The sequence below is a fragment of the Citrobacter sp. S-77 genome, assembly GCF_963864895.1.
GTDB classification, from domain to species: domain Bacteria; phylum Pseudomonadota; class Gammaproteobacteria; order Enterobacterales; family Enterobacteriaceae; genus Citrobacter; species Citrobacter murliniae.
On sequence record NZ_CAWLWU010000002.1, the window covers coordinates 4496792 to 4554462 of the forward strand.

Sequence of the window (57671 nt, forward strand, 5' to 3'; positions counted from 1 at the left end):
GCCCGCGCCGAGTAACGCCAGCTGTCCACCCTGCTCTAACAAACCCGGCAGCGCTTCCAGCACCAGGTCCAAACCTTTCTGGCTGGTCAGGCGACTTACCACTGCAAAGAGCGGCACTTTATCGTTAACCTTAAGCCCCATTGCAATCTGCAACTGACGCTTGTTCTCTGCTTTATCCTCCAACGTATCGCGGGTATAGCGCGATGCCAGCAGCAAGTCCGTTTCCGGACTCCAGATGTTTTCATCGACACCGTTCAGTACGCCGGAAAGACGCCCCTCGCGATGGCGCTGCTGCAACAAACCTTCCATCCCGTAGGCAAACTGCGGCTCAGTGATTTCCCGCGCATAGGTCGGGCTGACCGCCGTAATGTGGTCGGCGTAGTACAAACCGGCCTTCAGGAATGAAATCTGCCCATTGAACTCCAGACCATGCACATTAAAGAACGACCATGGCAATTGGATGTCATCCATATGCTTTGCATAAAACATGCCTTGATACGCCAGATTGTGCACAGTGAACACAGACTTCGCCGGATGGCCGCGCGCCGCCAGATACGCCGGGGCCAACCCGGCATGCCAGTCGTGCGCGTGCACCACATCCGGGCGCCAGAATGGATCAAGACCACAGGCCATTTCACATCCGACCCAGCCGAGCAGTGCAAAGCGCAGGACGTTATCGGTATAAGCAAACAGATTTGTGTCGTGATACGGGCTGCCGGGGCGGTCATAGAGATGCGGCGCATCAATCAGGTAAATGCCGACACCGTTGTAATGTCCGAACAGCAAGGTGATTCTGCCAGCAAAGGTATCCCGGCGCGTTACAACCTGCGCATCAGGGATACCACGGCGAATATCGGGAAACGCCGGGAGCAGCACGCGGGCATCCACTCCGTCCGCAATTTGCGCAGCGGGCAATGCCCCAATCACATCCGCCAGTCCCCCGGTTTTTAACAGGGGAAACATCTCTGAACATACGTGTAAAACCTGCATTATCGCTCCTGTTTGATCTGCAGTTTGCGTAGCATTTCACGCGTGACCAGCACAATGCCTTCCTCTGAACGGTAGAAGCGACGTGCATCTTCTTCCGCATTTTCACCAATGACCATACCTTCAGGGATAACGCAGGCGCGGTCGATGATACAGCGACGTAACCGGCACGAACGCCCTACCCACACTTCAGGTAACAACACTGCCGAATCAATGTTACAGAATGAATTCACCCGCACCCGCGGGAACAGCACGGACTGCACCACCACCGAACCGGAAATAATACACCCACCGGAAACCAGCGAGTTCAGCGTCATTCCGTGGCTACCGGAACGGTCCTGCACGAACTTCGCTGGTGGCAGTGATTCCATATGTGTACGAATTGGCCAGTCCTGGTCATACATGTCCAGTTCAGGCGTTACCGAAGCCAGATCGAGGTTCGCCTTCCAGTAGGCCTCCAATGTTCCAACATCACGCCAGTACGGCTCGGATTCCGGGTCGGACTGTACGCAGGACAACGGGAAAGGATGTGCAAACGCCATACCCGCTTCGGTGATTTTCGGGATGATATCTTTGCCGAAGTCATGGCTTGAGTTTTCGTCCAGGTCATCTTCCGCCAACAGTTCATAGAGATAATCGGCGTCAAATACGTAGATCCCCATACTGGCGAGGGATTTTGTTGGATCATTTGGCATGGCTGGCGGATTTGCCGGTTTTTCAACGAATTCGATAATTTTGTCGTTTTCGTCCACATCCATTACGCCAAATGCGCTGGCCTCTTCAATCGGTACCGGCATACAGGCTACGGTGCAGCGAGCGCCCTTCTCAACGTGGTCGATCAGCATGCGCGAGTAATCCTGTTTATAAATATGATCCCCCGCGAGTATCACCACATACTCCGCTTTATAGCGTCGAATGATGTCCAGGTTCTGCGTTACCGCATCTGCCGTTCCGCGATACCAGTTTTCCCCCTGCATTCTTTGCTGAGCAGGAAGCAGGTCGACAAACTCGTTCATCTCTTCGCTGAAGAACGACCAACCGCGCTGGATATGTTGTACCAGCGTGTGCGACTGGTACTGCGTGATCACGCCAATACGGCGGATCCCGGAGTTAAGACAGTTGGATAAAGCAAAATCGATAATGCGGAACTTACCGCCAAAGTGTACGGCTGGCTTGGCGCGTTTGTTGGTTAAATCTTTCAGGCGTGTCCCGCGGCCACCGGCCAGGATTAGGGCAACAGATTTCAATGGCAGCTGGCGCGCCAACATTACACGATCGTTCTTATCTAAACTCACCATGACTAACTCCTTTTTTATCTTCTCTGGAACACACACAGTCCGTGCGCAGGTCCCTGCCAGACAGCCGTAAGCACCGGATTATCCTCTCCGGCAAATGGGGGGATGGCGTGCCATTCCCCTTCAGGTAAAACGATATCTGTCACCTCAAGCGAAGCGTTTATCGCAATCAAAAAACGCTCTGAAAGCAGGATTTGCATCTGCTTCAGGCCGTTTTGCCACTCATCCGCACTTAAGGGTTGTGCATACTTGTTCAGCCAACGGACATTGCCGTCACCCTCTTCCCACCAGCGATCGTTTGTTAACGCGGGGATCTGCCGGCGAAGATGAATCAAGGCGGCGGTAAATGCGGTTAGCCCACTGTTTGCCTGCTGCCAGTCCAGCCAGGTTAAAGCGTTATCCTGGCAGTAAGCGTTATTGTTGCCGTGCTGGCTATGACCATGCTCATCGCCCGCCAACAACATCGGCGTCCCCTGAGAGAGCAACAGCGTCGTTAACAGGGCATGAATGCTGTCGCGCCGCCTTTCAATCAGGTCCAGCGTGCCGCCTAACCCTTCTTTACCATGATTATCACTGTAGTTATTGCTAGTGCCGTCCCGATTTTCCTCACCGTTCGCTTCATTGTGCTTATTTGTGAAGCACACACAGTCGCGCAGCGTAAAACCGTCATGCGCAGTAACCAGATTAACCGTGGCGCTGGGTTTACGACCATTGCGTTTAAACACATCGCTGGATGCTGCAAAACGTCCAGCAAACTCCCCCAGCGACAGATTACGCTGTAGCCAGAAGCGTCGGATTGCGTCGCGGAAATGGTCATTCCATTCGACAAACGGTGGTGGGAAATTACCCACCTGATAACCGCCTTCACCAATATCCCACGGCTCTGCAATCAGCTTAACGCGTGAGAGCAACGGACAGTTTTGGATGGCGGTAAACAGCGGTGCATCCTGACGAAACGCAGGCGTGCGCCCCATAACGGAAGCTAAATCGAAACGAAAACCATCCACGTGGCAGGTTTCAACCCAATAACGCAGGCATTCACACGCATACTCCACCACACCGGGATGGCTCAGATTGATGGTGTTCCCACAGCCGGTCCAGTTGTAGTAATCACCATCTTCCCTAATCCAATAATAGCTACGGTTATCAATTCCGCGCAGCGAGAAGAGCGGCCCCTCAAGATCCAACTCGGCGCTGTGGTTTAAAACGATATCGAGAATGACCTCAATACCCGCTTTGTGCAGCGCTTTCACCGCGTCACGAAACTCATCAAGAGCGCTCTCTGGCGAGCAGGCATAAGCCGGATGCAGCGCAAACATCGCCAACGGGTTGTAACCCCAGTAGTTAGATAATCCCAGCCGTTGAAGACGGGGTTCGCTGGCGAAATGCGCCACCGGCAGCAACTCCAGCGCGGTAATGCCAAGGTGCCTGAAATAGTCAATCATCACCGGATGACCGAGCGCTTTGTACGTGCCGCGAATATCCTCCGGGATATCGGGGTGCAGATACGTCAGTCCTTTGACGTGTGCTTCGTAAATGACGGTGTTGCCCCACGGTGTACGCGGCGGGGCATCATCCTCCCAGTCATATCGGTCTGATACCACCACGCACTTGAGCGCAATCTCCGCATTGTCACGATGATCCGGCTCATCCACCCCACCGTGTAGCAGCGGGTTATCTTTTAACTCGCCTTCCACGCGGCGTGCACAGGGGTCAATCAGCAGTTTCGCCGGGTTAAAACGATGACCTTGCCCAGGTTGCCACGGCCCATGTACACGATAACCATAACGCAAACCCGGTCTGGCACCGGCCAGATAACCGTGCCAGACATCACCGCTACGTCCAGGCAGGTCATAGCGGTGCTCGCAGCCTTGCTCATCGAAGACGCATAGCTCAACGCGCTCAGCGTGGGCCGAGAAGAGTGTAAAATTGACGCCATGACCGTCATACATGGCACCGTGGGGGGTGGCGTTACCGATTGCCAGTTGTGTCATCACCCCTCCCGAACCAGCCAAATCGTGGCCAGCGGAGGCAAGGTGAGACTCAACGAGTGCTGACGACCATGGCTGGCGATTTCATCGCTGTGTACCACGCCGCCATTACCGGTATTGCTGCCGTGGTAATGCATCGAGTCAGTATTAAGGATCTCACGCCATTTACCCGGCTGATTGATGCCAAAGCGATAGCCGTAACGTGGCACTGGCGTAAAGTTGCTGGCGACAATAATTTCGTTGCCAGCTTTGTCACGACGGACAAAAATCAGCACCGAACGCTCGTTGTCGTCCACCACCAGCCATTCGAACCCATACCCGTCAAAGTCGAGCTCATGCAACGCCTTGTGGTGACGGTAGGTGTGGTTCAAATCACGTACCAGGCGTTGTACGCCGTGATGCCAGTTATCGCCCCCTTCCAGCAAATGCCAGTCGAGGCTGGCATCGTGGTTCCATTCTCGTCCCTGGGCAAATTCGTTACCCATAAACAGCAGTTTCTTGCCGGGGAAGGCCCACATCCAGCCATAGTAGGCACGTAGATTGGCAAACTTCTGCCATGCGTCGCCTGGCATGCGATCAAGGATCGATTTCTTACCGTGCACCACTTCATCGTGGGACAACGGCAGAACAAAGTTTTCGGTATAGTTGTAGAGCATGCCGAAAGTCAGCTTATCGTGATGATGCTGACGATAAATCGGATCCAGCTTCATGTAGTCCAGCGTGTCATGCATCCAGCCCAGGTTCCACTTGTACCAGAAACCCAAGCCGCCCATATCCTGCGGTCTCGATACTCCGGCAAAGTCGGTGGATTCCTCCGCCATGCTCACAGCACCAGGTACCTGTTCACCAAGAATACGGTTGGTATTACGCAAAAACTCAATGGCTTCGAGGTTTTCGCGCCCGCCAAATTCGTTAGGAACCCATTCCCCTTCCTTACGACTGTAATCGCGATAGATCATCGACGCCACGGCATCGACCCGTAGCGCGTCAATGCCAAATCGTTCAATCCAGTACAGGGCGTTGCCCACCAGATAGTTGCTGACTTCACGGCGACCGTAGTTGTATATCAGCGTGTTCCAGTCCTGGTGATACCCTTCGCGCGGATCGCTGTGTTCATACAAATTGGTGCCATCAAACTCTGCCAGCCCAAAATCGTCCGACGGAAAATGGCCCGGCACCCAGTCAAGGATGACATTCAGCCCGGCCTGATGCGCGGCATTCACGAAATAGCGGAACTCATCGCGCGTGCCGAAACGACGGGTCGGTGCGTACATGCCAGTCGGCTGGTAACCCCAGCTACCATCGAACGGATGTTCGTTAATTGGCAGCAACTCAAGGTGGGTAAACCCCATCCACTTCACGTAGGGGATTAGCTGATCCGCAAGTTCGCGGTAGCTCAACCAAAAATTGTTGTCCGTATGGCGACGCCATGAGCCCAGATGGACTTCATAGATAGAGATCGGAGCATCAAACTGGTTAGCTTTTTTACGCTCCTCAGTTTGCACGACTTTTTCCGGCAAACCACAGATCAGCGATGCTGTTTCAGGACGCATTTGCGCTTCAAAAGCGTAAGGATCAGCTTTGATGCGTAGCTTGCCGTTAGCATCGATCATCTCGTACTTATATAGCTGACCATGCTGTGCACCGGGGATAAACAGCTCCCAGATGCCGCTCTCTTTACGCAGACGCATCGGGTGTCGGCGTCCATCCCAGTAATTGAACTGCCCGACTACCGAGACACGTTGTGCATTCGGCGCCCAGACGGAGAAACGAGTACCTGTTACGCCGTCCATGGTATCCGCATGTGCGCCCAGCGTTTCGTAGGGGCGCAGATGCGTCCCTTCAGACAGCAGCCAGGCATCCATATCTTGTATTAGTGGGCCAAAACGGTAAGGGTCATCAATCAGATTCTGCTGTCCATGCCAGACAACAGCCAGTTGATAGCGAAAGAAATTTTTACGTCGGGGAAGTACAGCACAGAAAAAACCGCGAGAGTCGAGACAGTCCAGTTTGCCGACTTTGCGTCCGGTTTTAGGTTCGATCACCCACACTTCGGTGGCGTCAGGCAATAGGGCACGGACTTCAAGTCCCGCTTCGGTTTGGTGCATACCGAGTACGGAAAAAGGATCCGCAAAATGGCCTGCAATTAGCGCATTAATCACGTCTCTATCAACACGAACGGACATGGTTGTCATCCTGTTTTATGTGTCACCCCTTCCAACTGATTTTCGACATCAGGTAGTGACATTTTTTTGACCTGAACGGCGCAGCACAATTGTGCATCCTCTCTGCGTCGTCCCACCTTCAGGCAACAACTTAATACCTCCGGTACTAAGCCACCCTTAAAGAATAGCCAATGCTTTATCTTACTCCCGGTAAAAAATGAAACATCTGCGCTTACTCCTGTATTACGCAAAAAAAAGGGCGACTCAGCACCCATTGTTTACACATGATTATCATCTACCTGATGACGAACTCGTCTAACCTGGCCTACTGACTCACGTCATGTGCAGGCCAGATAAATAGAGTGCCGTCAGGCAGTCATCATTACGCCAGTTGACGCAGCATCCGGCGCAGTGGCTCAGCAGCACCCCAGAGCAGTTGGTCGCCAACGGTAAAGGCTGACAGGAACTCCGGTCCCATATTCAGCTTACGCAGACGGCCTACTGGCGTGGAAAGCGTACCGGTTACGGCCGCAGGGGTTAACTCACGCATAGTGATATCCCGATCGTTAGGCACCACTTTCGCCCATGGATTGTGAGCTGCCAGCAGTTCTTCCACGGTCGGAATTGACACATCTTTTTTCAGTTTAATGGTGAACGCCTGGCTGTGGCAGCGCAGTGCGCCTACGCGCACGCAAAGACCATCCACCGGGATCACGGAAGACGTGTTGAGAATTTTGTTGGTTTCTGCCTGCCCTTTCCACTCTTCGCGGCTCTGACCGTTATCGAGCTGTTTGTCGATCCACGGAATCAGGCTCCCGGCCAGCGGTACGCCAAAGTTATCAACCGGCAGGTCACCGCTGCGGGACAGGGTTGTCACTTTACGTTCGATATCGAGAATAGCAGAAGAAGGGGTCGCCAGTTCATCGGCCACATGGCTATACAGATGGCCCATCTGGGAGAGGAGTTCACGCATATGACGTGCACCGCCGCCGGAAGCCGCCTGGTAGGTTGCTACGGATACCCAGTCCACCAGATCGTTGGCAAACAGGCCGCCGAGTGACATCAGCATCAGACTAACGGTGCAGTTACCGCCGACAAAGGTCTTAACGCCTTTGTTCAGACCGTCGGTAATCACATCCTGGTTAACCGGATCGAGGATAATGATGGCATCGTCTTTCATACGCAGCGAAGATGCCGCATCAATCCAGTACCCTTGCCAACCGCTTTCACGAAGCTTTGGATAGATTTCGTTGGTATAATCGCCGCCCTGACAGGTCACAATGATGTCGAGCGCCTTCAGCGCTTCCAGATCAAATGCATCCTGAAGCATGCCAGTGGAGGTCGTACCAAACGTCGGTGCCGCCTGTCCGAGCTGGGAAGTAGAAAAGAAAACAGGGCGAATGGCGTCGAAGTCACGTTCTTCTACCATGCGTTGCATGAGTACAGAGCCGACCATACCGCGCCAGCCGATAAAACCAACATTTTTCATAGCGTTTTTTCCTGCAGAGATGTGTGCTGTGTATGCTAACCAGTATCCTACTGGCCTATCCTTCACCATACAAAAAGCAGCCAAAGTCGCAAGTGAAATTAATCAATGATAGCGAAGCCATCAGTAATGCGACTTATCCCGCTGCGCAAGCAAGCAGAAAGTCCGCTGTAATTATCAGGGAATTTGACTTATGAATGAAATCATTTCTGCGGCAGTTTTATTGATCCTGATTATGGACCCGCTCGGAAATCTGCCCATTTTCATGTCCGTATTGAAACATACCGAACCTAAACGTCGTCGCGCGATTATGGTTCGCGAGCTGTTTATTGCGCTGTTGGTGATGCTGATATTCCTGTTCGCGGGCGAGAAAATTCTGGCATTTCTTAACCTGCGAGCGGAAACCGTCTCCATCTCCGGGGGCATCATTTTGTTCCTGATTGCCATCAAGATGATTTTCCCCAGCGCAACCGGCAATAGCACCGGACTTCCGGCGGGTGAAGAGCCCTTTATCGTGCCGTTGGCCATTCCACTGGTTGCAGGACCGACTATCCTGGCATCGTTGATGCTGTTATCGCATCAATACCCGAATCAGATGGGACATCTGGTGATTGCACTGCTGATCGCCTGGGGCGGTACATTTGTGATCTTGCTACAGTCATCGCTGTTTTTGCGTCTGCTGGGCGAGAAAGGTGTTAATGCGCTGGAACGCCTGATGGGGCTGATTCTGGTGATGATGGCGACCCAGATGTTCCTGGATGGTGTGCGGATGTGGATGAAGGGGTGATGTACTCGTTTTACGCCGGGAGGCGGCTTCGCCTTACCCGGCCTACGGTGTGGATATGTGCCAGTTTGTAGGCCCGGTAAGCGCAAGCGCCACCGGGCTTTCTAACTCAGCTCAGGAGCTGAAAGGCAATCATACCGACAATTGCACCGACCGTTCCGAGGATAGTTTCCATCATCGTCCAGGTCTTCAGCGTTTGTGCTTCAGTCGCACCGGTGAATTTACCGAACAGCCAGAAACCAGCGTCATTGACGTGGCTGACCACGATAGAACCACCCGCGATGCAAATAGACAGCGCCGCCATCTGCGCCCCGGAGAAGTTCAGCTGTTCAATCACTGGCATCACCAGACCGACCGCCGTTAAGCAGGCCACCGTCGCGGAACCCTGGATGATACGAACCGCAGCCGCCAGCACAAAGCAGGTAATGGCAATTGGCAGCCCCATGCCGGTTAACGCTTCACCCAGTGCCGGACCGACACCAGAATCCACCAGCACCTGCTTGAACACGCCGCCAGCACCAATCACCAGCAGAATAATCCCCGCAGGTTGCAACGCGTGACCACAGATCTCCATCACGCGGTCCTTCGCCATACCCTGACGGATTGCCAGACCATAAATAGCGACCAGGCAGGCGACCAGAATCGCGGTGAACGGGTGACCAATAAACTCAAACCATTCGTAAGCGGTAGAACCGACCGGCACAAAGCGAGCAGCAATGGTTTTCAGGCCAACCAATACCAGCGGCAGCAGGATAAGCGCGAGACTGAAACCAAAGGACGGCATTTTGCCTTCGCCCAGATGCGGCTCGGTAATATCGTCCGGCACATGCAGTTCAACGAAACGACTGATGAAATTGCCCCACAACGGTCCGGCGATAATCATGCCAGGAATTGCCGCACACAGGCCAATCAGGATCATCCAGCCGAAATCGGCGTGCATCTGAGAGGCCAGCAGCATTGGCGCAGGCCCCGGCAGCAGAAACGCTGCAGCCGCCGCCACACCCGCAAACAGCGGGATAACCAGCTTCACGAGGTTGGTGCCCGTATGACGCGCCATAGAGAACGCCACGCTTATCAGCAGCACAATCGCAACTTCAAAGAACAGCGGCAGCGCGCAAATCAGGCCGGCCAGGCCAATCGCATAATGCGCGCGGCTGTGGCCGAAGGACTTCAGCATTTTGACGGCAATCTGATCGACCGCCCCGGTCTCATGCAAAATCTTACCGAACATCGCTCCCAGAGCGACCACAATCGCCAGGAAACCGAGTGTGCCTCCCATCCCTTTTTCCATAGTCGCAGCGATTTTATCGAGCGGCATACCGGAAAAGAGACCTGCACCTATAGAAACCACCATCAAAGCAACGAAGGCGTGCATACGCGCCTTCATCACTAAAAACAGCAGTAATAAAACGGACCCTACTGCTGTTAAAACAAGCGTTAATGTACTCACTACTTACTGCCTTGGTTAATGACCTCAATGGTGCTTGCTACCACACCGTCCAGCGGCTGATCGATATCCACCACCAGAACATCACTTTCGTTCGCACCCGGTTCTTCCAGCGTTTCAAACTGGGTCACCAGCATCTGCGTTTTGAAGAAGTGGCCTTTACGCTCCTTCAGGCGGCTTTCGATAACGTCAAACTCCCCTTTCAGATAGATGAAAGAGAGATTCGGGTTACCTTCACGAAGCAGGTCACGATAGTGTTTTTTCAAGGCAGAACAGACGATAAGCGACACTTTGTTGGTACGCTGCATCGCAAAAGCGGCGTCATTCAGCGCCTGTAACCACGGTTTACGGTCATCATCGTTTAACGGCTCACCGGAAGCCATTTTCATGATGTTGCTGCGTGGATGGAGAAAATCGCCATCAAGAAACGCGGCCTGCAGTTGATGCGCCACTTCGCTGGCGACAGCAGATTTACCGCTGCCCGATACGCCCATCAGAACGTAAACGTGGTGATCATGATTAGTCGTGCTCAAAGCGTTGCCCCCACTGGTACAAGAATCAGGAAATTGTTACGGGTAACTGTTATCGGTAACATTGTCCGACCGGATAAATGGAGAAGCAATATCCATTCGTGCCAGAAGTGTATAAGTGTGAGCTACTTCAAACTTGTTGGGCTAAATAGATCCGCCCGGTGACAAGGTGAAACCTAAATCTAACATTTTAGGGGTAACTGTTTCACCACGGATACGCGCCAGCAGACGTTCTGCGCCAATGCTGCCCATCCGTTCACGCGGCGTGAGCACACTCGCCAGGCGTGGCTCCATCACCTGCCCGATATCGTGACCGTGGAAACCAGCAATCGCCATATCATCAGGGATTTTCAATCCTAACCGCTGGCATTCAAATGCCGCCCCGACAGCCAGGTCATCGTTGGTACAAAAGACACCGTCCAGTTGCGGATATTCACGTCGCGCCTGGCGGATTAGCTCAATACCGGAGGAGTAAGAAGAGGATTGTTCCACCATCACGCTGTAAGGCACCAGGTTCGCATCCCGCATTGCCTGTTCGTAGCCTCTTTGTTTGATGATAGTACGTTCATCAAGACGCGCGCCAAGATAAGCAATATGGCGATGTCCGCGAGCAATGATGGCGGCGGTCATCTGGCGAGCAGCCTCGAAGTTGTCAAAACCCACAGCGATATCAAGACACGGAGTCTGGCTATCCATCAGCTCAACCACCGGGATCCCCGCGACTTCAATCATTTTTAACGTGCGGGGAGTATGACTACGTTCGGTGAGGATCAGACCATCGATATTCCACGACAGCATCGATTCCAGACGCTCTTGTTCCATCTCGGGTTTATAGCCATAGTGCGCCAGCATAGTCTGATAACCGTGAGCGTCAGTAACGGCCTCAATACCGCGTAATACTTCAGCAAAAACCTGGTTGGTAAGAGATGGTAACAGTACGCCGATAGCGCGGCTGGTAGCGTTAGAAAGGATATCAGGAGCACGATTGGGAATATAACCCAGCTCATCAAGTGCAGCGGCAATTTTGCCCCGCAGCGCGACGGAGACCTGCTCCGGATTACGCAAAAAGCGGCTGACCGTCATTTTGGTCACACCCACGCGGTCGGCTACATCCTGAAGTACGGGTCTTTTCTTTTTCATCGTCCTGAAGTATTAAAAAGGGGATAGATATCCCCAGTTTACCACGGACGCGCGGAATTAATGACAAACGATGAAAAGCCGGATGTCGACGCTTTCGCGTTTTATCCGGCCTACAAAGGGTTACAGCACGTTAGACTGGCGGCAGGTCAAACAGTAACACTTCACTATCACTGTCGGCATGGATAGAAATCGCCTGCTCGTCCCAGATAGCCAGTCCATCACTGGTGGACGCTTTGGTTCCATTAATAGTCACATTGCCTTTTACCACCTGGATCCAGACGCGGCGTTCAGCGGCAATCTGATGCACTGACTGCTCATCTTTGACCAGCGCCCAACGGTACAGCTCCATATCCTGATAAACCTTAAGCGAACCATCGCGAGCATCCGGCGAAAGCACCAGTTGTTTGCCCTGAGCGGCATCGAAACGACGTTGCTCGTAACGCGGCGTAATACCGTTCTCCTGCGGAATGATCCAAATCTGATACAGATGCAGCTTCTCAGTATCGCTCGGATTGTACTCCGAGTGACGGATCCCCGTCCCGGCGCTCATAATCTGGAATTCACCAGCCGGAACCTGCTCTTTGTTGCCCATGCTGTCCTGATGCTCTACCGCGCCTTCGAGCACGTAGGTCAGGATCTCCATATCTTTATGGGGGTGAGTACCAAAACCCTGACCTGCGTCGATAACGTCGTCGTTAATCACGCGCAGTGCAGAGAACCCCATAAAATTCGGGTCATAGTAGTTGGCAAAAGAGAAGGTATGCCAGGAATCGAGCCAGCCATGATTAGCATGACCACGGTCGTTAGCTTTGCGTAAATAGATCATTGTGTTCACCCCCAGATGTTTTCGATGAAGTAAGTGTGGACTTAATCAGTCTGGGATCATAGAGGGTGAAAATTGACTCCTCTGTTCAAAAAATATGAACAAACCCAGAGGAGTCGGTAAACGCTATTTGGCGAGCGTTATCGTCGCAGGCGATGCCTGTTCAAACGCACGTTCGAGGATTTCCAGGTTGGTAAGAACTTCAGATTCCTTGACGTAATTGGGCGTACCGGATGTCAGTGTCTGGTACAGCGCATCATAGACGCGACCATAGTCTCCCACTTCCGGTTTCACCTCTTCTTTCACCGTCACACCTTCATCATTGACGTACTCCAGCATCCCAATGGAATCGTCGGCGGCAAAACCGGGTTCACCCGGCATGATATTCGCTTTCAGGCTGGTTTCCTGTTGGTCGATACCGTACTTCACAAACGAGCCGTTCGTACCGTGGACGATAAACTTCGGGTAGTCGATTTTCACCAGATGACTGGTTTTGACAATCGCCTTCAGATCGCCGTAGAACAGTTGTGCTTCAAAGGTATCATCCGGATTCGCTTTGTTGCGCAGACTACGGATGTCATACGCCACATGATCGGGGCGGCCAAACAGCGAAATAATCTGATCCATCGTGTGCACGCCCAGACCATAAAACGCACCGTCCTGCGGCAACCCTGGTTTGGTTTCCGCAACAGGTCGGTAGTAGTCGAAATGGCTTTCAACCTCAACAATCTCGCCCAACTTGCCGCTCTCTATCGCTTTTTTGGCGGTAAGGAAGCAGGAGTCAAACCGACGGTTCTGATACGGAGTAACGGTGAGTCCCTTACTTTTCGCCAGTTCGAACAACACTTTCGCTTCAGCCAGCGTCGGGGTGAAAGGTTTCTCGACCAGTACACTTTTCCCTGCTTCCAGCGCACGTTTGGCGTATTCAAAATGGCTATCGGCGTGGGTGCAAACGATCACCAGTTTCACCTGCGGATCGTTTAAGATCTCGTCGAGGTCGCTGGTGAAGTGAATATGTGAATACTGGGGTGCCTGCTCTTCCGGTTTAGCATGACGACGGAAGATATGAGCAACATTCCAGCTCTCTTTACGGTTAAGGACGTATGGCAAATGGTAGCGCGTGGTGCTTTTACCAAAACCAATGAATGCGCAGTGTAAGGTCATGAGACAGTCCTTTTGAAGGTGATTGTCTACACCATAGCGCAAAGTGGGGGGAGACTGAATATTGGATTCTTTGCCAGATGTGGCGCGGCCTTATCCGGCCTACAAAACAAAAAGATCGACCATCGGCGTCGCCGTCAGTTTGTTCACGGCAAGCGCGCAGGGCCAGGAGCGTACACAGAGTATGTGAGGATTGTGAGCACAGCCCGGGATTAAGCTGGCAAGCAAACTAGTCCGAAACCCAGCCCAAAAAAAAGCCAGCGCAAGGCTGGCTAAAGTAATACTGGAAGCAATGTGAGCAATGTCGTGCTTTCAGGTTCTCCGTAGGGTTCCCCTGAACGCAGAGCAATAATAATCATTCTCATTCGCACTTGTCCACTTCTTTTTGCAAAAAAATGCAGTTGACGGCATTTTCAATCTCAGCGAGTGTAAATACACAATTAACCCTGCAGGAGATAAGGAATGAGTGAGATAGTGATACGCCACGCTGAACCGAAAGATTACGACGCAATTCGTCAGATCCATGCCCAGCCGGAGGTGTACCACAACACGCTACAGGTTCCTCATCCTTCTTTGGAGATGTGGCAGGAAAGACTCGCCGAGCGATCTGGAATTAAACAACTGGTCGCCTGTGTTGATGATATTGTCGTTGGGCATCTTTCCATTGAAGTCGCACAGCGCCCGCGCCGTAGCCACGTCGCCGATTTTGGTATCTGTGTAGATGCCCGATGGCAGAACCGCGGCGTTGCCAGCGCGCTAATTCGCACGATGATCGATATGTGCGACAACTGGCTGCGCGTCGATCGTATCGAGCTCACAGTGTTTGTCGATAATGAACCTGCTGTTGCGGTCTATAAGAAGCATGGTTTTGCAATCGAAGGCACAGGCAAGAAATACGGCCTGCGCAACGGTGAATACGTTGATGCTTACTTTATGGCGCGGGTGAAATAATTTTTTGGGCGAGTTATATCGCCCTTTATCTTGAAAGGACGCATTGTGAAAAAGGTTTTTTCGCTGGTTCTGCTGGCAGCAATCTTCCCCGGCTATGCCACGACCGTACAGAATCTGGACTCCGTACCCCGCGCCATTCACCATCCGGAAGGTAAGCAGATCTTCGCCGAACAAATGATGGGTGCGGCACCTGCCAAAGGGTTTGGCGAACTTCCGCAAGGGTTGGATGTGGCCCAATGGATTGCCTGGGTTGCGCCGAATGAAGACCCCAAAAACCTGATCATGAGCGGTGCCAAAGCCTGGGGCAAAAACGGGAAATACATTGGTGTTGCGTGTTTTGCAGATAATCAGGCAGAGGCAGAACAAACCAGGAAACGCGCAGATAACGGCTGTCCGGAAAATTACAGCACCAGCCGCGTCAATAAATTATATCTCGGCGTATTTTCCTGGCAGAATCAACAGTTGCAGCCGATCGCACGTTCAGAAAACCCGCTGGACCAGCTTTCAACATGGAATAACGCTGCCGAGAAAGAGAGCAATGATGAATCGGTCAGACCGCTGGCCTATTACACCAAACTGGATCTGGCCCCTTATCGGATCGCACCCGATACCCTGGCATTCGGGGTACGCGGCGGATACTCTGATGCGTATTCCGGCGGCGGTGCCTTCTATGAAGTGCTGGAGCTCTACGCGATCAAAGATAACAGGATAATCAACGTCTTTTCCGACCTTGTTTACCAATATCAGGATCTCGCCGGAGACTGGAATCAGGATGGAACGCGACAGCACGACATCAGCGAAAGTAAATACATCCTGAAAATGCGTTCAGCAAAAACCGAGGGGTTTTATGACCTGGAACGCGTTGATCTACAGGATAAAAGCAGTCACATATTTCGCTGGTCCGAATCGAAGCAACGGTATCTCCCGTAACCGACAGATAAGGCCTACAGCGTTCCAGACGATGTAGGCCACTAACCTTAGAACCCTGCCGTTAAATCATCCACAGAGCGTGGATCGGAAGCACCATACAGTGCGCCGTCCGGTCCAACCATGATGCTCTGGGTGCTACCCATAGCCTCTTTCAGCACCACTTTCTGCCCCTTCTGCTCCAGCAGCTTGATAGTATCCGGGCTGAAGCCTTTTTCCACACGCAGTTCATCCGGCAACCACTGGTGGTGGAAGCGCGGCGCATTGGTGGCTTCGGCAACGTTCATTCCAAAGTCGATACTGTTCACCACCATTTGCAGCACAGTGGTGATAATTCGGCTACCGCCGGGGCTGCCAGTGACCAGCCAGGTTTTACCATCTTTGACCACGATGGTCGGTGACATCGACGACAACGGACGTTTCTTCGGACCCACGGCATTGGCATCGCCGCCTACCAATCCGTAGACATTTGGAACTCCTGGCTTGGCAGAAAAATCATCCATCTCGTTATTGAGCAAAATGCCTGTGTTACCCGCCACAATACCAGTACCAAAAGTGGTGTTCAGGGTGTAGGTCACCGCCACAGCATTACCGTCTTTATCCACCACCGAGAAGTGGGTGGTCTGGTTACTTTCATATGGGGCAAGCTTACCTGGCTTAATCTGGCTTGAAGGCCTGGCCTTATTGATATCAATCTGATCGGCAAGGGATTTGGCATAGACCTTATCGGTGAGTGCCTGCCACGGAACCTTCACAAAATCCGGATCGCCGAGATACTCTGAACGGTCGGCGTAGGCATGTTTCTCCGCTTCCGCCATCACCTGCATGGCATCGGCACTGCCAAATCCGTATTTCTTCATATCGAAGTTTTCGAGAATATTAAGGATCTGCACGATGTGAATACCGCCAGAGGATGGAGGCGGCATCGAGAAAACCTGATACCCACGATAGTCGCCGCTGATTGGCGTACGCTCCACAGCTTTATAGGCGGCTAAGTCCTCTTTGGTCATCAGACCACCGTTCTTCTTCATCTCCGCGGCTATCTGATCGGCAATCGCCCCTTTATAAAACGCATCCGGGCCGTTCTCAGCAATCATTTCCAGGCTTTTCGCCAGGTTTGCCTGTACCAGCTTGTCGCCTTTTTTCAGCGGCTCACCGTCTTTCCAGAAAATGGCTTTGCTGTTCTCGTGGTTTGGGATCACTTCACTGCCGTAGGTCTTTAGATCGTCGGCCAGCGCATCGTTAACCACAAAACCCTCTTCGGCCAGCTTCATCGCCGGGCGCACCACTTTATTCAGCGGCAGGGTGCCATACTTTTCCAGAGCCAGCGAGAAACCCGCCACAGTGCCAGGCGTGCCGGAAGCCAGATGTGAAGTCAGCGACTTTTTCGCATCAGCGTTGCCCTGTTCATCGAGGAACATATCACGGGTTGCGCCAGCAGGCGCCATTTCACGGAAATCAATCGCGGTAGTCTTTCCGTCTTTGGTGCGCAGCAGCATAAACCCACCGCCACCCAGGTTCCCCGCCTGAGGATGCGTCACCGCCAGCGCGTAGCCAACGGCAACGGCGGCGTCTACAGCATTGCCACCCTGCTTAAGGATATCAACGCCAACCTGCGTAGCCAGCGCATCCACGGAGGCCACCATCCCCTGCTGCGCGCGCACAGGATGGAACACATCTTCCTCAACACCGTATGACACCGGTGAGGGTGTCGGCGGTGCGGCGGCAACACTAAAACAACTTCCTGAGAGCAGAGCAGCAATGGCTACCCGGCGTAAAAACGTCGGTTTTATCATCGTTATTCTCCAGATGTATGGGGTCAGCCCCCACTAAGCCTGGTGCATAACTCTGAAATAATCATCGTAACGGTGAATAAGGAGTAAACTTAAGAGATCCCCGGGAGGAGAAAAGCGATGAAACGACTCTTGATATTAGCCATGCTATTGCCGTTTGCAGGCTTTGCACAGCCCATCAACACCATGAATAACCCGAATCAACCGGGTTATCAGATCCCGAGTCAGCAGCGTATGCAGACGCAAATGCAGACACAGCAAATTCAGCAGAAAGGGATGCTCAACCAGCAGTTGCAATCGCAGACGCGTATGCAACAGCAGCATATGGAAAATCAAATCAACACCAACTCCCAGCGAGTACGTCAGTCTCAGCCAGGGGAGTTGAATTCCACCCAACAGCAAATGCTGCCCAACAACAACGGTGGGATGTTAAACGGAGCCCGTAATCCGGACAGCTCGCTGAATAAACAGCAGCAAATGCTTCCGGAGAAAAAGAACGGCGACATGCTGAGACCCTCCAACACGCCGCAGCCTAACGTTCCGTTAAAAACGATTGGGCCTTAATCGGGCTGAAAATCAGGGCCAATCACATCAATAGCATCAGTACAAATGCAGTCCACTCCCCAGCGCAACAGCTCAGCAGCGCGCTGGGGCCGGTTGACGGTATACACCAGAATTCTTAAACCCGCATCGCGCAACGCGTCCACTCTCGCCTCATCCAACAGCTTATGGTTAAGATGAATCGAGATGCAGCCCAGGCGCGCGGTGAGTTCTTGCCAGTCTTCACGCCACTCGTCAAGCAGTAGCCCACGCGGCAGTTCAGGAACAGTCAATTGCGCCGCTTCAAGGGCGTCAATCTCGAATGATGAAAGCAGCGGCGGCGTCATTTCAGCCCATAATTCACGCGCGGCGAGCGCGACGGCTTTCCCCGTGATGGTTCCGCTACCCGTGGTAGGTTTAATCTCTATATTCGCCATCATACCGTGCTGGCGACAGCGCTCAGCCACCTGTGAGAGCAACGGCAACGGCTCGCCTTTGAACTCACCGCTAAACCAACCGCCAGCATCCACACGCAGCAAATCCTGCCAGTTCAGTTCACCGGCAACGCCCCAACCGTTGCTGGTACGCTCGAGGTTGTCGTCGTGCAGTAAAAAGATCTCGCCATCCTTCGACAATTTAGCGTCAAATTCAATCATGGTATGCCCGTATCGCGCCCCCATGTCGATTGCCGCCAGGGTGTTCTCCGGAGCCAGTTTGCCGCCACCACGGTGGGCGACAATATGAGGATAAGGCCAGTTACTCATACGCGTTGTCCTGTTTCGCCATCAAAGAGATGCAAATGATTTTCTGGCAGATGCAGCCATAGCGTACTGCCAGCTGTCGGGCGATGCTGATGTGCCAGTCGCACCACCAACTTTTGCTCACCCCAACGTCCGTGTGCCAGGTTATCTGCTCCCAGCATTTCCAGCGTGTCGACTACCAACGGCACGCCGCCTTCGGCTTGCGAGCTTAGCGCAATATGCTCCGGGCGGATACCCAACGTCATTTTCCGTCCACTATAGCGACGATAGTCATGACCGGCAGGCAACGCCATGCCCCCCTCCAGTTCAAAATGGGTACCCGAGGCGCTGATGTGTCCGTCCATCAGGTTCATGGCCGGGCTACCAATAAAACTCGCCACAAAGCGGCTGGCGGGTTTTTCGTATACCTCGACCGGGGTGCCAATTTGCTCAGCGACACCTTTGTTCATCACCAGCACGCGCTGGGCAAGTGTCATGGCCTCAACCTGATCGTGCGTAACGTATAGCGAGGTGGTTTTCAGTCGGCGGTGCAGATGTTGTAACTCAAGGCGCATCTGCACACGCAGCTTGGCATCAAGGTTAGAAAGCGGTTCATCGAACAGGAATACCGCCGGATCGCGCACAATCGCCCGCCCCATCGCCACACGCTGCCGCTGACCACCGGAAAGCTCACGCGGGCGGCGTTTGAGCAGTTCACCCAGTTCAAGAATACGCGCGGCTTCTTTCACCCTCTCCGCAATATGTTCCTTGCCCATCCCGCGGATTTTTAACCCCCAGGCCATATTTTCTTCCACGCTCATATGCGGGTAGAGCGCGTAGTTTTGAAACACCATGGCAATACCGCGATCCTTTGGCTCCATCTCAGTGACGCGCTTACGATCAATCCAGATGTCACCGCTAGTCACCCGTTCCAGCCCGGCGACCATTCGCAGCAGCGTGGACTTACCGCAGCCCGACGGGCCGACCATCACAATAAATTCCCCGTCCGCAACATCCAGCGTCAGCGGTTGAATAACCTGGGTTTTACCGTCCCAGCTTTTGGTTACTGCCTGTAGTTTTAAACCAGCCATTTTTATTTCTCACTGTCTACTAAACCACGCACAAATGCGCGCTGCATGGCTAACACGATGATTACCGGGGGGATGAGCGTCAGCAGCATGGCTGCCATTACGTGGTTCCACTGCGTGGTGCCTTCGCCAGTGGCGATCATGCCTTTGATGCCTGCCACGGCCGTGCCCAAATTAACGTCGGTAATAATTAACAACGGCCAAAGGTACTGATTCCAGCCGTAGATAAAGGTGATGACAAACAGCGCCGCCAGGTTGGTTTTCGACAACGGCAGCACGATGTCCCGGAAGAAACGCATTGGAGAAGCGCCGTCAATACGCGCCGCTTCGACCAGTTCATCCGGCAGAGTCATAAAGAACTGACGGAACAGGAAGGTGGCGGTAGCCGACGCCATCAGCGGTAGCGTCAGGCCTGCATAACTGTCAAGCATCTTCAGGTTGGCGATAACCTCCACCGTTGGAAAGATACGCACCTCAACCGGCAGCATCAGCGTGATAAAGATCATCCAGAAAAACAGGTTACGCAGCGGGAAGCGAAACCAGACAATGGCAAACGCAGAGAGCATGGAAACCGTAATTTTCCCCACCGTAATGCTGAACGCCATGATGAAACTGTTCAGCATCATCAGCCAGAACGGTGCGCTATTGACGCCCACGCCGTTGACCCAGATGGTGTACATGTTTTCCAGCAGATGCGTACCAGGAACCAGCGTCATCGGCGTTTCAAACACTGCTTTGTTATCCAGCGTCGCCGCGACGAACGCGACGTACAGTGGAAAAAGGATCACCATAATCCCCAGAATCAACATGGTATGGCTGAATATTGTCAGCCCGCGACGATTCTCAATCATTGGTAACGCACCTTACTTTCGACATAGCGGAACTGCACCACTGTCAAAATAATGACAAGGAACATCAGCACCACTGACTGTGCGGCGGAAGCTGAGAGATCCAGTCCAACAAACCCTTCACGATAGATCTTATAAATCAGCGTAGTGGTCGCCTGTACCGGCCCACCTGCAGTCGCTGCATCGATAACCGGGAAAGTGTCAAAGAAGGCATAAACCAGATTCACCACCAGCAAAAAGAAGCTCACCGGGGCAATTAACGGCAGCGCCAGTTTAAAGAAACGGCGAATCGGCCCTGCCCCATCAATTGCAGCGGCTTCTATCAGCGAACGAGGGATAGACTGCAAGGCAGCAAAGAAGAACAGGAAGTTGTAACTAATCTGCTTCCAGACGGACGCGAACACCACCAGGAACATCGCCTGGCCACTGTTTTGCGCATGGTTCCAGTCATAGCCAAACTCACCGAGAAAATGCGTAATCAACCCACGTCCGGGGTTGAACAGGAAGATCCACAGCACGGCAGCGACGGCGGGGGCCACGGCGTAAGGTAATAGCATCAGCGTCTGGTAAAGACGGCTACCACGCACCACATAATCCACCAGTGCGGCAAAAAACAGCGAAACCAGCAGGCCGCTTGCCGTGACCAGCGTACTGAACTTCATCGTTGTCCAGAAAGAGTCGAGGTAGTAGATGTCATGGAACAGAGCGACGAAGTTATCCAGGCCTACAAACTGGCTGGAAAGACCAAACGGATCGACGCTTTGCAGTGAATACCACAGCGCTTCACCTGCGGGCCAGATAAAGAAAATAACGGTGATGACCAACTGCGGGGCAACCAATAAGTAGGGAAGCCAGCGCGAGCGGAACACCGGACGGGATGAGGACATTGAGGTTTGATTCCTGAACAGCGCCGGATGGCGCTACGCTTATCCGGCCTACGCGCATTTGTAGGCCGGGTAAGGCGAAGCTGCCACCCGGCATTTCACATTAAGACTTGGTCGATTGCTCAAAACGGCGCAGCAACTGATTCCCACGTTCAACAGCGGAATCCAACGCCTGCTGTGGCGTTTTCTTACCGGTCCATACGCTTTCCAGTTCCTCATCCACGATAGTGCGGATCTGAGGCATATTGCCCAGACGCAGACCTTTGGTAAACGACAACGGCGGTTTGTTCAGCATCTGACGTGTAGCGATATCCGCCCCCGGATTCTTGTCATAGAAACCCTGCTCACGGGTCAGATCGTACGCGGCGGTAGTAATCGGCAGATAACCTGTTTTCTGGTGCCATTCGGCAGCGATTTCAGGTTTCGCCAGGAAGTTGAGGAACTGCGCCACACCCTGGTAGGTTGCTTTGTCTTTACCCTGCATCACCCACAGGCTCGCACCGCCAATAATCGCGTTCTGCGGCGCGCCTTTCACGTCGGCATCGTATGGCATCATGCCTACACCGTAGTTGAATTTAGCGTAGTGACGAATATCAGCCAGAGAACCCGAAGAGGCGGTAGTAATTGCGCAGTCACCGTTGTAGAACTTCTCAGTGGATTCATCTTTGCGCCCGAAGTAGCTGAAATCCCCTTTCTTGTTCAACTCTTCCAACAGAGCAATGTGTTTCACCTGCTCTGGCTTATTGAACTCCAGAACCGCATCGGTACCGTCAAAGCCATTATTTTTGGTTGCAACGGGTAAGCCGTTCCAGGCGCTGAAGTTTTCAATCTGGATCCACCCCTGCCAGCCGCTGGCGTAACCACACTTCATGCCTGCGGCTTTCAACTTCGCGGTGTATTCGGCCAAATCCTGCCAGGTTTTCGGCGGCTGATCGGGATCTAAGCCGGCTTTTTTAAAGGCATCTTTGTTGTAATACAGCACCGGGGTGGAGCTGTTAAACGGCTGAGAGAGTAAGTGCCCGGTTTTAGAGTCGGTGTAATACCCGGACACCGTCGGCACAAACTGGGACTCATCGAAGTTAATTCCGGCCTCTTTAAACACTTCGAAAACTGGCTTAATCGCTTTCGAAGCCATCATCGTCGCCGTACCAACTTCATACACCTGCAGCAGCGCAGGCGCGTTTCCGGTACGGAAGGCGGCAATACCTGCGCTCAGACTCTGCTCGTAATTACCTTTGTACTGCGGAACAATTTTGTAATCGGGGTTGGATTCATTAAAACGTTGCGCCAGTGAATCAACTTCTTTACCCAGTTCGCCTTCCATTGAATGCCAGAATGGGATGGTAGTTACTGCCAGAGCCTGACCTGCAAATGCCAGACTGAGAGCCAGTCCTAAAGCTGTATGTCGTAACGATATCATCGGTTATCTCTCTTGTTGTGCCGGATGCGCGATATCACGCGTTTTATGCTCGCGGGGGTAACATGACATGCTCGAATGACAGAAAAATAACTTTTTTATTACAAAAAAAAGATAGTAAGGCGACAAACAGATGGCAAGGCAGTGAAGGTTATGAGAGGAGAAAGTGGGAGCTAAGACACGTATAGATACGGTGCTGCTTATGAACACTCTGCAGGATGACAACGCTGGTGCGTTTTATCCGGCCTACGATCACGTGTAGGCCGGGTTAAGCGTTTACGCTGCCATCCTGTAGTGCCGCAAAGGGCTAACCGCCGAGATACGCGCTGCGTACCGCTTCGTTGGCAAGCAAGGCGTCACCGGTATCGGATAGCACCACATGACCGTTTTCCAGCACGTATCCGCGGTCGGCGAGCTTCAGCGCCTGGTTGGCGTTCTGCTCAACGAGGAAGATTGTCATCCCCTGCTCGCGTAGCTGCTCGATGGTGTTAAAAATCTGCTGGATAATGATCGGTGCCAGCCCCAGGGAAGGCTCATCAAGTAGCAGCAGGCGCGGTTGACTCATCAATGCACGACCAATCGCCAGCATCTGCTGCTCGCCGCCGGACATGGTCCCTGCGCGCTGGATACGGCGCTCATGCAGGCGGGGGAACAGATCATATACCCACTTGATGCGTTCCTGAAACTGGTCACGCTCAGCAAAGAAGCCGCCCATCGCCAGGTTCTCTTCCACCGTCATGCGGGAAAACACACGACGTCCTTCCGGAACAATCGCTACCGCTTCACGCATAATTTTCGCCGTCTGCCAGTCGGTAATATCTTTACCGTCAAAGACAATATGCCCGCTTGTCGCACGCGGATCGCCGCACAGCGTACCGAGCAGCGTCGTTTTCCCTGCACCGTTGGCACCAATCAGCGTCACGATTTCACCCTGGTTAATATACAGGCTGACGTCGTGCAGCGCCTGGATCTTGCCGTAGTGGGCACTGACTTTGTCAAAGGACAACATGACTTTTTCCATCTTACGCCTCACCAAGGTATGCGCGGATCACGTCCGGGTTATTACGAATCTGTTCCGGCGTCCCGTTCGCCAGCGGCGTGCCCTGGTTCACCACATAAATACGGTCAGAAATGCCCATCACCAGTTTCATGTCGTGTTCAATCAGCAAAATGGTGGTGTTGTGATGATTACGTAGTTCGGCAATCAGCTCGTCCAGCTCTTTAGTCTCTTTCGGGTTGAGACCCGCAGCGGGTTCGTCGAGCATCAGGATTTCCGGCTGCGTGACCATACAACGGGCTATCTCCAGGCGACGCTGATCACCGTACGCCAGGTTACTGGCCTGACGGTTGGCATGCTCCAGCAGACCAATACGCTCCAGCCAGGTAGCGGCGCGGTCCAGCGCTTCACTCTGTGCACGACGGAACGACGGAGTCTTCAGCAAACCAGAGAACACGCCCGTTTTCAGTTGCTGATGTTGTGCTACCAGCAGGTTTTCAATCACCGTCATTTCACGAAACAGACGCACATGCTGGAAGGTGCGCACCACGCCCATACGGGCGATTTGCTGGCCCGGTAGCCCTTCCAGGTGCTGGTCACGCAACTTGATCGTGCCGCCGGTCGGCTTATAAAAGCCGGTCAGGCAGTTGAAGACCGTAGTTTTTCCCGCGCCGTTTGGCCCGATTAACGAAACGATCTCCTGCGGCCTCAGCTCCAGCTCAACGTTGTTGACCGCCAGCAGTCCACCGAAGCGCATCATCAGGCCGTTAACGGATAATAATGGCTGACTCATGCCTGCTCTCCTTTTGCTTGACCGTTTTTCAGCTTCAACTGTGGACGGGTCATCGGCAGCAAGCCCTGTGGACGCCAGATCATCATCAGTACCATTAAACCACCCAGCATCAACATGCTGTATTCATTGAAATCGCGCATCAGCTCGCGTGATACAACCAGCAGGACAGCCGCCAGGATCACCGCAAACTGCGACCCCATTCCCCCCAGGACGACAATCGCCAGCACAAAGGCGGATTCGGCAAAGGTAAAAGATTCCGGGCTGACAAAGCCCTGGCGCGCGGCAAACAACGTTCCGGCAAAGCCGGCAAACGCAGCGCTGATAGTAAAAGCGGTCAGTTTGATGCGCGTTGGGTTTAGGCCCAGCGAACGACAGGCAATTTCATCTTCACGCAACGCTTCCCATGCGCGACCCAGCGGCATACGCAACAGACGGTTAATGACGAAAAGCGAGAACACCACCAGCAGCAGCGCCACCAGATAAAGGAAAATCACGCGGTCAGACGGATCATACTTCACGCCAAAGAAGTTGCTGAAGGTATCCCAGCCGCCTTCGCGGGCACTACGACTGAACTCAAGGCCGAAAAAGGTTGGTTTCGGGATCTGGCTGATACCGTTCGGACCACCGGTCACTTCAGTATTGTTGAGCAACAGAATACGAACGATCTCGCCAAAGCCCAGCGTCACAATCGCCAGGTAGTCACCACGCAGGCGCAGCACCGGGAAGCCGAGCATAAAGCCTGCAGCTGCCGAAACCAGCCCCGCCAGTGGCAGGCAGGTCCAGAAACCAAGACCGTAATAGTGGTTCAGCAGCGCGAAGGTGTAAGCGCCAATCGCATAAAAACCACCGTAGCCCAACACTAACAGACCGGAAAGACCAACCACGACGTTTAAGCCCAGACCGAGGATGATATAAATCATCGTCAGCGTGGCGATATCCACCGTCCCACGTGACACCATAAATGGCCATGCCACGGCAATGACCAGCAGCGCCACCAGGAACAGCTTTTGTTTGACAGTTGAGCCGTCAATCGCTGGCAGAATAAACTTCGGTCCGGAGACGCTTTTCAAGCTCTTCTGGAACACCGGACGCAGCAGCTGGAACAGAAAAACGACTCCAGTGCCAATAAACACCCACTGCCAGCGAATATCACTGGCGACATCAACAACCAGCTTAGTGCCATCCAGCTCTAGCTGGACGCCCATAAAGACACCCGCCAGGATGAAAAACATAACGGCAGAGAGCAGCGCCATCGCAAAATGCATTGGTTTCATACTTTCTCTACCTCCGGACGACCCAGAATACCGGTCGGCATCACCAGCAGCACCAGAATCAGCAGTGCGAACGACACCACGTCTTTGTATTCCGTACTCAGATAAGCAGAGGAAAGTGCTTCAGCTACGCCCAGAATCAGGCCGCCGATCATCGCACCAGGAATGCTGCCAATACCGCCGAGAACCGCAGCAGTAAAGGCTTTCATCCCGGCCATAAAGCCAATATACGGATTAATTACGCCGTAGAACTGACCGAGCAGCACACCCGCCACCGCCGCCATCGCCGCACCAATCACAAAGGTCAGCGCAATGACGCGGTCAGTGTTGATACCCAGCAGACTGGCCATTTTCAGGTCTTCCGCACAGGCGCGGCAGGCGCGTCCCATACGTGAATAACGGATAAAAATGGTCAGCGCCAGCATCGCCATGAAGGTCACTATCCAGATAACCAACTGCATGGTAGTGATGGAGGCAGAAAAGTTTTCGCTACTGCCGATAGTCCATTGACCGTTAAACAGGCTTGGCAGCGCCACATCACGCGAGCCTTCCGTCAGGCTGACGTAGTTTTGCAGGAAGATAGACATCCCGATCGCAGAAATCAGCGCAATCAGACGCTTGGAGCTACGCACGGGCCGGTATGCCACGCGCTCGATACTCCAACCGTAGGCGCTGGCAATCACGATAGCACCGATAAATCCGGCCGCCACCAGCAGCCAGCTGGTATCAATGCCCATCATCATCAGCGCGGCGATAATCATAAAGGAGACATAGCTGCCGATCATATACACCTCGCCGTGGGCGAAGTTGATCATGCCGATAATGCCGTACACCATCGTGTAACCGATGGCGATCAGCGCATAGGTGCTTCCCAGCGTGACGCCGTTAAACATCTGCTGCAAAAAATAGAGGAACTGCTCGGACATAAAATAACCTTTCCAAACCCGCCCGGACGGGATATTGAATCCACTCTAAATAATTCGAGTTGCAGCCAACGCACCTGCGATTCGAAGTATAACGAGTGGCTGCCTTATTTGGCGGCGGTGGAAGAACCATCCGCGTGCCACTGGAAGACACCAAACTCAAATCCCTTCAAATCGCCTTTTTCGTCCCAATTCAGCGGCCCAATCACGGTGTCAGCCCCGTGAGCTTTCAGATCTTTCACCAGCTCCAGCGGTTCTTTGCTACCGCTACGATCCATAGCTGTCGCCAGCGACTGTACGGCGGCGTAGGTGATCCATACATAAGGTCCGGTTGGATCTTTCTTGTCAGCTTTGAGCGCATCCACGATACCTTTATTCGCCGGATCCTGGTCATAGCGTTTTGGCATCGTAACCAGCATGCCTTCAGCGGCATCACCTGCAATGTTGGACAGTGAGGCATTACCCACACCTTCTGGTCCCATAAACTGAGTTTTCAGACCAACAGAACGGGCCTGGCGCAGCATTTGTCCCATCTCCGGGTAGTAGCCACCGTAGTAGACGAAGTCGATGTTCTCTTTTTTCAGGCGAGCAATCAGCGCAGAAAAATCTTTTTCACCCGCGGTGATCCCATCAAAGAAGACAATATTGGCTTTGCCCGCTTTCAGGCTGTCTTGTACCGAACGCGCAAGACCTTCGCCGTACTGCTGTTTATCGTGGATGATGGCGATACGCTGGGGCTTCACCGTCTCCAGAATGTATTTCGCGGCGGTCGGTCCCTGGGAGGAGTCCAGACCTGCGGTACGCATGATGTGCGCGTAGCCGCGTTGCGTCAGTTCCGGGTTGGTGGCTCCCGGGGAGATCATCAAAATACCTTCGTCTTCGTAGATATCGGAGGCTGGCTGAGTGGAGGACGAGCACAGGTGACCAATAACATACTGAATGCCATCGTTAACGATTTTGTTCGCCACAGCCACAGCCTGTTTCGGATCGCAGGCATCGTCATATTCCACGCCCACCAGCTTGTCGCCTTTGATCCCGCCTTTAGCATTGATATCTTTAATTGCCTGACGTGCGCCATTAAATTCCATATCGCCCCACTGCGCGACCGGGCCTGACATCGCTCCGACAACAGCGACCTTAATATCTTCCGCCATGGCAGTGTGCGACATTGCCAGTGCTATCACTCCCGCGATGATTGTTTTCGCATTCCGTTTCATTAACTGAATCCCCATTCGTGATGTGTTTACACTTCATCCTTCAAGCTGCCTCAGTGTTGGCTACCTTCGCTCACCCCAGTCATTTACTTATGTAAGCTCCTGGGGATTTAATGAGGGACATCCCTGTCCCTCACCGAAGGCAGCCTTTGGCTGTTCAAATTCGTTCCAGACGAATTTGTCACTCCCTTGCCGCCTCGATGCAACTTGAATGATTTTGCGTATATATTTTGTATTTATATGGTTAAAAAGCAGACTGTGCTTTTTTTGAACTGCGCTATTTTTACCAGTCTCATTAATGGCTTAGCGCAGCTTTTTAAGCATAATCAGGCTAAAATCTCTATTTTTCAGTCGATTAAGAAAAGATAATATTCTGCTTTTCACTATAGATAAACAAAAAAAAGTGCGTTTGTCAGCATAAAATAACGGCATAATGAGCGGAATAAAATGCTGCATTCCAGGGTATTATCCTGCCTATTTTTCAATCTCTAATGTTTCAAACTGTCATTATCGTTGTTACAAAACTATTAACCTGGTTATTCGCATAAAAAAGAGAAAGCGTCCGGGTGAATTATTTCGGTACACTGATTTCATCTTTTGTGATTTGGACATGCTGTCAATGAAGCTGACCATCATTCGTTTAGAAAACTTTAGCGCTCAGGATCACATCGATCTGGGCAAAATCTGGCCTGAATATTCCGCCTCATCCTTAAGCGTAGATGACGCCCACCGGATCTATGCTGCGCGTTTTAACGAGCGTCTGCTGGGAGCGGTACGTGTGACACTGAGCGGTACGCAAGGCGCGCTGGATTCATTACGTGTTCGTGAAATCACGCGTCGTCGAGGCGTCGGGCAGTATTTAGTAGAGGAGGTTCTCCGGGATAACCCGGACGTTTCATGCTGGTGGATGGCGGATGTTGGCGTCGAGGACCGAAATACCATGGCCGCGTTTATGCATGCGTTAGGGTTTACTGCGCAGGCGGATGGCTGGGAGAAAAGATAAAAAAACCGCCTCGCAATTTTCCAAGAATTTCGCGTTGCAGGAAGGCGGCAAGGGAGTGACAAATTCGTCTGGAACGAATTTGAACAGCCAAAGGCTGCCTTCGGTGAGGGACAGGGATGTCCCTCATTAAATCCCCGGGAACTTACATAAGTAAGTTCCCGGGGGTGAATAACGCAGCCAACGCCCCTGCAGCGCGAAAGGCGCAGGAAAATTATTTGGCGTCGGTTGCAGTACCGTTAGCGTGCCAGTCGAACACGCCAAACTCGAAGCCTTTCAGATCACCCTTCGAATCCCAGGACAGCGGCCCCATGACGGTTTCCACTGAGTTTGCTTTCAGGTATTTGGCAATTTCAGCTGGATCTTCAGACTGGTTCAGACCGGCCTGCAAAGACTGCAGTGCAGCGTAGGTCGTCCACACGAAGGCTCCGCTCGGATCCTGTTTCTTGGCCTTAATCGCATCTACGATTGGTTTGTTCGCAGGAACCTGATCGTAGTTCTTCGGCTTGGTTACCAGCAACCCTTCAGCAGATTCACCGGCAATGTTAGACAGCGATACGTTCGCAACTCCTTCCGGCCCCATAAACTGCGTTTTCAGACCTGCGGCGCGCGATTGACGTAAAATCTGCCCCATTTCCGGGTGATAACCACCATAGTAAACAAAGTCGATGTTCTCTTTCTTCAGGCGCGCTACCAGGGTAGAGAAGTCTTTCTCACCGGCGGTGATCCCGTCAAAGAATACTACGTTGGCGTTGCCTTTTTTCAGACCGTCCTGCACTGCGCGCGCCAGACCTTCACCATACTGCTGCTTATCGTGGATGATAGCGATGCGCTGCGGCTTCACTTTTTCCAGAATGTATTTCGCGGCGGTTGGCCCCTGATCGGAGTCCAGGCCGGTCGTACGCATAACCAGGTTATAGCCACGCGCAGTCAGTTCCGGTGCCGTAGCCGCCGGGGTGATCATCAGAATACCTTCATCTTCATAAATATCTGACGCTGGCTGAGTGGATGATGAGCAAAGGTGGCCGATAACGTATTTGATCCCGTCGTTGACCACTTTGTTAGCGACCGCTACCGCCTGCTTAGGGTCACAGGCGTCGTCGTATTTCACTACGACCAGTTTGTCACCCTTAACGCCACCTTTTGCGTTGATGTCCGCACTCGCTTGTTCTGCACCGGTAAATTCCTGGTCGCCATACTGCGCCACCGGGCCCGACATCGCGCCGACGACGGCAACCTTAATATCCTTAGCAAACGCCATATTGCTCAAAGACAGGGCGATACATCCTGCCAATAACGCTTTACCCTTCATATTCATCCTGACAATCCCCATTATTGTGGTTATTACGTGTGTTGTGATGTTGTTGTTCAGCACTTTATTTCAATTATTGGATAGCCACCCGTGCTTTAGCAGCATACTCTGCTAAAACATACCCGATTTTTATTATTTTGGAATAGCTAAATTTGACATGCAGATAACAACTTGATGACAAAAAGCATAGACCTCAGGAGAGAGCAGGAGAGATAAAAACAAAAAACCCCGGATTTTCATCCAGGGTTTATAAGCATTTCCAGGTTTACTGGAAGGTTACGCTTCGATTGCCGCGCGCAGTTTTTTCATGGCGTTCTTTTCAAGCTGACGCACACGTTCAGCGGAGACGCCGTAGCGATCGGCCAGTTCCTGCAACGTCGACTTGTTGTCTTCGTCCAGCCAACGGGCACGAATGATGTCCTGGCTACGCTCGTCCAGACCCTGCATTGCGTCGGTCAGTCGGTTAGCCGCCTGCTCTTCCCAGTTGTCATCTTCGATGCCGTCAGCAAAGTTAGACGATTTATCCTGCAGATAAAGCACCGGAGCCATCGGCTGGCTGTCGGACTCGTCGTCCGAAGACATGTCAAACGTCATGTCCTGCGCCGCCATACGGGATTCCATTTCGCGGACGTCTTTGCTGGAAACACCCAGCTCACGAGCAACCATTTCAACTTCATCCTGATTAAACCAGCCCAGACGCTGCTTGGTTTTACGCAGGTTAAAGAACAGCTTACGCTGTGCTTTGGTGGTCGCGACTTTAACGATACGCCAGTTACGCAGAACGTATTCGTGGATCTCAGCTTTGATCCAGTGCACGGCGAAGGAAACCAAGCGCACACCCACTTCCGGGTTGAAACGGCGCACGGCTTTCATCAGGCCGATATTACCTTCCTGAATCAGATCCGCCTGCGGCAGGCCATAGCCCGCATAATTACGAGCAACATGAACAACAAAGCGCAGGTGAGACAGGATCAGCGTTTTAGCTGCTTCCAGATCGCCCTGGTAATGCAGCTTTTCAGCCAGTGCCCGCTCCTCGTCAGCCGACAACATCGGCCACGCGTTCGCAGCCCGGATGTAAGACTCCAGGTTACCAACAGGGGCTAAAGCTAAATTTTGCATTTCTTTGGTCATTCAAATCCTCTCAATCTGTATCATCTGGCGCGATGGAAAACCAATAGCAACAACCATGCCAGAGCTTATGAGCAACGAGAATATCATTCAATCTTTTATCAGACAGTGATTTTATCCACAAGTTCCATGTCGTATTGTGTATAAATTACGCACAAAATGTGACATCACGATGAATGCGCCGGGAAGAGAAAACAGTGACTCTTTCCCTGCAGAGCGAACTACTCAGTGCAGGGAAAGATTATACCAGAGATTTTTTAATCGGGGGTAAAGTGGCGTAAATGTTGAACCGTGGCAAGCCAGGCGGCCACCCAGCCAATCATCGAGCACACCAGCAGAAGCAGCAGGCATTCATCAAATGATAAGCCATTGATATCAAACTTTGTTCCAAAAATCTGCGCCACTTCTGTTACCGCTGACGACAGCCGCATCACCAAAATTTCTGACAAAATCAGTGAAAGAAATGCGCCAGAAAAGCCTAACAGCGCCCCACCGTAGAGGAACGGTCGCAGGATAAATCCATCCGTTGCACCAATCAGTTTCTGTACGTTAATGGTATCGCGACGAGCAAAGATACTCAGACGTACACTGTTACCGATGACCAGGAAGACCGCTGCCACCATCAGCACGCCAATCATCGCTGACACACGCCCAACCAGTCCCGTCAGCGCAGCCAGCCGCGCAAACCAGCTGTCATCCATGCGAACTTCATCAATACCATTGATTTGCGTAATACGGTCACGCAGCGTATTCAGCGACTCCGTGCCCTGGAAATCCAGTTTCGGGATCACCACCGCCACAGCCGGAAGCGGGTTCTCTTCCAGCATATCCAGCGCACCACCAAAACCGGACCAGTTGCGGAATTCGCCCAGCGCATCATCGCGGGAAAGATAATTCACTTTCTCCACGCCCTGCTCTGCCTGCAATTGACCCACCACCCGCGCCGCCGCATCGTCATCCAGCGTTTTTTGCAGATAAACAGTGATCTGCGGGGACGGATAATACTGGCTTGCCGCCTGGTTAACGTTCTTATAAACCATGTAGCAGACGCTTGGCAGCGTCAGGGAGATGGCGATTACCATCACCGTCAGGAATGTCGCCAGTGGCTTACTTTTCAGATCCTGTAACGCCCCCTGGAATGCATAGCGCACCTGCTCGTTAAAGACGTTGGTTTTACGCGAGTTCGGCTTCGGCGATGATTTTGCACGCTTTGGCGCGTTGCGACCACCGTCCCCCGGAGCACCGCCCGATTTACGGAAGCGGTCCAGTCGGCCACCAAACTGTTTAATTTGATTGATAGCGTCGCGCCTATTCATGGGCCAGGCCTCCATGCAGATGTCCATCGCTCAGGACAAGCTGACGATATGAACGTCGGGAGATCAGCCCAATATCGTGCGTTGCCATTAATACCGTTACTCCTACGCGGTTAAACTCTTCAAACAAGCGTAAGATCCCTTCCGACAGTGCATCGTCGAGGTTCCCTGTAGGTTCATCCGCCAGAAGTACCGCAGGCTTATTCACTACCGCACGGGCAATCCCCACGCGCTGCTGTTCGCCGCCGGAGAGTTGAATCGGGAAGTTCTTCGCTTTGTCCAACAGCCCGACCTTGTCCAGTGCCGCCGACACGCGGCGACGGATATCGTCCCCGCTGGCACCCGCAATGATGAGCGGGATTGCTACGTTGTCAAAAACGGTTCGGTCCATCAACAGATGGTGATCCTGAAAAATCATCCCGATCTGACGGCGCAGAAACGGCACTTCACGGTTTTTTAAACGGCTAATGTCATGCCCGCTGAAGTAGATTTTCCCGGCGCTGGGCCGCTCAATTCCACAGATCAGCTTCAGCAGGGTACTTTTCCCCGCACCGGAGTGGCCGGTCAGAAACGCCATCTCGCCAGGCTGCATATGGAATGTGACTCCCTGCAGCGCTTGTCTCCCACCGAGATAGGCCTTGCTGACATGTTCAAAGCGAATCATTGTTAATCCTCTCGGGCAAAAAGTGCCTCTATAAAATCGTCCGCTTTAAACGGACGTAAATCCTCGATACGTTCGCCCACGCCGATATAACGGATAGGGATGCCAAACTGGTCGGCAACCGAGAAAATTACTCCACCTTTCGCCGTACCGTCCAGCTTGGTGAGGGTAATACCGGTCAATCCCACCGCTTCATGGAACAGTTTGGCCTGGCTTATTGCATTCTGCCCGGTACTGGCGTCAAGGGTCAGCATAATTTCATGCGGCGCATCCTCGTCCAGCTTCTTCATGACACGAACGATTTTTTTCAATTCTTCCATCAGGTGCGCTTTGTTCTGCAAGCGACCCGCAGTATCAGCGATCAGCACGTCAACGTTACGCGCCTTCGCAGCCTGAATAGCATCAAAGATAACGGATGCGGAATCCGCGCCGGTATGCTGAGCAATCACCGGGATGTTGTTACGCTGACCCCAGACCTGCAGCTGTTCTACCGCCGCAGCACGGAAGGTGTCCCCGGCTGCCAGCATCACCGACTTACCCTGCTGCTCAAACTGGCGCGCCAGCTTACCGATGGTGGTCGTTTTACCCACACCGTTCACACCCACCATTAAAATAACAAATGGCGTTTTACCATCAACATTCAGCGGTTCATCAACCTTTGCCAGAATCTCGCCCATTTCATCTTTCAGCAGACTATACAGCGCTTCTGCATCACGCAGTTGCTTGCGGCTGGCGCCTTCCGTCAGATTGGCGATGATCTTGCGGGTGGTTTCTACACCCACGTCAGCGATCAGTAACTGCTCTTCCAGCTCTTCAAACAGATCATCGTCGATCTTTTTACCACGGAACAGACTGATAAATCCGGAACCGAGGTTTTCTTTTGTTTTCAGCAAGCTGCGTTTAAGACGCGCAAAGAAACCTTCTTTCGTCGGCTTTTCCTGCTCCTGCGCGGCCTCTTCTTCTACCGTTTCCTCTACCAAACCCTCTTCCGCTGGAGTGTCTTCAACCGGTACAACAGTTTCGGCTTCTTCCACCGCCACGGCTGCCAGCGCCTGCGCTTCCAGCTCTTCGTCAGTCAGTTGCGGTTCGTTATCCGCTTCTTCTTCAACCGCCTCCACAATTTCAACGGTTTCCGCTTCGGCCTGCCACTCCTCAGGTGAAGTTTCTTCAGCTTTCACCTCTTCCGGCAGCGGCAACTCTTCGCGTTCAATAACCTCAACGGCGGCCACTGTCGGTTCAGGTGCTTCAACAACCGGCTGAACATGTTCGGCAACGGGCTCTATTTCAGGCTGCAGCTTTTCGATTTCCGCAACCTGTTCCGTGACTTCAACAACTTCAGCAGCAAAAGCTTCTGATTCCGCTTCACTATGCGTTTCCTGCGCGCGAGGTTGTTCCTCTACGACGACAGTTTCTTCGGCAACCGATTGTTGTTCTTCGTTTTTTAATTCTGTCTCGTTTTCCGGTGCCTGCTCTTTTTGACCAAAGCCCAGCCAGGAAAAAAAGCCACGTTTTTTCTCTTTCGCCATTTGCGACTACACTCCCCCGCTGTTGCTTCATGGCACAGCGTCAACGCTATGTACATAGCAGCTATAAAAATGATGAAATAGTCTATCACTTAACTCAACTCACATCACCGCCTGGAACGACATGCTATAGGCGGATTGAGCAATAATCGAAATGAAAAAACCGAATCACTCAGGCAGCGGTCAGATCCGCATTATTGGCGGGCAATGGCGGGGCCGTAAACTCCCGGTTCCGGACAGTCCCGGTTTACGACCGACGACCGACCGAGTCCGCGAAACATTGTTTAACTGGCTGGCCCCGGTGATGGTCGACGCGCGCTGCCTCGACTGCTTCGCCGGAAGCGGCGCGCTGGGGCTGGAAGCCCTCTCCCGCTATGCAGCAGACGCCACGCTGCTGGAGATGGACCGTGCGGTATCGCAGCAGTTACAAAAGAATCTTGCCACACTTAAGGCAAGCCATGCCCGCGTCATCAACACCAACACGCTCGCGTTTCTGGCCCAGGCGGGTACGCCGCATAATGTGGTGTTTGTTGATCCACCTTTTCGCAAAGGTTTACTGGAAGAAACATTAACTCTTCTGGAAACAAACAACTGGCTGGCAAACGAGGCGTATATTTACGTGGAAAGCGAAGTTGAAAACGGTCTGCCTCCGGTTCCTGTTAACTGGTCGTTGTATCGCGAAAAGGTAGCCGGACAGGTCGCCTATCGCCTGTATCAACGCGAAGCCAAAGGAGAGCACAATGCTGATTAATCTGGGACGCTTATTGATGCTGTGCGTCTGGGCCTTTTTACTGCTTAATATTTTTCAGCCGTTTCCACGCCCACTCAACATCTTCGTTAACGTTGCACTGGTGTTTATGGCACTGATGCATGGGATGCAGTTAGCGCTGTTAAAAAGCACGTTGCCAAAAGATGGCCCGCAGATGACCCGCGGTGAGAAAATCCGCATTTTTCTGTTTGGCGTGTTTGAGCTACTGGTCTGGCAGAAGAAAATTAAGACTCAGTTGAAGAAGTAACCGCAATGCCGGATGGCGGTTTACGCCTTATCCGGCCTGCTCAATTACGGTTGTGCGCTAAACCCCTCAAAGCGCGAGCCTTTGTAACTCAGCGTGCCCTTGTCCCCGACCGTTAATGCATGATATTGCTGCGCATCAAGACGAAATGTCTGCTCCAGACCTCCATTTTGCGGCTTGAAGCTCGCTTCATAACGCATGCTGGTGCCCGCCGGAGTCACTTCCTGCTGACGTGAACGCCTGTCGTTAAGCGGCTTTTCTCGTTTATTACTTACCACCACCTGCTTTTGCACCAGCGGTGCGGCATCATTATCCGCTTTTTCACGTCGCTGCTGAACAAAGCGAAACGATGCGGCAATAACAATTAATACAATGATAACAATGAAAAAAAGTGGTGGTTTACTCATATTATTAACCCATCAGAAAATGCGGAAATAAGCATAACCTGCCTGTTATGGTGTTGTCATCTGGCGCTATCGGCCTCTACACTGGTCAGAAGAGCCGTAGGCACCCCGCTTACGAAAAAATAACGAATTCAAGGAACTAAGATGCTTTGGTCGTTTATCGCTGTCTGTCTTTCCGCATGGCTGTTTGTAGATGCCTCTTATCGTGGCCCCGTCTGGCAACGTTGGGTCTTTAAGCCACTCACATTATTACTCCTGCTGTTACTGGCCTGGCAGGCACCAATGTTTAACGCCGTCAGCTACCTGGTGCTGGCCGGCTTGTTTGCCTCACTACTGGGCGATGCACTGACACTGTTGCCACGTCAACGCCTGTTGTATGCCGTGGGCGCGTTTTTCCTGTCGCATTTGCTGTATACCATTTATTTCGCCAGCCAAATGACACTGTCGTTCTTCTGGCCACTGCCGTTGGTGCTGCTGGTGATGGGAGCCTTACTGATCGCCGTGATCTGGACGCGACTGGAAGAGCTTCGCTTAGCAATATGTACCTTTATCGGCATCACCCTGATGATGGTATGGATGGCCGGTGAGCTCTGGTTCTTCCGCCCAACTGCCCCGGCGCTGTCAGCATTTATGGGGGCCGCGTTACTGTTTGTCGGCAATATTGTCTGGCTGGGAAGTCATTATCGTTGCCGCTTCCGCGCTGATAATGCAATTGCCGCCGCCTGCTACTTTGCCGGACATTTCCTGATTGTTCGTTCGCTGTATCTTTAAAAATGCTTGACTCTGGAGTCGACTCCAGAGTGTATCCTCCGGTTAATACGAAATGATTATCGACCGGAGGATGCCATGTCGACACCAGATGCCAATGGCAAAAAGGCCCCACAGTTTTCTTCATTCAAGCTTGCTCCTGCACCACAGAAGGCAGATGACTGCTGCTGTGAAGGGAGTTGCTCAACCCCACCGCCCGTTTCCGATGCCGTTGAAGGTACTCGCTATTCCTGGAAAGTAGCGGGTATGGATTGCGCTGCTTGCGCCCGTAAAGTTGAAAATGCGGTCCGTCAGGTCAGAGGTGTCAATCACGTTCAGGTGCTGTTCGCGACTGAAAAACTGGTGGTCAATACCGACGCCGATATCCGCCAACAAATTGAAAACGCGGTGCAAAAGGCAGGCTATACCCTGCGCGATGAGCAGACTCCGCAAGAGGCCCCCGAGTCCCGATTTAAAGAGAACCTGCCGCTGATTACGCTGGTCATCATGATGGCTATTAGTTGGGGGCTGGAGCAGTTCAATCACCCCTTTGGTCAGATGGCGTTTATCGCCACCACGCTGGTTGGTCTGTATCCCATTGCCCGTCAGGCCCTGCGCCTGATGAAAACCGGCAGCTACTTCGCCATTGAAACACTGATGAGCGTTGCCGCCATTGGCGCGCTGTTTATTGGTGCCACGGCTGAAGCCGCTATGGTTTTACTGCTGTTCTTAATTGGCGAACGCCTGGAAGGATGGGCAGCCAGCCGCGCCCGTAAAGGCGTCAGCGCCCTGATGGCACTGAAACCAGAAACCGCCACACGCCTGCATAATGGCAAGCGTGAAGAGGTCGCCATTAATACTCTCCAGCCTGGCGACATTATCGAAGTTGCCGCGGGTGGACGTTTACCTGCCGATGGCAAACTGGTCTCCGATTTTGCCAGTTTTGATGAAAGCGCACTCACCGGCGAATCTATCCCGGTTGAACGCGCAACCGGCGAAAAAGTCCCGGCGGGCGCAACCAGCGTCGACCGTCTGGTCACACTTGAAGTTCTCTCTGAACCCGGTGCCAGCGCCATTGACCGCATTCTGAAACTGATTGAAGAAGCCGACGAGCGTCGCGCGCCCATTGAGCGTTTTATTGACCGCTTCAGCCGGATTTACACCCCAGCTATTATGGCGGTTGCCCTGCTGGTCACCCTCGTGCCGCCGCTGCTGTTTGCTGCATCCTGGCAGGAGTGGATTTATAAAGGGCTGACGCTGTTGTTGATTGGTTGTCCATGCGCATTGGTTATCTCTACGCCTGCAGCGATCACCTCCGGGCTGGCAGCAGCGGCACGTCGTGGGGCGCTCATTAAAGGCGGTGCGGCGCTGGAACAACTGGGCAGAGTCACTCAGGTGGCGTTTGATAAAACCGGAACGCTGACTGTAGGTAAACCCCGCGTAACAGCCATTCATCCAGCGAGCAATATCAGCGAGTCCGAACTCCTGGCACTGGCGACGGCGGTAGAACAAGGCGCCACGCATCCACTGGCACAGGCGATTGTTCGCGAAGCACAAACCCGTGAATTGACCATCCCAGGGGCCAAAGCACAGCGTGCGCTGGTTGGTTCAGGCATTGAAGCGCAGGTTAATGGCGAACGCGTGCTGATTTGCGCCGCAGGTAAACAACCTGCCGAAGCCTTTACCGGGCAGATAAGTGAACTGGAAAGCGCAGGACAAACGGTAGTGCTGGTGCTGCGCAACAATGCCGTGTTGGGTGTAATTGCCTTGCAGGATACGTTGCGTGACGACGCCCGCACCGCCATCAGCGAGCTTCATCAGTTAGGTGTGAAAGGTGTGATCCTCACCGGCGATAATCCACGAGCGGCAGCAGCGATTGCCAGTGAACTGGGTCTGGAGTTCAAAGCCGGGCTACTGCCGGAAGACAAAGTTCGGGTGGTAACCAGCCTGAACCAGCAGTCGCCTCTAGCAATGGTCGGTGACGGAATTAACGACGCTCCGGCAATGAAAGCCGCCACTATCGGCATTGCAATGGGAAGCGGGACCGACGTCGCGCTGGAAACCGCAGACGCCGCCCTGACCCATAACCGTTTGCGTGGTCTGGTACAAATGATTCAACTGGCGCGCGCCACTCACGCCAATATTCGTCAGAATATTGCGATTGCGCTGGGACTGAAGGGAATTTTTCTGATTACCACACTGCTCGGGATCACCGGATTGTGGCTGGCGGTGCTGGCAGATACGGGGGCGACGGTTCTTGTGACTGCCAACGCGTTGCGACTGTTACGTAAAGGATAACGCGTTTTGTCGGCCGGATGGGACGCTTTAGCGTCGGCATCCGGCAGCGATTACTGACCCTTACGCACTAAATAACGGTACGGCAGAGAGTCGGTCTCTTTTGCCACCAACTCATGCTCCATAAACGTGCAGAAGCCGGGAATATCGCGGGTTGTCGCCGGATCGTCCGCGACAATCAGCAGCGTTTCTCCGGCCTGCATGCCGCGTACGGTTTTACGCACCATCATTACCGGTTCCGGGCAGCGCAGTCCCTGTGCATCAAGGGTATGGTCGGGAGAGGTAAACAAATCGCTCATCATTATCTCGTTCAATAAAAAACGGCGTTATTTTACGCTCTGTTGGTCAGTAAGCCAATCAGGTTAACGATTGCGTGAAAAACAACCATTGCAATGTGCTCTTAAAGCAGTATCATGCGACGGTTTTTTATTGGGTTCCCTCACCCCATCCAACAAAAAGGTCACAATATGACTCCGTTTACACAAACTCAGCGCGTAAAAGCGTTGTTCTGGCTATCGCTATTTCATCTGCTGGTGATCACCTCCAGCAACTATCTGGTGCAGCTTCCGATCTCCATCTTTGGTTTTCATACCACATGGGGTGCTTTTAGCTTTCCGTTTATTTTCCTCGCAACCGACCTGACCGTACGTATTTTTGGCGCGCCGCTGGCACGACGCATCATCTTTGCAGTGATGGTCCCCGCGCTGCTGATCTCATATGTTATTTCAGCACTGTTTTATATGGGATCCTGGCAGGGATTCGGCGCGCTGCTGCACTTTAACCTGTTTGTTGCCCGTATCGCCGCCGCCAGCTTTATGGCCTACGCACTGGGACAAATTCTGGACGTGCATGTCTTCAACCGTCTGCGTCAGAACCGTCGCTGGTGGCTGGCACCCACGGCTTCAACGTTGTTTGGCAATATCAGCGATACGCTGGCCTTCTTCTTTATCGCCTTTTGGCGTAGCCCGGATGCCTTTATGGCAGAGCACTGGATGGAAATCGCGCTTGTTGATTACTGCTTCAAGGTGCTGATCAGTATTATTTTCTTCCTGCCGATGTACGGCGTGCTGTTGAATATGTTACTGAAAAGGCTGGCAGATAAATCCGAAATATCGGCATTGCAGACGAGTTAAAGGTTCATTTTCCGAGTTGTGATAAGATGGACGAATGAGCCGTTATGGCCGTTTATCGAAAGGAAGAAGTCAATGCGCAATCTGGTTAAATATGTCGGTATTGGCCTGCTGGTTATGGGGCTTGCGGCCTGTGATAATAGCGATTCAAAAGCGCCAGCAGAGGGTGCTGCCGCAGAAAGTAGCGCTACCGGACAACCGGTTAGCCTGCTGGATGGCAAACTCAGTTTTTCCCTGCCAGCAGACATGACCGATCAGAGCGGCAAGCTGGGTACTCAGGCCAACAACATGCACGTGTACTCTGATGCTACCGGCCAAAAAGCAGTGATTGTGATTGTCGGCGACGATACCAGCGAAGACCTGGCTGTTCTGGCAAAACGTCTGGAAGATCAGCAGCGCAGCCGTGACCCGCAGTTACAGGTGGTCACTAACAAGTCGATTGAACTGAAAGGTCACACTCTTCAGCAGTTAGACAGCATCATCTCCGCGAAAGGCCAGACTGCTTACTCTTCCGTGGTACTGGGGAAAGTCAACAACCAGCTGCTGACTCTACAAATCACGTTGCCTGCTGACGATCAGCAGAAAGCGCAGACTACCGCAGAAAATATCATTAACACCCTGGTTATCCAGTAATCGTTAAGATGATGATGCGGCCTCCGATGATGCAATCGGGGGCCGTTTTTTTAGCCTCCAGGTCAGCAGGAACGCCACCGCAACCAGCCCGGCTGCCGCCAGATAGATAACTGGCACGTCCGCCCATGTCATCACCAACCCCGCCAGCGGCCCGGTGACCCCTAGCGATAAATCCATAAACACCGTATAAGTTGCCAGCGCAGCACCCTGATTCTGTTGCGGTACAGCTTTTACCGCCACTACGCCCAACGCGGGGAAGACCAGCGAGAATCCCGCACCTGCCAGCAAAACGCCTATTTTCGCCATCCACGGCATGGATGCCATCCCTACCAGCAGCAGCCCAACGATCTCTACGCTGAAGCAGATCATCGCCACATTCAAACCACCTAACCGATTGATACCATTTGGGAATAACAAACGAGTACCGACAAACGTGCAACTGAACAGCGTTAGCGCAAATGCAGCACCGTCCCAACCTTTGGCGTCATAAAACAGCGTAATAAAGGTGGCGATCACCCCAAATCCTGCGGAGGCCAGCGCCAGCGCCATGCCATACAACCAGACGCGTCCGAGTACCGCGCGAAACGGCAGCGGTTTGCCCTTGCTGGCCTTCACTGCCGGGCGAGGGAGTGCCAGCAGTATCGCCAGTAGCGCCACCCCCATGACGGTTAATGCCAGTCCTTGTAATCCGCCCCAGGCATAGCACAGTACGCCTAGTGGTGCGCCTATCGCCATCGCGCCGTAGGTGACGATGCCATTCCACGAAATCACCCGGCCAATGTGTATTGACCCCACTACTCCCACGCCCCACAACGTGGATCCCGTGCCAGCAAAACTTTGCCCAATTCCCAGTATCACGCGTCCCAGACACAGCAGCAGCAAACTCGCCATTGGCCAGCCGCTGGTCGAACCTGCCAGCAAATAGCCCAGACCACTTAAAAAGCAGCCACACAGTCCGAAAACTACGATCTTCTTCGGCCCCAGCAGATCGGCATATCGACCAGCATGGGGACGACTCAGTAGCGTGGCGAAATACTGCAGGCTAATCACCAGTCCGGCCCAGAAGGCGCTAAAGCCCATAACATCATGGACATATCCCGGCAGAACCGCGAGCGGCAAGCCGATAGTCAGGTAGCTGGCGAAGTTAAACATCACCACGGAGACAATGCGCAGATTGAGACGTAATCCGCTAAACGTTGGTTCAGCGACGGGTTCGGGCATGGAGGGTCACCACATTTTTACAACAGTGTTTCATATCTACCATGTTGCAGAAGAGAAATCAGCAGCCAGATTAGGAATATCTGTCGCAAGCCAGCCGCTACACTTAATGCAAAACGTAAAAAGGAAGAATACATGACAACCTCTCCGCCCGATAAAACGGGTTTGCACATTCTGCTCAAACTTGCCGCTCTGGTTGTTATCCTCGCAGGCATACATGCCGCCGCAGATATTATTGTGCAACTACTGCTGGCCCTCTTTTTTGCCATTGTATTGAATCCACTGGTCACCTGGTTTATTCGCCGGGGAGTACGTCGACCGATCGCCATTACGCTGGTAGTGATGGTGATGTTGATCGTTCTCACCGCGCTGGTGGGTGTTCTTGCTTCCTCAGTCAATGAGTTTATCGGCATGCTGCCAAAGTACAACAAGGAGCTAACACGCAAGGTACTGTATCTGCAGGATATGATGCCCTTTCTTAATCTGCATATGTCGCCAGAGCGCATGCTACAACGCATTGATTCTGACAAGCTGATGACCTTTACAACCACGCTGATGACCGGAGTTTCCGGTGCGATGGCAAGCGTCGTCCTGCTGGTAATGACGGTGGTATTTATGCTGTTTGAAGTACGCCATGTCCCCTACAAAATGCGTTTTGCGCTGAATAATCCGCAAATCCATATTGCTGGTCTTCATCGGGCATTAAAGGGCGTCTCTCACTATCTGGCGCTAAAAACGCTACTCAGCCTATGGACAGGAGCTATCATCTGGCTGGGGCTGGCGCTAATGGGTATTCAGTTTGCTCTGATGTGGGGCGTACTGGCATTCCTGTTAAATTACGTACCCAATATTGGTTCCGTCATTTCCGCCGTACCACCGATGATCCAGGCACTGTTGTTCAATGGCATCTACGAATGCGTGCTCGTTGGCGCACTTTTTCTGGCAGTACATATGGTGATTGGTAACATCCTTGAGCCACGCATGATGGGACATCGTTTAGGATTGTCGACGCTGATCGTATTTCTCTCCTTGCTGGTATGGGGATGGCTACTCGGCCCGGTAGGAATGCTGCTCTCCGTACCATTAACCAGCGTGTGCAAAATTTGGATGGAAACCACCACAGGCGGCAGCAAACTGGCTATTTTACTTGGACCAGGCAGACCCAAAAGCCGGCTTCCCTGAAAAAACTACCAACCGGGGTAGTTCTTACACGACCATTAAACTGGTATAAGCGTAGATATATATGCCGATTTGCCATAAATAAGATAATGAAAATAAGTTCATTATCTTATTTAAGGAAACACATTAAATTCATGAATTGAATATATAAAACAATAAATTTCAAAAATCATTTAACCCAAACCAACCCTCTATATTTAAAGGTTATTTCCATTGATATCGTTTGCTTGACAACCTATACTTACCACCGACAATAGCGACGTAGACTTTCCGTTGCAGAAAAACATAGAATATTATACTCAGGTAATTCCATCACCTTGCTATCAGTCTTGTGAAATAGACCACAAATTTAGCTTAAATAAAATCACAAGGTGATGCGGGTGATCATTATTTCGCAGCTTATTATTTAACACGTATAAACAGTACTTTGATAGGGAGTTTTAATGAAACAGTATATTAAATGGTTTGCGGCAATTGCTGTTGTCGGTGCGCTGGCAGGTTGTGCGCGTACCGCGCCGATTGATCAAGTACACTCCAGCGTTAGCGCAGGGCACACTCAGGATCAGGTTAAAACCGCAATTCTGAAAGCAGGCGTTCAACGCCAGTGGATCATGTCTGAAGTTAGCCCTGGCGTCATCAAAGCACGTCAGCAAACCCGCGATCATGTGGCTGAAGTCCGTATTACCTATACCGCCACCAGCTACGACATCAAATATGACAGCAGCCTCAATCTGCAGGCTTCAGGCGGGAAAATTCACAAAAACTATAACCGCTGGGTGCGCAATCTGGATAAAGACATCCAGATCAATTTGTCAACCGGTGCCAATCTGTAATTATGCCTAAAGTCGGGCCGATAAGGCCCGATACTCTAACTATCTGCCATTTAACAGGTTGTTCCCACATGTACGAACAGGATTCGCTTAGCGCACTGGATGCCATTACTGAAGCACAACGAATCGCATTTGCCCCTATGCTTTTTCAAACCGCGTTGTGCCTGCGAAATGCGGGAGTACTCGCCTGGCTGGACAAGCAAGGTAAACGCGGCGCGACACTCGATGAAATTACTGAAAACAGTACCATCAACGAATATGCTGCCAGCATACTGCTGGATATGGGGTTAAGCGGGCGAATCATTACCTATAAAGAGGGGCATTATTACCTCGCTAAAGTCGGTCATTTTCTTTTACATGACACGATGACGCGTGTGAATATGGATTTCACCCAGGATGTTTGTTATCAGGGTTTGTTCTATCTGGAGAATGCGCTGAAAGAAGGAAAACCCGCGGGATTAAAAATCTTTGGTGACTGGCCAACAATCTATCCCGCTCTGTCGCAATTACCGCCGGCTGCGCGTGAAAGTTGGTTTGCTTTCGATCATTACTATTCAGATGGGGCATTTGACGCCGCACTGCCATATGTATTCGCCAGCGCCCCTGCAACCCTGTACGATATTGGCGGAAATACCGGGAAATGGGCATTACGTTGTTGTCAACATGATGACAATATTGCAGTAACCCTATTAGATTTACCGCAACAAATTGCACTTGCACGTGAAAATATCGAAAATGCAGGATTATCTCATCGCATAAATTTCCATCCTGTGGATATGCTTAGCGATTCGCCTTTACCCGCCGAGGCGGATATCTGGTGGATGAGCCAATTCCTGGATTGTTTTTCTCCGGAACAAATTATCACCATGCTTAGCAATATTGCCCGCGTGATGAAACCCGGCGCAAAGTTGTGCATTATGGAACTGTTTTGGGATGCCCAAAAATTTGAAGCGGCCTCATTTAGCCTGAATGCGTCTTCGCTTTATTTTACCTGTATGGCGAATGGCAACAGCCGTTTCTACAGCGTAGAGAAGTTTTATCACTATCTGAATCAGGCAGGATTTCAGGTAGATGAACGCCACGACAACTTAGGTGTTGGACATACTTTATTGATATGTCAGAAGAAAAAATAATAAACAATCGGAACTACCGATTTATCGCGGACGCGCGTTGATGAAATTTGCATTAAACATTATCGACTGGCAGGCCAAGGCGCCAGGGTTAAGCGAAAGGACACAGTGGCATGAATGGTCACGGCTTTCGCACGCTATCGATCCAGCCGCACCACTGGCTAAACTCAGTGAGTTACCGATGATGACGGCTCGCCGCCTCAGTTCCGGCAGCAAGCTGGCCGTCGATTGCGGGCTGGCGATGCTACGCCGCCATGAGATCGATGCCATCCTCTATACCAGCCGCCACGGTGAACTGGAGCGTAACTACCGGATCCTGCACGCCCTGGCGACAGAGCAGGCACTCTCACCGACCGATTTTGCCCTTTCTGTGCATAACTCCGCCGTGGGTAACCTGACTATCGCTGCGAAAAAACCGATCGTCTCCTCCTCGCTCTCTGCAGGCAGGGATACATTCCAGCAAGGATTATGCGAAGTCATGAGCCTGTTGCAGGCGGGATATCAGCGCGTGTTAATGGTCGATTTTGACGGTTTTCTGCCTGAGTTTTATCACCCACAACTGCCTCCTGAAATGCCGACATGGCCATTTGCCGTCGCGCTGGTAATTGAATCAGGTGATACCTGGCAATGCAAAACCCGTCCGCATAGCGCCCATAGTGAGACCACGTTGCCGCAAAGCTTGTTGTTTTTACAGCACTACCTACAGGATATCGATACGTTTACCCTGCCGGGTGAACGCGTGCAGTGGCAGTGGAGTCAGAGATGAACAGGATACTTCTGCGCCTTAATTGGGGATGGCGGCTGGTAATGACCGGATTTTGCTTTGCCTTGTTTGGTCTCGGGGGACTACTGCTTTCTACTATCTGGTTTAACTTATTGTTAGTTGCGATATGGAATAATACCAGACGTCGGCGCATCGCCAGACGCAGCATTGCCGCCAGTTTTCGTCTCTTTTTAACCGTGGCGAAACGACTTGGCGTACTGGATTACCGCATTGAAGGACGAGACATCTTGCGCAAAGAGCGAGGGTGTCTGGTGGTCGCCAATCATCCGACGCTAATCGACTATGTGCTACTGGCCTCGGTTATGCCGGAAACGGACTGCCTGGTGAAAAGCGCGCTCCTGAAGAATCCGTTCCTCGGCGGCGTAGTCCGGGCGGCAGATTACCTGATTAATAGTCAGGCCGATGCGCTATTGCCCGCCTGCCAGCAACGGTTGGAACAAGGCGATACAATTTTAATTTTCCCCGAGGGTACTCGCACACGCCCCGGAGAGGAAATGACGCTACAGCGCGGTGCAGCAAATATCGCTGTGCGCTGCAGCAGCGATTTACGCATAGTGACCATTAACTGCAGCGAACAAATGCTGGATAAAGAAAGCAAATGGTATGACGTCCCATCGGTAAAACCCGTATTTACTATTTCAGTACACGAACGAGTTAAAATCGATCAATTTTACGATGCAAATTCACAAGAACCGGCGCTGGCCGCAAGGCAGTTAAACCGGCATCTTTTGCTTCAATTACAACCAGGTAATTTACCTCTTTCAGGAATTAATGATGCAAGCGCTTTATCTTGAAATCAAAAATCTCATTATAACGACACTGAATCTCGACGAACTGACAGCTGACGATATTGAAACCGAAGCGGCACTCTTTGGTGATGGCTTAGGGCTGGACTCAATCGATGCTCTGGAGCTGGGTCTGGCGGTGAAAAACGAGTATGGCGTGGTGCTCTCTGCTGAGAGTGAAGAGATGCGCCAGCACTTCTTCTCCGTCGCCACGCTGGCATCTTTCATTCACGCGCAACGTGCCTGAGGATAGTCCGTTATGACCGAACAAAAAGCCATTTACGAAGAAGTCTCCTCGCTGCTGGTTAAGCTATTCGAAGTCGACCCACAGGATATCAAGCCTGAGGCACGCCTGTACGAAGATCTGGAGCTCGACAGCATTGATGCCGTCGACATGATCGTGCATCTGCAAAAGAAAACCGGTAAGAAAATCAAGCCGGAAGAGTTCAAAGCAGTACGCACCGTACAAGATGTCGTCGATGCGGTAGAACGCCTTCTCAAAGAAGCGTAACTCACCGTGTCGGGCACTCGCTCGCTGCCAGTCGTACAACTGCTAACAGGTTTACTGCTGTTGGCCTGGCCATTTTTAATCTGGTTTGGCCTGGCGCATAACAGCCTGCACTGGCTGCTGCCGTTGATGGCGCTACTCCTGTTTTTACGCTTTCGCCAGACCCGGCGACAGGCGGGGCCGTTGCGCGTCGTGACACAGGTAGTGGCGGTCGCTGGCATCACACTGTGCATTGCCAGCTATCTGCTCAAAACGCACCAACTGTTGCTGTTTTATCCGGTGGTGGTAAATGGCGTCATGCTGGCGGTATTTGGCGGCTCACTCTGGTCAGCCATGCCAATTGTCGAACGGCTGGCGCGACTGCGTGACCCAAACCTTCCCGAAGCAGGTGTGCGCTACACTCGCCGTGTGACGCAAATCTGGTGCGCCTTTTTCATCCTTAACGGCAGCGTTGCGCTTTTTACCGCACTGTATGGCGATATGTCACTGTGGACGACCTGGAACGGTATGATCTCCTATCTGCTGATGGGAACACTCATGGCGGGTGAGTGGTTAGTTCGCCAACAGATGATAAAACGAGATACCCAATGAAGCAGCCCCTCACTCTTGCTCAATGGCTCAGTGCCCCACGTCCGGACGGAGTGCCTGTGGCGTGGCAGGAAGAGCACACCTGGACACTTGGTCATCTGCGCCATGATGTGGCCCGGTTGATAACGCATCTGCAGCAGCAGGAAGGTGAACGCTGGGCATTGTGCTTCGAGAACAGTTATTTATTTATCGTCGCACTGCTGGCAACGCTCCACGCAGGCAAAATACCGGTGATCCCTGGTCATTGCCGTGTTTCATTATTAAACGAGCAGCATGCGCTGTTTGATGGCGTACTGAGCGATAAAGCACTGGACTGGCAAGGTGCACTGCTGGTTGTCAGTTCTGCCATGAAACCCGCTACCTACGATATTACTTTCCCAGCAATACCCAGCGACGCCTTCGTGGAACTCTTCACCTCCGGCTCCACCGGCCAGCCAAAACGGGTCATCAAACCAATCAATCGTCTGGATAACGAAGCCGCGCTGCTCGCGACGCGTTTTGCCGATCGCCTGGCAGGTTGTCGGGTGGTCGCGTCAGTGGTGCCACAGCATCTGTATGGTCTGACGTTTCGTATCTTCTTGCCAATGGCCTTAGGTTTACCGTTACATGCTGCAATGCTGTGGTACGCCGAGCAGTTGGCGGCGCTAAGCCATGAACATCGCTATGTGTTTATCAGCAGCCCGGCGTTTCTGAAACGCCTCGATCATCAGCTTACCCCGCCGCCGGTCGAGATGATTCTGTCCGCAGGCGGCATGCTGCCCTGGCAGGATGTCACGCAAGCCGCTGACTGGCTGAACGTATGGCCCGATGAGATCTACGGCAGCACCGAAACCGGTATCCTCGCCTGGCGTTATCGCCAGCGGGATGATGTGGCATGGCAGCCCTTCCCAGGGGTCAGATTCCAGCCAGAAAACGAGGCATTTCGCGTGTTTTCTCCACTTATCGCCGCTGATGATGGCCTGTTGCTGGACGATATTCTGCATTTTACAGAAAGCGGGCAGTTCCGTCTGATGGGTAGACGGGGTCGCGTGGTCAAAATTGAAGAGAAGCGTATTTCACTCAGCGAGGTGGAGCAACGCTTACTGGCTCTGGACGGTATCCGCGAAGTCGCGGCATTGCCCGTCTCACGCGGAGGGCGTCAGGGAGTTGGCGTCCTGTTAGTGCTGGATAACGAGGCGCGTCAACGCTGGCATGAATGCGGGGGGAAACCGCAAGAGCTGAGCTGGAGGCGCTCGCTGCTGCCGTGGCTGGAGCCGGTCGCCGTTCCTCGCTACTGGCGCGTGATTGACGAAATCCCGGTCAACAGTATGAACAAGCGTGTCTATGCGCAATTACAGGAGTTATTTCATGAAACCCCATGAAATCGAGCGCCACCAGGCACAGCCTCAACAGGCTGAGATCGTTTTACATCTCGACCCTTCTTTGTTCTGGTTCAGCGGGCATTTTGCTGTGCAGCCGCTGCTGCCTGGCGTTGCACAGCTGGATTGGGTGATGCATTACGCCACCACGCTGCTGATCCCCGGCTGGCGTTTTCACAGTATTCAGAACGTGAAATTCCAGTCACCGCTCCTGCCGGGAACAACCGTAACCCTGAGTCTGAGCTGGCAGGAAGAGCGTCAGATGCTCTCTTTCAGCTACCAGCGTCACGACGGCGAAGCACGTCATACCGCCAGCAGCGGGAAGATTCGGTTATGTCACTAACCTTTTCCCCTTGCGTGCTGATCCCTTGCTACAACCATGGCGCGATGATGTCGCGCGTACTGGCACGTCTACAGCCGTTTGACCTCCCCTGCATTGTGGTCGACGATGGCAGTGATGACGCCACACGGGATGAACTGGCTCGACTGGCAGCTGAAAATAGCAATCTGACATTAATCCGCCTGCCTGTAAACGCGGGTAAAGGTGCTGCGGTGCTCCGGGGAATGCAGGCCGCGGCAGACGCAGGGTTCAGCCATGCGGTGCAAGTGGATGCCGACGGACAGCATGACATTGAAGATATTCCCAGACTGCTTGCGCTGGCGAAAGAACATCCGACGGCGCTGATTTCCGGACAACCGATTTACGATGGCTCAATTCCCCGCTCGCGCCTGTACGGACGCTGGGTAACCCACGTCTGGGTGTGGATAGAAACGCTCTCGCTGCAGTTAAAAGACAGCATGTGCGGTTTCCGGGTGTATCCGGTGGCACCAACGCTTCAACTGGCGCAGCACGTGACGCTTGGCAAGCGAATGGATTTTGACACCGAAGTGATGGTACGCCTCTACTGGCAAGGCAACACCAGCTATTTTATTCCAACCAGGGTTACCTACCCACTGGATGGACTGTCCCATTTCGACGCGCTCAAAGACAACCTGCGCATTTCACGGATGCATACACGCCTGTTCTTTGGCATGTTGCCGCGCATCCCTTCCCTGCTTCTTCGCCGCTCATCCACACACTGGGCACATCAGCAAGAGGTCAAAGGGCTGTGGGGAATGCGTCTGATGGTGCTGGTCTGGCGTTTTCTGGGACGCAAGGTATTTTCCCTGATGCTATATCCGGTAGTCGGCGTTTACTGGCTCACGGCTTCGGCCGCTCGTAAAGCATCTCAGAGCTGGATTAGCCGCGTACGGGCACAACTGACCGCACGTCAGATGGCAGTGCCGTCAAACCTGGCCAGCTATCAACATTTCCTGCGTTTTGGCGACGCAATGTTGGATAAAATTGCCAGTTGGCGCGGTGAACTGCACTTTGGTCGCGATGTGGTTTTCGCGCCAGGCGCAGAAGAGGCGTTAAACGTCAGCGATCCACGGGGAAAACTACTGCTGGCTTCACATCTGGGCGATGTCGAAGCCTGTAGGGCTCTGGCCCAACTACAGGGCAGCAAAACCATCAATGCACTGGTATTCAGCGAGAACGCCCAGCGCTTCAGACAAATCATGGAAGAGATGGCCCCACAGGCCGGACTAAACCTGCTTCCGGTGAACGATATCGGCCCGGATACCGCCATTCTGCTCAAAGAGAAACTGGAGCGCGGAGAATGGATCGCCATCGTCGGCGATCGCATCGCGGTAAATACCCAACGTGGCGGCGAATGGCGCGTCTGCTGGAGCCGCTTTATGGGACAAGCTGCTCCCTTCCCGCAGGGGCCGTTTATCCTTGCGTCTATTTTACGCTGCCCGGTCGATCTGATTTTTGCCCTACGCCAGCAGAATAAACTACGCATTCACTGCGAGCCGTTTGCCGACCCGTTGCTCTTACCGCGCGCCAGCCGGCAACACGCGTTACAGATTGCTATCGATCGCTACGCCGAACGCCTGGAGCACTATGCGCTTCAGTCGCCGCTTGACTGGTTTAACTTTTTCGATTTCTGGCAACTGCCGGATACCAAAGACAAGGAGTAAAGGGTGCTTAACGATCCCCGATTTACGGCTGAAGTCGAGCTGACTATTCCGTTCCATGACGTCGATATGATGGGCGTCGCGTGGCATGGCAACTACTTCCGCTATTTCGAGATTGCCCGTGAGGCACTGCTGAACCAATTCGATTACGGCTATCGGCAGATGAAAGAATCTGGCTATCTGTGGCCGGTGGTCGATACACGGGTGAAATACCGTAACGCCCTGACCTTCGAACAGCGTATCCGTGTACGTGCTCAGATTAAGGAATTCGAAAATCGTCTGCGTATCGGCTACGAAATTTTCGATGCTGAAACAGGGAAACGCGCCACCACGGGCTACACCATTCAGGTCGCGGTGGACGAAAAAAGTCGTGAGCTATGCTTCGTCAGCCCGGATATTCTGTTTGAACGCATGGGGGTCACACCATGAAATTATGGCCACTGCTGGCGCTACTCATCAGCCCATTCGTCAGCGCCCTGACGCTTGACTCCCTGCAACAGCGTTTTACCGAACAGCCGGTAGTCCGTGCCCACTTCGATCAAACCCGGACGATAAAGGATCTGCCGCAGCCGTTGCGATCTCAGGGCCGGATGCTGATCGCACGCGACCAGGGCTTACTGTGGGATCAAACCGCTCCGTTCCCGATGCAGTTGCTGCTGGATGACAAACGGATGGTTCAGGTGATTAACGGTCAGCCACCACAAACCATCACCGCCGATAACAACCCGCAAATGTTCCAGTTCAATCATCTGCTGCGTGCGTTATTCCAGGCGGATCGTAAAGTGCTGGAGCAGAACTTCCGTGTAGAGTTTGCAGATTTAGGTGAAGGCCGCTGGACGCTACGCCTGACGCCTATTACCACACCGCTGGATAAGATTTTTGCGACTATTGATTTAGCCGGAAAAACCTATCTGGAGAGTATTCAGCTCAACGATAAACAGGGCGATCGCACCGATATCGCGCTTTCTCAACACCAACTGACGCCAGCGCAACTGACCGATGACGAACGCCAACGCTTTGCAACCCAGTAAACGTCCCGCGCTGTTATGGGGAATCGCCTGCCTGATACTGCTGGGCGTTTTGCTGACGCTGCTACCTCAGGCGCGTCTCAACAGCAGCGTGCTGGCAATGTTGCCAAAACAGACGTTGGGGACCATACCACCGAGCCTGAACGAAGGTTTCATGCAGCGCCTCGACCGGCAACTGGTCTGGCTGGTGAGTCCCGGTAAACGGCCAGACCCGGCGGTGGCCCGCGGCTGGCTGACGTTGCTGCAAAAATCACACGCGCTGGCACAGGTGAAAGGCCCGATGGATGCCGACAGCCAGCAGGCATGGGGGGCATTCTTCTGGCAAAATCGCAACGGCCTGATAGATAACGACACCCGCGCCCGACTGCAAAACGGCGGTGAAGCGCAGGCCCAGTGGATCCTCTCCCAACTTTACTCAGCCTTTTCCGGCGTCAGTGGTAAAGAGCTGCAAAACGATCCACTGATGCTGATGCGCGGCTCGCAGCTGGCGATGGCCAAAAACGGCCAGCGCTTGCGCCTGATGGATGGATGGCTGGTCACTCAGGATGAACAAGGCAACTACTGGTATCTGCTGCACGGCGAACTGACCGGTTCATCGTTTGATATGCAACAGACACACCACCTGGTCACCACGCTTACTACGCTGGAAAATGAACTCAAAGCACAATATCCCCAGGCACAACTGTTGTCGCGCGGGACGCTGTTCTATAGCGATTACGCCAGCCAGCAGGCGAAACAAGACATCTCTACCCTCGGTATAGCTACCGTGATCGGGGTGATACTGCTGATTGTGGCGGTGTTTCGCTCGCTGCGCCCGCTGCTGCTATGCCTGATTTCGATTGGCGTTGGCGCGCTGGCGGGTACTGTCGTCACGCTGCTGATTTTCGGTGAACTCCACCTGATGACGCTGGTCATGAGCATGAGCATCATCGGCATTTCCGCTGACTATACGCTCTACTATCTGACCGAGCGGATGGTACACGGTGCGGAAACATCGCCATGGCAAAGTCTCGCCAAAGTGCGTAACGCACTGCTGCTGGCCTTACTCACCACCGTCGCAGCATACCTGATCATGATGCTGGCCCCCTTCCCCGGAATCCGTCAAATGGCGGTATTCGCGGCGGTGGGTCTGAGCGCCTCCTGCCTGACGGTGATTTTCTGGCACCCATGGCTGTGCCGCAGTCTGCCGGTGCGTCCGGTTCCGGCGATGGTGCTGATGTTACGTTGGCTTGCCGCCTGGCGACGCAATAAAAAACTTGCCGTTGGCCTGCCGGTAGCGCTGGCGCTGTTCTCGCTGGCAGGCATGGCGACGCTGCGCGTGGACGATGATATCTCCCAGCTACAGGCGCTGCCGCAGGATATTCTGGCTCAGGAAAAAGCGATTACTGCCCTGACCGGGCAAAGCGTCGATCAGAAGTGGTTTGTGGTGTACGGCAAATCTGCACAACAAACGCTGGAGCGGCTGGAAACCTTTATTCCGGCGCTGGAACAGGCGAAAAAAGAGGGATTACTCGGCGGATATCGCACTATTCCGCTAAATTCGCTCGCCCGACAGCAACAGGATCTCACTCTGCTTAAAGACGCTGCGCCCGCCGTAACGAAGGCCCTGAATCACGCCGGACTGGCAACGGTAAATCCCGACCTTACCGCCATGCCGGTAACAGTCGAAGCCTGGCTTGCCAGTTCAGCCAGCGAAGGCTGGCGGTTACTGTGGCTGACACTGGCTGATGGCGAGAGCAGCGTACTGGTTCCCGTTGAAGGCGTTAAACAAAGTACGGCATTAAACACACTCAGCGCGAAATATCCCGGCGTCGCGTGGGTGGACCGTAAGAGCAGCTTCGACACGCTTTTCGCCCTGTATCGCCATATCCTGACCGGCCTGCTATGCATTGCGCTGGCGGTAATCGCTTGCGGGGCTGTCATCCGACTTGGCTGGCGTAAGGGTTTTATCAGCCTGGTACCCTCAGTGCTGTCTTTAGGTTGTGGTCTGGCGGTACTGGCCCTGAGTGGTCATGCGCTCAACCTGTTCTCACTGCTGGCCCTGGTGCTGGTATTGGGAATCGGCATTAACTACACGCTGTTTTTCAGTAATCCACGCAGCACACCGCTGACATCGCTGCTGGCTATCACTCTGGCGATGATGACCACGCTCCTGACGCTCGGCATGCTGGTATTCAGCGCCACTCAAGCCATCAGCAGTTTTGGCATTGTACTGGTGAGCGGTATTTTCACCGCATTCCTGCTTTCACCACTGGCGATGCCTGGTAAAAAAGAGAAAAAAAGAAAATGATCAAACAGACATTCTGGCGCGCCGCCGCACTGGTCGCTACGTTAATTCTCACCGGATGCAGCCACTCACAGCCGGAACAGGAAGGCCGTCCGCAAGCGTGGCTGGAGCCGGGCACACGCGTGACGCTGCCTGCCCCGGGGATTACCCCCCAGGTTAATTCACAACAGTTGCTGACCGGCAGTTTTAACGGCAAAACCCAGTCACTGTTGGTAATGCTTAACGCCGACGACAGGAAAATAACACTTGCCGGGCTGTCGTCGGTCGGCATTCGTCTGTTTCTTGTGACTTACGATGAAAAAGGCTTACATACCGAACAATCAATCATCGTGCCGCAACTGCCGCCCGCCAGCCAGGTGCTGGCTGACGTGATGCTCAGCCATTGGCCAATTAGCGCCTGGCAGCCACAATTGCCGAAAGGCTGGACGCTCATTGATATGGGTGACACACGCGAACTGCGCAACGCCAACGGCAAACTGGTTACGGAAATCACGTATCTGAATCGGAAAGGAAAACGCGAGCCGATCAGTATCGAGCAGCACGTTTTTAAATACCACATCACCATTCAATATCTGGGTGACTGAGATGATCTACATTTCTGCCGTTGGCATGATTAACGCATTGGGCAACGACGCCGATGAAATCGCAGCTAACCTCACACGTGGCATAGCACCCGGAATGCGCGCCCGCACAGACTGGCTGCAAGGGCATCCGTGCGCCGTATTAGCAGGCATTGACGGTGAACTTCCGACCATTCCCGACAATTTTCGCGCCCATCGTTCACGCAATAATCAGTTGCTGCTGGCGGCACTGGCGCAAATCCAGCCACAGGTGGATGACGCCATCGCCCGGTATGGCCGCGATCGGATTGCTATCGTGCTCGGCACCAGTACCTCCGGACTGGATGAAGGTGACGTTCACGTTGATCTCACGCTCAACGGCAAAGAGAGCACCGAATGGCACTATCCGCAGCAGGAGTTGGGCGATCCCTCGCGCTTTCTCAGCCACTGGCTGGCGCTGGATGGTCCGGCCTTTACCCTCTCAACTGCCTGTTCATCCAGCGCGCGCGCTATTATGAGCGGACGTCGCCTGATTGAATCCGGTCTGGCGGACATCGCGATTGTTGGCGGTGCTGATACGCTCAGTCGGATGCCAATCAACGGCTTCCACAGTCTGGAATCTCTCTCCCTGACGCGGTGTCAGCCGTTTGGCCGCGACCGTAGCGGGATCACCATCGGCGAAGGTGCCGCGTTGATGCTATTGACCCGTGAACCACAGCCCATTGCGCTACTGGGCGTCGGTGAATCCAGCGACGCTTACCATATTTCAGCTCCCCATCCACAGGGGGAAGGTGCTATTCGCGCCATAGGCCAGGCGCTTAACGACGCGGGGATTACGCCGGATCAGGTGGGCTATATCAATCTGCACGGTACCGCTACACCGTTAAACGATCAGATTGAGTCCAAAGTCGTGAACGCGATTTTTGGCGAAAATGTCCCGTGCAGTTCGACTAAACACCTGACCGGGCACACTCTAGGCGCGGCCGGGATTACCGAAGCAGCCATCAGTATGTTGATTTTACAACGCGACCTGCCGCTGCCGCCGCAGGATTTTAGCCAGTCGCCACGCGATGAAACGCTGCCGCCCTGCGGCATCATTGAGCAGCCGCAGCCGCTGGCTCGCCCGGTAATCTTGTCTAATTCGTTTGCCTTCGGCGGGAACAATGCCAGTATCCTGCTCGGGAGAATCTCATGAGCCACTATTTATCGCCTGGCGACTATTTACCGCACGATGCGCCGATGCTGCTACTCGAAGAGGTCGCAAGCGTGACGGACGAGACCGCCATCTGCCACGTGACAATATCAGCAAACAGCGTGCTGGCCCCCTTTCTCGATCCAGACGGCAACCTGCCCGGCTGGTTCGCCCTGGAATTAATGGCGCAGACCATCGGCGTCTGGTCTGGCTGGCACCGTCAGCAACAAGGTCAGGAGAGTATTGCTTTAGGCATGGTGCTTGGCGCGCGCGAGTTAGTCTGTGCTGCGGGGGTTCTGCCTGCAGGCAGGATGCTAAGTATCAATGTCAAATTGCTGATGCAGGACGCACGTTTCGGCAGCTTCGAATGCGCCATTCAGGCGGGCGAAGAGACGCTGGCAACCGGTCGCGTCAACACCTTCCAGCCGACATCTGAAGAAATTAACACGCTATTTCAACAAGGAGCGTCCACATGAGTCGTTCAGTTTTAGTTACGGGTGCCAGCAAAGGTATCGGTCGCGCCATCGCCCTACAGTTGGCGGCGGACGGTTTTGTGGTCGGCGTTCACTATCATCGTGATGCGCAAGGTGCGCAAGAAACGCTAGATTCTATCCTCACCGCTGGTGGCGCAGGGCGTCTGCTGACGTTTGATGTTGCTAATCGCGAACAGTGCCGTGAAGTACTGGAGCAGGATATTGACGCACATGGCGCATGGTACGGCATCATCAGCAACGCCGGGGTCACCCGCGATGCCGCTTTCCCTGCGCTCAACGATAATGACTGGGATGCGGTGATCCACACCAACCTCGACAGTTTCTATAACGTCATTCATCCATGCATTATGCCGA

Annotated in this window: 58 protein-coding genes (2 of these 58 running past the window's edge); 29 read left to right on the forward strand and 29 right to left on the reverse strand. The window is 53.0% G+C overall.

The genetic code is table 11. The features are described 5' to 3' along the window. The 5 genes from glgA to asd form a co-directional block, all read right to left on the reverse strand. Positions 1-990: the 5' portion of a glycogen synthase GlgA gene (gene glgA, locus AACS05_RS22055; protein ID WP_045448482.1), read on the reverse strand. The gene continues 444 nt to the left of window position 1, outside the view; the window shows 990 of its 1434 coding nt (coding positions 1-990); the start codon lies at positions 988-990; its stop codon lies beyond the left edge, outside the window. Beyond that, a complete protein-coding gene (gene glgC, locus AACS05_RS22060) occupies positions 990-2285 on the reverse strand; it encodes a glucose-1-phosphate adenylyltransferase (protein WP_045448484.1) in 1296 nt (431 codons plus the stop codon). Before glgC ends, glgA begins: the two co-directional genes overlap by 1 nt. A gap of 14 nt (positions 2286-2299) precedes the next feature. Beyond that, on the reverse strand, positions 2300-4276 hold the full coding sequence (glgX, locus tag AACS05_RS22065; RefSeq protein ID WP_045448486.1) for a glycogen debranching protein GlgX: 1977 nt from the start codon (positions 4274-4276) through the stop codon (positions 2300-2302). Beyond that, positions 4276-6459 carry a 1,4-alpha-glucan branching enzyme gene (gene glgB, locus AACS05_RS22070; protein ID WP_045448489.1) on the reverse strand — a complete coding sequence of 728 codons (2184 nt, stop codon included), beginning with the start codon at positions 6457-6459 and terminating at the stop codon, positions 4276-4278. Before glgB ends, glgX begins: the two co-directional genes overlap by 1 nt. A 361-nt stretch (positions 6460-6820) precedes the next feature. Further along, entirely contained in the window at positions 6821-7927 is a 1107-nt protein-coding gene (asd, locus tag AACS05_RS22075; RefSeq protein WP_045448491.1) for an aspartate-semialdehyde dehydrogenase, read from the reverse strand. Between the two features lie 190 nt (positions 7928-8117). On the opposite strand from asd, the gene yhgN reads away from it, so the two are divergent. Then, a complete protein-coding gene (gene yhgN / locus AACS05_RS22080) occupies positions 8118-8711 on the forward strand; it encodes an NAAT family transporter YhgN (protein WP_045448493.1) in 594 nt (197 codons plus the stop codon). 106 nt (positions 8712-8817) lie between these two features. Here the strand turns inward: yhgN and gntU are convergent, their stop codons facing one another. The 5 genes from gntU to AACS05_RS22105 all read right to left on the reverse strand — a co-directional run bounded on the left by gntU (position 8818) and on the right by AACS05_RS22105 (position 13812). After that, positions 8818-10158 (reverse strand): gluconate transporter, encoded by a 1341-nt coding sequence (gntU, locus tag AACS05_RS22085; protein WP_045448495.1) that lies wholly within the window; start codon positions 10156-10158, stop codon positions 8818-8820. After that, the gene (gene gntK, locus AACS05_RS22090) at positions 10158-10688 is read right to left on the reverse strand and encodes a gluconokinase (RefSeq protein ID WP_045448497.1); all 531 of its coding nucleotides are present in this window, start codon (positions 10686-10688) and stop codon (positions 10158-10160) included. The genes gntU and gntK overlap by 1 nt, the downstream gene beginning before the upstream one ends. Positions 10689-10829: 141 nt before the next feature. Further along, positions 10830-11825, reverse strand: a complete 996-nt coding sequence (gntR, locus tag AACS05_RS22095) for a gluconate operon transcriptional repressor GntR (protein WP_045448499.1) — start codon at positions 11823-11825, stop codon at positions 10830-10832. Positions 11826-11955: 130 nt separating this feature from the next. After that, positions 11956-12651: a quercetin 2,3-dioxygenase gene (gene yhhW, locus AACS05_RS22100; protein WP_045448501.1), complete on the reverse strand. Its 696-nt coding sequence runs from the start codon at positions 12649-12651 to the stop codon at positions 11956-11958. A gap of 123 nt (positions 12652-12774) precedes the next feature. After that, entirely contained in the window at positions 12775-13812 is a 1038-nt protein-coding gene (locus tag AACS05_RS22105) for an oxidoreductase (RefSeq protein WP_045448503.1), read from the reverse strand. Between the two features lie 459 nt (positions 13813-14271). On the opposite strand from AACS05_RS22105, the gene yhhY reads away from it, so the two are divergent. After that, entirely contained in the window at positions 14272-14760 is a 489-nt protein-coding gene (gene yhhY, locus AACS05_RS22110; protein ID WP_045448505.1) for an N-acetyltransferase, read from the forward strand. 45 nt (positions 14761-14805) lie between these two features. Further along, positions 14806-15690 carry a hypothetical protein gene (locus AACS05_RS22115; RefSeq protein WP_045448507.1) on the forward strand — a complete coding sequence of 295 codons (885 nt, stop codon included), beginning with the start codon at positions 14806-14808 and terminating at the stop codon, positions 15688-15690. Positions 15691-15737: 47 nt separating this feature from the next. Here the strand turns inward: AACS05_RS22115 and ggt are convergent, their stop codons facing one another. Then, the gene (ggt, locus tag AACS05_RS22120) at positions 15738-17483 is read right to left on the reverse strand and encodes a gamma-glutamyltransferase (RefSeq protein ID WP_045448509.1); all 1746 of its coding nucleotides are present in this window, start codon (positions 17481-17483) and stop codon (positions 15738-15740) included. Between the two features lie 117 nt (positions 17484-17600). Here ggt and AACS05_RS22125 point away from each other — a divergent pair, with 117 nt between their 5' ends. Beyond that, positions 17601-18044 (forward strand): DUF2756 family protein, encoded by a 444-nt coding sequence (locus AACS05_RS22125; protein WP_045448511.1) that lies wholly within the window; start codon positions 17601-17603, stop codon positions 18042-18044. On the opposite strand, the gene ugpQ is transcribed toward AACS05_RS22125, so the two are convergent. From ugpQ to livK, 10 genes are all read right to left on the reverse strand, one after another. Then, complete coding sequence (ugpQ, locus tag AACS05_RS22130) at positions 18041-18784, reverse strand: glycerophosphodiester phosphodiesterase (protein WP_045448513.1); 744 nt, start codon at positions 18782-18784, stop codon at positions 18041-18043. The genes AACS05_RS22125 and ugpQ overlap by 4 nt on opposite strands. Next, the gene (locus AACS05_RS22135; protein ID WP_045448515.1) at positions 18781-19851 is read right to left on the reverse strand and encodes a sn-glycerol-3-phosphate import ATP-binding protein UgpC; all 1071 of its coding nucleotides are present in this window, start codon (positions 19849-19851) and stop codon (positions 18781-18783) included. The genes ugpQ and AACS05_RS22135 overlap by 4 nt, the downstream gene beginning before the upstream one ends. 2 nt (positions 19852-19853) lie before the next feature. Next, entirely contained in the window at positions 19854-20699 is an 846-nt protein-coding gene (ugpE, locus tag AACS05_RS22140) for a sn-glycerol-3-phosphate ABC transporter permease UgpE (protein ID WP_045448517.1), read from the reverse strand. Beyond that, positions 20696-21583, reverse strand: coding sequence for a sn-glycerol-3-phosphate ABC transporter permease UgpA (gene ugpA, locus AACS05_RS22145; RefSeq protein WP_045448518.1), 888 nt, complete (start codon positions 21581-21583; stop codon positions 20696-20698). Before ugpA ends, ugpE begins: the two co-directional genes overlap by 4 nt. A gap of 100 nt (positions 21584-21683) precedes the next feature. Then, positions 21684-23000 (reverse strand): sn-glycerol-3-phosphate ABC transporter substrate-binding protein UgpB, encoded by a 1317-nt coding sequence (ugpB, locus tag AACS05_RS22150; RefSeq protein ID WP_045448519.1) that lies wholly within the window; start codon positions 22998-23000, stop codon positions 21684-21686. Positions 23001-23304: 304 nt separating this feature from the next. Beyond that, positions 23305-24018 (reverse strand): high-affinity branched-chain amino acid ABC transporter ATP-binding protein LivF, encoded by a 714-nt coding sequence (gene livF / locus AACS05_RS22155; RefSeq protein WP_136345540.1) that lies wholly within the window; start codon positions 24016-24018, stop codon positions 23305-23307. Position 24019: 1 nt separating this feature from the next. Beyond that, entirely contained in the window at positions 24020-24787 is a 768-nt protein-coding gene (gene livG / locus AACS05_RS22160; RefSeq protein WP_003023438.1) for a high-affinity branched-chain amino acid ABC transporter ATP-binding protein LivG, read from the reverse strand. Next, the gene (gene livM / locus AACS05_RS22165) at positions 24784-26061 is read right to left on the reverse strand and encodes a branched chain amino acid ABC transporter permease LivM (protein ID WP_045448520.1); all 1278 of its coding nucleotides are present in this window, start codon (positions 26059-26061) and stop codon (positions 24784-24786) included. Before livM ends, livG begins: the two co-directional genes overlap by 4 nt. Next, positions 26058-26984 (reverse strand): high-affinity branched-chain amino acid ABC transporter permease LivH, encoded by a 927-nt coding sequence (livH, locus tag AACS05_RS22170; protein ID WP_045448521.1) that lies wholly within the window; start codon positions 26982-26984, stop codon positions 26058-26060. The genes livM and livH overlap by 4 nt, the downstream gene beginning before the upstream one ends. A 104-nt stretch (positions 26985-27088) precedes the next feature. Further along, positions 27089-28198, reverse strand: coding sequence for a high-affinity branched-chain amino acid ABC transporter substrate-binding protein LivK (gene livK, locus AACS05_RS22175; protein WP_045449822.1), 1110 nt, complete (start codon positions 28196-28198; stop codon positions 27089-27091). A 616-nt stretch (positions 28199-28814) separates the two neighbouring features. Here livK and panM point away from each other — a divergent pair. Beyond that, on the forward strand, positions 28815-29198 hold the full coding sequence (gene panM, locus AACS05_RS22180; RefSeq protein WP_045449824.1) for an aspartate 1-decarboxylase autocleavage activator PanM: 384 nt from the start codon (positions 28815-28817) through the stop codon (positions 29196-29198). Positions 29199-29409: 211 nt separating this feature from the next. Here the strand turns inward: panM and livJ are convergent, their stop codons facing one another. From livJ to ftsY, 5 genes are all read right to left on the reverse strand, one after another. Then, positions 29410-30513 (reverse strand): branched chain amino acid ABC transporter substrate-binding protein LivJ, encoded by a 1104-nt coding sequence (gene livJ, locus AACS05_RS22185; protein WP_144243088.1) that lies wholly within the window; start codon positions 30511-30513, stop codon positions 29410-29412. A gap of 270 nt (positions 30514-30783) precedes the next feature. Then, positions 30784-31638 (reverse strand): RNA polymerase sigma factor RpoH, encoded by an 855-nt coding sequence (gene rpoH / locus AACS05_RS22190; RefSeq protein WP_045448525.1) that lies wholly within the window; start codon positions 31636-31638, stop codon positions 30784-30786. 254 nt (positions 31639-31892) lie between these two features. Beyond that, entirely contained in the window at positions 31893-32951 is a 1059-nt protein-coding gene (ftsX, locus tag AACS05_RS22195) for a permease-like cell division protein FtsX (RefSeq protein WP_045448527.1), read from the reverse strand. Beyond that, on the reverse strand, positions 32944-33612 hold the full coding sequence (gene ftsE / locus AACS05_RS22200; protein ID WP_006687468.1) for a cell division ATP-binding protein FtsE: 669 nt from the start codon (positions 33610-33612) through the stop codon (positions 32944-32946). Before ftsE ends, ftsX begins: the two co-directional genes overlap by 8 nt. A gap of 2 nt (positions 33613-33614) precedes the next feature. After that, a complete protein-coding gene (ftsY, locus tag AACS05_RS22205) occupies positions 33615-35135 on the reverse strand; it encodes a signal recognition particle-docking protein FtsY (protein ID WP_045448530.1) in 1521 nt (506 codons plus the stop codon). Positions 35136-35286: 151 nt separating this feature from the next. On the opposite strand from ftsY, the gene rsmD reads away from it, so the two are divergent. After that, on the forward strand, positions 35287-35883 hold the full coding sequence (rsmD, locus tag AACS05_RS22210; RefSeq protein ID WP_045448532.1) for a 16S rRNA (guanine(966)-N(2))-methyltransferase: 597 nt from the start codon (positions 35287-35289) through the stop codon (positions 35881-35883). Then, a complete protein-coding gene (locus AACS05_RS22215) occupies positions 35873-36148 on the forward strand; it encodes a DUF1145 family protein (RefSeq protein WP_045448534.1) in 276 nt (91 codons plus the stop codon). The genes rsmD and AACS05_RS22215 overlap by 11 nt, the downstream gene beginning before the upstream one ends. A gap of 44 nt (positions 36149-36192) precedes the next feature. Here AACS05_RS22215 and AACS05_RS22220 read toward each other — a convergent pair whose 3' ends face one another. After that, a complete protein-coding gene (locus tag AACS05_RS22220; RefSeq protein ID WP_045448536.1) occupies positions 36193-36552 on the reverse strand; it encodes a DUF2500 domain-containing protein in 360 nt (119 codons plus the stop codon). A gap of 141 nt (positions 36553-36693) precedes the next feature. Here AACS05_RS22220 and AACS05_RS22225 point away from each other — a divergent pair, with 141 nt between their 5' ends. Both AACS05_RS22225 and zntA read left to right on the forward strand, forming a co-directional pair. Continuing rightward, positions 36694-37320 (forward strand): lysoplasmalogenase, encoded by a 627-nt coding sequence (locus AACS05_RS22225; protein WP_045448538.1) that lies wholly within the window; start codon positions 36694-36696, stop codon positions 37318-37320. A gap of 75 nt (positions 37321-37395) precedes the next feature. Continuing rightward, positions 37396-39594, forward strand: a complete 2199-nt coding sequence (zntA, locus tag AACS05_RS22230; RefSeq protein ID WP_045448540.1) for a Zn(II)/Cd(II)/Pb(II) translocating P-type ATPase ZntA — start codon at positions 37396-37398, stop codon at positions 39592-39594. A gap of 50 nt (positions 39595-39644) precedes the next feature. Here the strand turns inward: zntA and tusA are convergent, their stop codons facing one another. Next, positions 39645-39890 carry a sulfurtransferase TusA gene (gene tusA, locus AACS05_RS22235; RefSeq protein WP_003827551.1) on the reverse strand — a complete coding sequence of 82 codons (246 nt, stop codon included), beginning with the start codon at positions 39888-39890 and terminating at the stop codon, positions 39645-39647. Between the two features lie 168 nt (positions 39891-40058). Here tusA and AACS05_RS22240 point away from each other — a divergent pair, with 168 nt between their 5' ends. Together AACS05_RS22240 and AACS05_RS22245 are read left to right on the forward strand one after the other, a co-directional pair. Continuing rightward, positions 40059-40724, forward strand: coding sequence for a 7-cyano-7-deazaguanine/7-aminomethyl-7-deazaguanine transporter (locus AACS05_RS22240; RefSeq protein WP_045448542.1), 666 nt, complete (start codon positions 40059-40061; stop codon positions 40722-40724). A 72-nt stretch (positions 40725-40796) separates the two neighbouring features. Beyond that, a complete protein-coding gene (locus AACS05_RS22245; RefSeq protein ID WP_045448544.1) occupies positions 40797-41354 on the forward strand; it encodes a DcrB family lipoprotein in 558 nt (185 codons plus the stop codon). 3 nt (positions 41355-41357) lie between these two features. On the opposite strand, the gene AACS05_RS22250 is transcribed toward AACS05_RS22245, so the two are convergent. Then, positions 41358-42575 carry an MFS transporter gene (locus AACS05_RS22250; RefSeq protein WP_045448546.1) on the reverse strand — a complete coding sequence of 406 codons (1218 nt, stop codon included), beginning with the start codon at positions 42573-42575 and terminating at the stop codon, positions 41358-41360. Positions 42576-42707: 132 nt separating this feature from the next. Between AACS05_RS22250 and AACS05_RS22255 the strand changes: the two genes are divergently transcribed. From AACS05_RS22255 to AACS05_RS22340, 18 genes are all read left to right on the forward strand, one after another. Then, positions 42708-43754 (forward strand): AI-2E family transporter, encoded by a 1047-nt coding sequence (locus AACS05_RS22255; RefSeq protein ID WP_045448548.1) that lies wholly within the window; start codon positions 42708-42710, stop codon positions 43752-43754. Between the two features lie 452 nt (positions 43755-44206). Beyond that, positions 44207-44584: a hypothetical protein gene (locus AACS05_RS22260; RefSeq protein WP_144243109.1), complete on the forward strand. Its 378-nt coding sequence runs from the start codon at positions 44207-44209 to the stop codon at positions 44582-44584. Between the two features lie 68 nt (positions 44585-44652). Next, positions 44653-45714 (forward strand): class I SAM-dependent methyltransferase, encoded by a 1062-nt coding sequence (locus tag AACS05_RS22265; RefSeq protein ID WP_045448552.1) that lies wholly within the window; start codon positions 44653-44655, stop codon positions 45712-45714. A gap of 40 nt (positions 45715-45754) precedes the next feature. Next, a complete protein-coding gene (locus AACS05_RS22270; protein ID WP_045448554.1) occupies positions 45755-46477 on the forward strand; it encodes a beta-ketoacyl synthase chain length factor in 723 nt (240 codons plus the stop codon). Next, positions 46474-47289 (forward strand): lysophospholipid acyltransferase family protein, encoded by an 816-nt coding sequence (locus AACS05_RS22275; RefSeq protein WP_045448556.1) that lies wholly within the window; start codon positions 46474-46476, stop codon positions 47287-47289. The genes AACS05_RS22270 and AACS05_RS22275 overlap by 4 nt, the downstream gene beginning before the upstream one ends. Next, positions 47270-47527, forward strand: a complete 258-nt coding sequence (locus tag AACS05_RS22280) for a phosphopantetheine-binding protein (RefSeq protein ID WP_016154854.1) — start codon at positions 47270-47272, stop codon at positions 47525-47527. The genes AACS05_RS22275 and AACS05_RS22280 overlap by 20 nt, the downstream gene beginning before the upstream one ends. 12 nt (positions 47528-47539) lie before the next feature. Next, the gene (locus AACS05_RS22285) at positions 47540-47791 is read left to right on the forward strand and encodes an acyl carrier protein (protein WP_005121566.1); all 252 of its coding nucleotides are present in this window, start codon (positions 47540-47542) and stop codon (positions 47789-47791) included. 6 nt (positions 47792-47797) lie between these two features. Next, positions 47798-48379, forward strand: coding sequence for a hypothetical protein (locus AACS05_RS22290; protein ID WP_045448560.1), 582 nt, complete (start codon positions 47798-47800; stop codon positions 48377-48379). Continuing rightward, positions 48376-49737, forward strand: coding sequence for an AMP-binding protein (locus AACS05_RS22295; RefSeq protein ID WP_045448562.1), 1362 nt, complete (start codon positions 48376-48378; stop codon positions 49735-49737). Before AACS05_RS22290 ends, AACS05_RS22295 begins: the two co-directional genes overlap by 4 nt. Beyond that, the gene (locus AACS05_RS22300) at positions 49724-50077 is read left to right on the forward strand and encodes an ApeI family dehydratase (protein WP_045448564.1); all 354 of its coding nucleotides are present in this window, start codon (positions 49724-49726) and stop codon (positions 50075-50077) included. Before AACS05_RS22295 ends, AACS05_RS22300 begins: the two co-directional genes overlap by 14 nt. Continuing rightward, complete coding sequence (locus AACS05_RS22305) at positions 50068-51759, forward strand: glycosyltransferase family 2 protein (RefSeq protein WP_045448565.1); 1692 nt, start codon at positions 50068-50070, stop codon at positions 51757-51759. Before AACS05_RS22300 ends, AACS05_RS22305 begins: the two co-directional genes overlap by 10 nt. 3 nt (positions 51760-51762) lie before the next feature. After that, the gene (locus AACS05_RS22310) at positions 51763-52185 is read left to right on the forward strand and encodes an acyl-CoA thioesterase (RefSeq protein WP_045448568.1); all 423 of its coding nucleotides are present in this window, start codon (positions 51763-51765) and stop codon (positions 52183-52185) included. Beyond that, a complete protein-coding gene (locus AACS05_RS22315; RefSeq protein WP_045448572.1) occupies positions 52182-52787 on the forward strand; it encodes a LolA family protein in 606 nt (201 codons plus the stop codon). The genes AACS05_RS22310 and AACS05_RS22315 overlap by 4 nt, the downstream gene beginning before the upstream one ends. After that, positions 52756-55074: an MMPL family transporter gene (locus AACS05_RS22320; RefSeq protein WP_045448575.1), complete on the forward strand. Its 2319-nt coding sequence runs from the start codon at positions 52756-52758 to the stop codon at positions 55072-55074. The genes AACS05_RS22315 and AACS05_RS22320 overlap by 32 nt, the downstream gene beginning before the upstream one ends. Then, positions 55071-55655 carry a DUF3261 domain-containing protein gene (locus AACS05_RS22325; RefSeq protein ID WP_045448578.1) on the forward strand — a complete coding sequence of 195 codons (585 nt, stop codon included), beginning with the start codon at positions 55071-55073 and terminating at the stop codon, positions 55653-55655. Before AACS05_RS22320 ends, AACS05_RS22325 begins: the two co-directional genes overlap by 4 nt. A gap of 1 nt (position 55656) precedes the next feature. Continuing rightward, complete coding sequence (locus AACS05_RS22330; RefSeq protein WP_045448582.1) at positions 55657-56826, forward strand: beta-ketoacyl-[acyl-carrier-protein] synthase family protein; 1170 nt, start codon at positions 55657-55659, stop codon at positions 56824-56826. After that, entirely contained in the window at positions 56823-57299 is a 477-nt protein-coding gene (locus AACS05_RS22335; RefSeq protein ID WP_045448585.1) for an ApeP family dehydratase, read from the forward strand. Before AACS05_RS22330 ends, AACS05_RS22335 begins: the two co-directional genes overlap by 4 nt. Next, positions 57296-57671: the 5' portion of a 3-ketoacyl-ACP reductase FabG2 gene (locus AACS05_RS22340; protein WP_045448588.1), read on the forward strand. It continues 356 nt past the right edge of the window; the window shows 376 of its 732 coding nt (coding positions 1-376); the start codon lies at positions 57296-57298; its stop codon lies beyond the right edge, outside the window. Before AACS05_RS22335 ends, AACS05_RS22340 begins: the two co-directional genes overlap by 4 nt.

Excerpts from the sequence above, each read along its gene's own strand:
- glgB (WP_045448489.1), bottom strand. The coding sequence starts at position 6,459 with ATGTCCGTTCGTGTTGATAGAGACGTGATTAATGCGCTAATTGCAGGC.
- AACS05_RS22265 (WP_045448552.1), top strand. The coding sequence starts at position 44,653 with ATGTACGAACAGGATTCGCTTAGCGCACTGGATGCCATTACTGAAGCA.
- AACS05_RS22225 (WP_045448538.1), top strand. The coding sequence starts at position 36,694 with ATGCTTTGGTCGTTTATCGCTGTCTGTCTTTCCGCATGGCTGTTTGTA.
- rpoH (WP_045448525.1), bottom strand. The coding sequence starts at position 31,638 with ATGACCAAAGAAATGCAAAATTTAGCTTTAGCCCCTGTTGGTAACCTG.
- AACS05_RS22250 (WP_045448546.1), bottom strand. The coding sequence starts at position 42,575 with ATGCCCGAACCCGTCGCTGAACCAACGTTTAGCGGATTACGTCTCAAT.
- AACS05_RS22255 (WP_045448548.1), top strand. The coding sequence starts at position 42,708 with ATGACAACCTCTCCGCCCGATAAAACGGGTTTGCACATTCTGCTCAAA.
- livF (WP_136345540.1), bottom strand. The coding sequence starts at position 24,018 with ATGGAAAAAGTCATGTTGTCCTTTGACAAAGTCAGTGCCCACTACGGC.
- AACS05_RS22300 (WP_045448564.1), top strand. The coding sequence starts at position 49,724 with ATGAAACCCCATGAAATCGAGCGCCACCAGGCACAGCCTCAACAGGCT.
- AACS05_RS22240 (WP_045448542.1), top strand. The coding sequence starts at position 40,059 with ATGACTCCGTTTACACAAACTCAGCGCGTAAAAGCGTTGTTCTGGCTA.
- AACS05_RS22245 (WP_045448544.1), top strand. The coding sequence starts at position 40,797 with ATGCGCAATCTGGTTAAATATGTCGGTATTGGCCTGCTGGTTATGGGG.
- livH (WP_045448521.1), bottom strand. The coding sequence starts at position 26,984 with ATGTCCGAGCAGTTCCTCTATTTTTTGCAGCAGATGTTTAACGGCGTC.
- AACS05_RS22135 (WP_045448515.1), bottom strand. The coding sequence starts at position 19,851 with ATGGCTGGTTTAAAACTACAGGCAGTAACCAAAAGCTGGGACGGTAAA.
- ugpE (WP_045448517.1), bottom strand. The coding sequence starts at position 20,699 with ATGATTGAGAATCGTCGCGGGCTGACAATATTCAGCCATACCATGTTG.
- panM (WP_045449824.1), top strand. The coding sequence starts at position 28,815 with ATGAAGCTGACCATCATTCGTTTAGAAAACTTTAGCGCTCAGGATCAC.
- zntA (WP_045448540.1), top strand. The coding sequence starts at position 37,396 with ATGTCGACACCAGATGCCAATGGCAAAAAGGCCCCACAGTTTTCTTCA.
- ugpB (WP_045448519.1), bottom strand. The coding sequence starts at position 23,000 with ATGATATCGTTACGACATACAGCTTTAGGACTGGCTCTCAGTCTGGCA.
- ftsY (WP_045448530.1), bottom strand. The coding sequence starts at position 35,135 with ATGGCGAAAGAGAAAAAACGTGGCTTTTTTTCCTGGCTGGGCTTTGGT.
- yhhW (WP_045448501.1), bottom strand. The coding sequence starts at position 12,651 with ATGATCTATTTACGCAAAGCTAACGACCGTGGTCATGCTAATCATGGC.
- glgC (WP_045448484.1), bottom strand. The coding sequence starts at position 2,285 with ATGGTGAGTTTAGATAAGAACGATCGTGTAATGTTGGCGCGCCAGCTG.
- asd (WP_045448491.1), bottom strand. The coding sequence starts at position 7,927 with ATGAAAAATGTTGGTTTTATCGGCTGGCGCGGTATGGTCGGCTCTGTA.
- AACS05_RS22280 (WP_016154854.1), top strand. The coding sequence starts at position 47,270 with ATGCAAGCGCTTTATCTTGAAATCAAAAATCTCATTATAACGACACTG.
- AACS05_RS22295 (WP_045448562.1), top strand. The coding sequence starts at position 48,376 with ATGAAGCAGCCCCTCACTCTTGCTCAATGGCTCAGTGCCCCACGTCCG.
- AACS05_RS22215 (WP_045448534.1), top strand. The coding sequence starts at position 35,873 with ATGCTGATTAATCTGGGACGCTTATTGATGCTGTGCGTCTGGGCCTTT.
- ugpQ (WP_045448513.1), bottom strand. The coding sequence starts at position 18,784 with ATGAGTAACTGGCCTTATCCTCATATTGTCGCCCACCGTGGTGGCGGC.
- yhgN (WP_045448493.1), top strand. The coding sequence starts at position 8,118 with ATGAATGAAATCATTTCTGCGGCAGTTTTATTGATCCTGATTATGGAC.
- AACS05_RS22305 (WP_045448565.1), top strand. The coding sequence starts at position 50,068 with ATGTCACTAACCTTTTCCCCTTGCGTGCTGATCCCTTGCTACAACCAT.
- AACS05_RS22325 (WP_045448578.1), top strand. The coding sequence starts at position 55,071 with ATGATCAAACAGACATTCTGGCGCGCCGCCGCACTGGTCGCTACGTTA.
- ftsX (WP_045448527.1), bottom strand. The coding sequence starts at position 32,951 with ATGAATAGGCGCGACGCTATCAATCAAATTAAACAGTTTGGTGGCCGA.
- yhhY (WP_045448505.1), top strand. The coding sequence starts at position 14,272 with ATGAGTGAGATAGTGATACGCCACGCTGAACCGAAAGATTACGACGCA.
- AACS05_RS22275 (WP_045448556.1), top strand. The coding sequence starts at position 46,474 with ATGAACAGGATACTTCTGCGCCTTAATTGGGGATGGCGGCTGGTAATG.
- AACS05_RS22220 (WP_045448536.1), bottom strand. The coding sequence starts at position 36,552 with ATGAGTAAACCACCACTTTTTTTCATTGTTATCATTGTATTAATTGTT.
- ftsE (WP_006687468.1), bottom strand. The coding sequence starts at position 33,612 with ATGATTCGCTTTGAACATGTCAGCAAGGCCTATCTCGGTGGGAGACAA.
- livJ (WP_144243088.1), bottom strand. The coding sequence starts at position 30,513 with ATGAATATGAAGGGTAAAGCGTTATTGGCAGGATGTATCGCCCTGTCT.
- AACS05_RS22270 (WP_045448554.1), top strand. The coding sequence starts at position 45,755 with ATGAAATTTGCATTAAACATTATCGACTGGCAGGCCAAGGCGCCAGGG.
- glgX (WP_045448486.1), bottom strand. The coding sequence starts at position 4,276 with ATGACACAACTGGCAATCGGTAACGCCACCCCCCACGGTGCCATGTAT.
- AACS05_RS22105 (WP_045448503.1), bottom strand. The coding sequence starts at position 13,812 with ATGACCTTACACTGCGCATTCATTGGTTTTGGTAAAAGCACCACGCGC.
- AACS05_RS22330 (WP_045448582.1), top strand. The coding sequence starts at position 55,657 with ATGATCTACATTTCTGCCGTTGGCATGATTAACGCATTGGGCAACGAC.
- AACS05_RS22125 (WP_045448511.1), top strand. The coding sequence starts at position 17,601 with ATGAAACGACTCTTGATATTAGCCATGCTATTGCCGTTTGCAGGCTTT.
- livK (WP_045449822.1), bottom strand. The coding sequence starts at position 28,198 with ATGAAACGGAATGCGAAAACAATCATCGCGGGAGTGATAGCACTGGCA.
- livG (WP_003023438.1), bottom strand. The coding sequence starts at position 24,787 with ATGAGTCAGCCATTATTATCCGTTAACGGCCTGATGATGCGCTTCGGT.
- rsmD (WP_045448532.1), top strand. The coding sequence starts at position 35,287 with ATGAAAAAACCGAATCACTCAGGCAGCGGTCAGATCCGCATTATTGGC.
- AACS05_RS22315 (WP_045448572.1), top strand. The coding sequence starts at position 52,182 with ATGAAATTATGGCCACTGCTGGCGCTACTCATCAGCCCATTCGTCAGC.
- gntR (WP_045448499.1), bottom strand. The coding sequence starts at position 11,825 with ATGAAAAAGAAAAGACCCGTACTTCAGGATGTAGCCGACCGCGTGGGT.
- ugpA (WP_045448518.1), bottom strand. The coding sequence starts at position 21,583 with ATGTCCTCATCCCGTCCGGTGTTCCGCTCGCGCTGGCTTCCCTACTTA.
- ggt (WP_045448509.1), bottom strand. The coding sequence starts at position 17,483 with ATGATAAAACCGACGTTTTTACGCCGGGTAGCCATTGCTGCTCTGCTC.
- AACS05_RS22285 (WP_005121566.1), top strand. The coding sequence starts at position 47,540 with ATGACCGAACAAAAAGCCATTTACGAAGAAGTCTCCTCGCTGCTGGTT.
- AACS05_RS22320 (WP_045448575.1), top strand. The coding sequence starts at position 52,756 with ATGACGAACGCCAACGCTTTGCAACCCAGTAAACGTCCCGCGCTGTTA.
- livM (WP_045448520.1), bottom strand. The coding sequence starts at position 26,061 with ATGAAACCAATGCATTTTGCGATGGCGCTGCTCTCTGCCGTTATGTTT.
- AACS05_RS22335 (WP_045448585.1), top strand. The coding sequence starts at position 56,823 with ATGAGCCACTATTTATCGCCTGGCGACTATTTACCGCACGATGCGCCG.
- tusA (WP_003827551.1), bottom strand. The coding sequence starts at position 39,890 with ATGAGCGATTTGTTTACCTCTCCCGACCATACCCTTGATGCACAGGGA.